This window comes from Pseudarthrobacter sp. RHLT3-21 (assembly GCF_059383495.1).
This window is the reverse complement of record NZ_JBWZCI010000006.1, coordinates 169,604-225,870: the sequence shown is the minus strand read 5'-3', so window position 1 is coordinate 225,870 and position 56,267 is coordinate 169,604. Positions and strand designations below refer to the sequence as shown.

General features: G+C 64.0%; 53 protein-coding genes and 4 pseudogenes (1 of these 57 cut by a window edge). 26 read left to right on the top strand and 31 right to left on the bottom strand.

The genetic code is table 11. The annotated features are described in order from the left end of the window. From AC50YA_RS09495 to AC50YA_RS09475, 5 genes and pseudogenes are all read left to right on the top strand, one after another. A pseudogene (locus AC50YA_RS09495) lies at window positions 1-135 on the top strand (IS701 family transposase); the annotation flags it as partial. A 922-nt stretch (window positions 136-1,057) separates the two neighbouring features. After that, a complete protein-coding gene (locus AC50YA_RS09490; RefSeq protein WP_494982031.1) occupies window positions 1,058-2,953 on the top strand; it encodes a helix-turn-helix domain-containing protein in 1,896 nt (631 codons plus the stop codon). 167 nt (window positions 2,954-3,120) lie between these two features. Next, the gene (locus AC50YA_RS09485; RefSeq protein ID WP_494982030.1) at window positions 3,121-4,371 is read left to right on the top strand and encodes an iron-containing alcohol dehydrogenase; all 1,251 of its coding nucleotides are present in this window, start codon (window positions 3,121-3,123) and stop codon (window positions 4,369-4,371) included. A 19-nt stretch (window positions 4,372-4,390) separates the two neighbouring features. Next, window positions 4,391-5,866 (top strand): NAD-dependent succinate-semialdehyde dehydrogenase, encoded by a 1,476-nt coding sequence (locus tag AC50YA_RS09480; RefSeq protein WP_494982029.1) that lies wholly within the window; start codon window positions 4,391-4,393, stop codon window positions 5,864-5,866. 39 nt (window positions 5,867-5,905) lie between these two features. Further along, complete coding sequence (locus AC50YA_RS09475; RefSeq protein WP_494982028.1) at window positions 5,906-7,279, top strand: MFS transporter; 1,374 nt, start codon at window positions 5,906-5,908, stop codon at window positions 7,277-7,279. A gap of 768 nt (window positions 7,280-8,047) precedes the next feature. Here the strand turns inward: AC50YA_RS09475 and AC50YA_RS09470 are convergent. The 8 genes and pseudogenes from AC50YA_RS09470 to AC50YA_RS09435 form a co-directional block, all read right to left on the bottom strand. Next, window positions 8,048-8,188, bottom strand: coding sequence for a hypothetical protein (locus AC50YA_RS09470; RefSeq protein WP_494982040.1), 141 nt, complete (start codon window positions 8,186-8,188; stop codon window positions 8,048-8,050). Between the two features lie 509 nt (window positions 8,189-8,697). Further along, a complete protein-coding gene (locus AC50YA_RS09465) occupies window positions 8,698-9,717 on the bottom strand; it encodes a tyrosine-type recombinase/integrase (RefSeq protein WP_494982027.1) in 1,020 nt (339 codons plus the stop codon). Further along, window positions 9,707-10,678: a tyrosine-type recombinase/integrase gene (locus tag AC50YA_RS09460; RefSeq protein WP_494982026.1), complete on the bottom strand. Its 972-nt coding sequence runs from the start codon at window positions 10,676-10,678 to the stop codon at window positions 9,707-9,709. Before AC50YA_RS09460 ends, AC50YA_RS09465 begins: the two co-directional genes overlap by 11 nt. Next, complete coding sequence (locus tag AC50YA_RS09455) at window positions 10,675-11,919, bottom strand: tyrosine-type recombinase/integrase (RefSeq protein ID WP_494982025.1); 1,245 nt, start codon at window positions 11,917-11,919, stop codon at window positions 10,675-10,677. Before AC50YA_RS09455 ends, AC50YA_RS09460 begins: the two co-directional genes overlap by 4 nt. 58 nt (window positions 11,920-11,977) lie before the next feature. Continuing rightward, complete coding sequence (locus tag AC50YA_RS09450) at window positions 11,978-12,760, bottom strand: hypothetical protein (protein WP_494982024.1); 783 nt, start codon at window positions 12,758-12,760, stop codon at window positions 11,978-11,980. A 151-nt stretch (window positions 12,761-12,911) separates the two neighbouring features. Next, window positions 12,912-13,704, bottom strand: a pseudogene (locus tag AC50YA_RS09445) (PDDEXK nuclease domain-containing protein); the annotation flags it as partial. 333 nt (window positions 13,705-14,037) lie between these two features. Beyond that, a complete protein-coding gene (locus AC50YA_RS09440; protein ID WP_494982023.1) occupies window positions 14,038-14,817 on the bottom strand; it encodes a hypothetical protein in 780 nt (259 codons plus the stop codon). Next, window positions 14,814-15,032: a hypothetical protein gene (locus AC50YA_RS09435; protein ID WP_494982022.1), complete on the bottom strand. Its 219-nt coding sequence runs from the start codon at window positions 15,030-15,032 to the stop codon at window positions 14,814-14,816. Before AC50YA_RS09435 ends, AC50YA_RS09440 begins: the two co-directional genes overlap by 4 nt. Window positions 15,033-15,045: 13 nt before the next feature. Between AC50YA_RS09435 and AC50YA_RS09430 the strand changes: the two genes are divergently transcribed. After that, a complete protein-coding gene (locus tag AC50YA_RS09430; protein ID WP_494982021.1) occupies window positions 15,046-16,098 on the top strand; it encodes a DEAD/DEAH box helicase in 1,053 nt (350 codons plus the stop codon). 28 nt (window positions 16,099-16,126) lie between these two features. Here the strand turns inward: AC50YA_RS09430 and AC50YA_RS09425 are convergent, their stop codons facing one another. From AC50YA_RS09425 to AC50YA_RS09415, 3 genes are all read right to left on the bottom strand, one after another. Further along, the gene (locus AC50YA_RS09425; protein WP_494982020.1) at window positions 16,127-16,531 is read right to left on the bottom strand and encodes a type II toxin-antitoxin system HicB family antitoxin; all 405 of its coding nucleotides are present in this window, start codon (window positions 16,529-16,531) and stop codon (window positions 16,127-16,129) included. Window positions 16,532-16,628: 97 nt separating this feature from the next. Beyond that, window positions 16,629-17,990 (bottom strand): MFS transporter, encoded by a 1,362-nt coding sequence (locus AC50YA_RS09420; RefSeq protein WP_494982019.1) that lies wholly within the window; start codon window positions 17,988-17,990, stop codon window positions 16,629-16,631. 52 nt (window positions 17,991-18,042) lie between these two features. Continuing rightward, entirely contained in the window at window positions 18,043-18,987 is a 945-nt protein-coding gene (locus AC50YA_RS09415) for a DUF4190 domain-containing protein (protein ID WP_494982018.1), read from the bottom strand. Window positions 18,988-19,308: 321 nt separating this feature from the next. On the opposite strand from AC50YA_RS09415, the gene AC50YA_RS09410 reads away from it, so the two are divergent. Continuing rightward, the gene (locus tag AC50YA_RS09410; protein WP_494982017.1) at window positions 19,309-19,914 is read left to right on the top strand and encodes a hypothetical protein; all 606 of its coding nucleotides are present in this window, start codon (window positions 19,309-19,311) and stop codon (window positions 19,912-19,914) included. A 66-nt stretch (window positions 19,915-19,980) separates the two neighbouring features. On the opposite strand, the gene AC50YA_RS09405 is transcribed toward AC50YA_RS09410, so the two are convergent. From AC50YA_RS09405 to AC50YA_RS09385, 5 genes and pseudogenes are all read right to left on the bottom strand, one after another. Beyond that, complete coding sequence (locus tag AC50YA_RS09405; RefSeq protein ID WP_494982016.1) at window positions 19,981-20,679, bottom strand: hypothetical protein; 699 nt, start codon at window positions 20,677-20,679, stop codon at window positions 19,981-19,983. A 55-nt stretch (window positions 20,680-20,734) separates the two neighbouring features. After that, window positions 20,735-21,988: an RNA polymerase sigma factor gene (locus tag AC50YA_RS09400; RefSeq protein ID WP_494982015.1), complete on the bottom strand. Its 1,254-nt coding sequence runs from the start codon at window positions 21,986-21,988 to the stop codon at window positions 20,735-20,737. Continuing rightward, window positions 21,988-22,320, bottom strand: coding sequence for a YciI family protein (locus AC50YA_RS09395; protein WP_494982014.1), 333 nt, complete (start codon window positions 22,318-22,320; stop codon window positions 21,988-21,990). Before AC50YA_RS09395 ends, AC50YA_RS09400 begins: the two co-directional genes overlap by 1 nt. A gap of 206 nt (window positions 22,321-22,526) precedes the next feature. Next, window positions 22,527-23,012 carry a DinB family protein gene (locus AC50YA_RS09390; protein WP_494982013.1) on the bottom strand — a complete coding sequence of 162 codons (486 nt, stop codon included), beginning with the start codon at window positions 23,010-23,012 and terminating at the stop codon, window positions 22,527-22,529. A gap of 200 nt (window positions 23,013-23,212) precedes the next feature. After that, window positions 23,213-23,290 (bottom strand): annotated as a pseudogene (locus tag AC50YA_RS09385) (DinB family protein); the annotation flags it as partial. Window positions 23,291-23,487: 197 nt separating this feature from the next. Between AC50YA_RS09385 and AC50YA_RS09380 the strand changes: the two are divergent. After that, entirely contained in the window at window positions 23,488-23,922 is a 435-nt protein-coding gene (locus AC50YA_RS09380; protein ID WP_494982012.1) for an ester cyclase, read from the top strand. A gap of 89 nt (window positions 23,923-24,011) precedes the next feature. Here AC50YA_RS09380 and AC50YA_RS09375 read toward each other — a convergent pair whose 3' ends face one another. The 4 genes and pseudogenes from AC50YA_RS09375 to AC50YA_RS09360 form a co-directional block, all read right to left on the bottom strand. Next, on the bottom strand, window positions 24,012-24,674 hold the full coding sequence (locus AC50YA_RS09375; protein ID WP_494982011.1) for an excalibur calcium-binding domain-containing protein: 663 nt from the start codon (window positions 24,672-24,674) through the stop codon (window positions 24,012-24,014). Window positions 24,675-24,721: 47 nt separating this feature from the next. Continuing rightward, window positions 24,722-25,972 carry a GmrSD restriction endonuclease domain-containing protein gene (locus AC50YA_RS09370; protein WP_494982010.1) on the bottom strand — a complete coding sequence of 417 codons (1,251 nt, stop codon included), beginning with the start codon at window positions 25,970-25,972 and terminating at the stop codon, window positions 24,722-24,724. A gap of 535 nt (window positions 25,973-26,507) precedes the next feature. Beyond that, window positions 26,508-28,018: pseudogene (locus tag AC50YA_RS09365) on the bottom strand (MFS transporter). Window positions 28,019-28,346: 328 nt separating this feature from the next. Further along, a complete protein-coding gene (locus AC50YA_RS09360) occupies window positions 28,347-29,423 on the bottom strand; it encodes a methyltransferase (RefSeq protein WP_494982039.1) in 1,077 nt (358 codons plus the stop codon). A 475-nt stretch (window positions 29,424-29,898) separates the two neighbouring features. Between AC50YA_RS09360 and AC50YA_RS09355 the strand changes: the two genes are divergently transcribed. Both AC50YA_RS09355 and AC50YA_RS09350 read left to right on the top strand, forming a co-directional pair. Next, a complete protein-coding gene (locus AC50YA_RS09355) occupies window positions 29,899-30,654 on the top strand; it encodes an ArsR/SmtB family transcription factor (protein WP_494982009.1) in 756 nt (251 codons plus the stop codon). Window positions 30,655-30,821: 167 nt separating this feature from the next. Next, window positions 30,822-31,715, top strand: coding sequence for a potassium channel family protein (locus AC50YA_RS09350; RefSeq protein ID WP_494982008.1), 894 nt, complete (start codon window positions 30,822-30,824; stop codon window positions 31,713-31,715). 371 nt (window positions 31,716-32,086) lie between these two features. Here AC50YA_RS09350 and AC50YA_RS09345 read toward each other — a convergent pair whose 3' ends face one another. After that, complete coding sequence (locus tag AC50YA_RS09345; RefSeq protein ID WP_494982007.1) at window positions 32,087-32,407, bottom strand: GYD domain-containing protein; 321 nt, start codon at window positions 32,405-32,407, stop codon at window positions 32,087-32,089. A 259-nt stretch (window positions 32,408-32,666) separates the two neighbouring features. Here AC50YA_RS09345 and AC50YA_RS09340 point away from each other — a divergent pair, with 259 nt between their 5' ends. Both AC50YA_RS09340 and AC50YA_RS09335 read left to right on the top strand, forming a co-directional pair. Continuing rightward, window positions 32,667-32,804, top strand: coding sequence for a hypothetical protein (locus AC50YA_RS09340; RefSeq protein ID WP_494982006.1), 138 nt, complete (start codon window positions 32,667-32,669; stop codon window positions 32,802-32,804). Between the two features lie 46 nt (window positions 32,805-32,850). Continuing rightward, entirely contained in the window at window positions 32,851-33,546 is a 696-nt protein-coding gene (locus AC50YA_RS09335) for a DUF2306 domain-containing protein (protein WP_494982005.1), read from the top strand. Window positions 33,547-34,007: 461 nt separating this feature from the next. Here AC50YA_RS09335 and AC50YA_RS09330 read toward each other — a convergent pair whose 3' ends face one another. Further along, entirely contained in the window at window positions 34,008-34,151 is a 144-nt protein-coding gene (locus AC50YA_RS09330) for a hypothetical protein (protein ID WP_156380336.1), read from the bottom strand. Window positions 34,152-34,292: 141 nt separating this feature from the next. Between AC50YA_RS09330 and AC50YA_RS09325 the strand changes: the two genes are divergently transcribed. Beyond that, window positions 34,293-36,956, top strand: coding sequence for a PEP/pyruvate-binding domain-containing protein (locus tag AC50YA_RS09325; protein WP_494982004.1), 2,664 nt, complete (start codon window positions 34,293-34,295; stop codon window positions 36,954-36,956). 31 nt (window positions 36,957-36,987) lie between these two features. Continuing rightward, a complete protein-coding gene (locus tag AC50YA_RS09320) occupies window positions 36,988-37,584 on the top strand; it encodes a dihydrofolate reductase family protein (RefSeq protein ID WP_494982003.1) in 597 nt (198 codons plus the stop codon). 70 nt (window positions 37,585-37,654) lie between these two features. Here the strand turns inward: AC50YA_RS09320 and AC50YA_RS09315 are convergent, their stop codons facing one another. Continuing rightward, window positions 37,655-38,977, bottom strand: coding sequence for an alpha-amylase family protein (locus tag AC50YA_RS09315; RefSeq protein ID WP_494982002.1), 1,323 nt, complete (start codon window positions 38,975-38,977; stop codon window positions 37,655-37,657). A gap of 236 nt (window positions 38,978-39,213) precedes the next feature. Here AC50YA_RS09315 and AC50YA_RS09310 point away from each other — a divergent pair, with 236 nt between their 5' ends. Further along, window positions 39,214-39,519, top strand: a complete 306-nt coding sequence (locus tag AC50YA_RS09310; protein WP_494982001.1) for a hypothetical protein — start codon at window positions 39,214-39,216, stop codon at window positions 39,517-39,519. Window positions 39,520-39,621: 102 nt separating this feature from the next. Then, window positions 39,622-40,059 carry a VOC family protein gene (locus AC50YA_RS09305; protein ID WP_494982000.1) on the top strand — a complete coding sequence of 146 codons (438 nt, stop codon included), beginning with the start codon at window positions 39,622-39,624 and terminating at the stop codon, window positions 40,057-40,059. A gap of 94 nt (window positions 40,060-40,153) precedes the next feature. Here the strand turns inward: AC50YA_RS09305 and AC50YA_RS09300 are convergent, their stop codons facing one another. The 3 genes from AC50YA_RS09300 to AC50YA_RS09290 all read right to left on the bottom strand — a co-directional run bounded on the left by AC50YA_RS09300 (window position 40,154) and on the right by AC50YA_RS09290 (window position 41,463). Continuing rightward, on the bottom strand, window positions 40,154-40,657 hold the full coding sequence (locus AC50YA_RS09300) for a hypothetical protein (protein ID WP_494981999.1): 504 nt from the start codon (window positions 40,655-40,657) through the stop codon (window positions 40,154-40,156). Window positions 40,658-40,871: 214 nt separating this feature from the next. Then, window positions 40,872-41,024 carry an LPXTG cell wall anchor domain-containing protein gene (locus AC50YA_RS09295; protein WP_494981998.1) on the bottom strand — a complete coding sequence of 51 codons (153 nt, stop codon included), beginning with the start codon at window positions 41,022-41,024 and terminating at the stop codon, window positions 40,872-40,874. Between the two features lie 34 nt (window positions 41,025-41,058). Then, complete coding sequence (locus AC50YA_RS09290) at window positions 41,059-41,463, bottom strand: VOC family protein (RefSeq protein ID WP_494981997.1); 405 nt, start codon at window positions 41,461-41,463, stop codon at window positions 41,059-41,061. Window positions 41,464-41,661: 198 nt separating this feature from the next. Here AC50YA_RS09290 and AC50YA_RS09285 point away from each other — a divergent pair, with 198 nt between their 5' ends. The 3 genes from AC50YA_RS09285 (at window position 41,662) to AC50YA_RS09275 (ending at window position 43,820) form a co-directional block, all read left to right on the top strand. Further along, window positions 41,662-42,921: a serine/threonine-protein kinase gene (locus AC50YA_RS09285; protein WP_494981996.1), complete on the top strand. Its 1,260-nt coding sequence runs from the start codon at window positions 41,662-41,664 to the stop codon at window positions 42,919-42,921. Then, a complete protein-coding gene (locus tag AC50YA_RS09280) occupies window positions 42,918-43,430 on the top strand; it encodes a hypothetical protein (protein ID WP_494981995.1) in 513 nt (170 codons plus the stop codon). Before AC50YA_RS09285 ends, AC50YA_RS09280 begins: the two co-directional genes overlap by 4 nt. Window positions 43,431-43,517: 87 nt before the next feature. Beyond that, the gene (locus AC50YA_RS09275) at window positions 43,518-43,820 is read left to right on the top strand and encodes a hypothetical protein (protein WP_494981994.1); all 303 of its coding nucleotides are present in this window, start codon (window positions 43,518-43,520) and stop codon (window positions 43,818-43,820) included. A gap of 74 nt (window positions 43,821-43,894) precedes the next feature. Here AC50YA_RS09275 and AC50YA_RS09270 read toward each other — a convergent pair whose 3' ends face one another. Then, window positions 43,895-45,256 carry an MFS transporter gene (locus tag AC50YA_RS09270; protein ID WP_494981993.1) on the bottom strand — a complete coding sequence of 454 codons (1,362 nt, stop codon included), beginning with the start codon at window positions 45,254-45,256 and terminating at the stop codon, window positions 43,895-43,897. 45 nt (window positions 45,257-45,301) lie between these two features. Then, entirely contained in the window at window positions 45,302-46,354 is a 1,053-nt protein-coding gene (locus AC50YA_RS09265) for a Gfo/Idh/MocA family protein (RefSeq protein WP_494981992.1), read from the bottom strand. 217 nt (window positions 46,355-46,571) lie between these two features. Here AC50YA_RS09265 and AC50YA_RS09260 point away from each other — a divergent pair, with 217 nt between their 5' ends. Then, entirely contained in the window at window positions 46,572-47,342 is a 771-nt protein-coding gene (locus AC50YA_RS09260) for an IclR family transcriptional regulator (RefSeq protein ID WP_494981991.1), read from the top strand. 171 nt (window positions 47,343-47,513) lie between these two features. On the opposite strand, the gene AC50YA_RS09255 is transcribed toward AC50YA_RS09260, so the two are convergent. Beyond that, complete coding sequence (locus AC50YA_RS09255; protein WP_494981990.1) at window positions 47,514-48,107, bottom strand: nuclear transport factor 2 family protein; 594 nt, start codon at window positions 48,105-48,107, stop codon at window positions 47,514-47,516. A gap of 586 nt (window positions 48,108-48,693) precedes the next feature. Here AC50YA_RS09255 and AC50YA_RS09250 point away from each other — a divergent pair. From AC50YA_RS09250 to AC50YA_RS09225, 6 genes are all read left to right on the top strand, one after another. After that, window positions 48,694-49,398 carry an IclR family transcriptional regulator gene (locus AC50YA_RS09250; RefSeq protein WP_494981989.1) on the top strand — a complete coding sequence of 235 codons (705 nt, stop codon included), beginning with the start codon at window positions 48,694-48,696 and terminating at the stop codon, window positions 49,396-49,398. Between the two features lie 154 nt (window positions 49,399-49,552). Next, window positions 49,553-50,008: a type II 3-dehydroquinate dehydratase gene (aroQ, locus tag AC50YA_RS09245; RefSeq protein WP_494981988.1), complete on the top strand. Its 456-nt coding sequence runs from the start codon at window positions 49,553-49,555 to the stop codon at window positions 50,006-50,008. A 120-nt stretch (window positions 50,009-50,128) separates the two neighbouring features. Continuing rightward, window positions 50,129-51,013, top strand: a complete 885-nt coding sequence (locus AC50YA_RS09240) for a sugar phosphate isomerase/epimerase family protein (RefSeq protein WP_494981987.1) — start codon at window positions 50,129-50,131, stop codon at window positions 51,011-51,013. Window positions 51,014-51,035: 22 nt separating this feature from the next. Beyond that, window positions 51,036-51,905 (top strand): dioxygenase family protein, encoded by an 870-nt coding sequence (locus AC50YA_RS09235; RefSeq protein ID WP_494981986.1) that lies wholly within the window; start codon window positions 51,036-51,038, stop codon window positions 51,903-51,905. Window positions 51,906-51,914: 9 nt separating this feature from the next. Then, on the top strand, window positions 51,915-52,979 hold the full coding sequence (locus AC50YA_RS09230) for a maleylacetate reductase (RefSeq protein ID WP_494981985.1): 1,065 nt from the start codon (window positions 51,915-51,917) through the stop codon (window positions 52,977-52,979). Between the two features lie 401 nt (window positions 52,980-53,380). Continuing rightward, on the top strand, window positions 53,381-54,106 hold the full coding sequence (locus AC50YA_RS09225) for a FadR/GntR family transcriptional regulator (protein ID WP_494981984.1): 726 nt from the start codon (window positions 53,381-53,383) through the stop codon (window positions 54,104-54,106). A 49-nt stretch (window positions 54,107-54,155) separates the two neighbouring features. Here AC50YA_RS09225 and AC50YA_RS09220 read toward each other — a convergent pair whose 3' ends face one another. Then, the gene (locus AC50YA_RS09220) at window positions 54,156-55,277 is read right to left on the bottom strand and encodes a Gfo/Idh/MocA family protein (RefSeq protein WP_494981983.1); all 1,122 of its coding nucleotides are present in this window, start codon (window positions 55,275-55,277) and stop codon (window positions 54,156-54,158) included. A gap of 2 nt (window positions 55,278-55,279) precedes the next feature. Beyond that, window positions 55,280-56,267: the 3' portion of a Gfo/Idh/MocA family protein gene (locus AC50YA_RS09215; RefSeq protein ID WP_494981982.1), read on the bottom strand. 215 nt of this gene lie beyond the right edge of the window; only the last 988 of its 1,203 coding nucleotides appear in the window; its start codon lies off the right edge, out of view; the stop codon is at window positions 55,280-55,282.

Below are 56,267 nucleotides of genomic sequence, written 5' to 3'. Positions count from 1 at the left end.
ACCGGTCTCGGCCTCGACCACTTCGAAGGCCGCACCTGGCTCGGCTGGCACCACCACGCCACCCTCGTCACCGCGGCCCACCTATTCATCACCACACTGCGCCTGACACACCCAAAAGCGCCTGGGGCAGCCTGAGTCTCTACGGCATCCTCCGCGAGCTCCAACACCTCGTCGCCGCACGAACCGGATACTGCCCCTACTGCCAACCGCCAGCCCCAACCTAACTAAGTACTACTAGGCGCGCGCCCCAAGTACAGGGTTCAGCCAGATGAAGCAAACGATGAGTAATACTCCCTCTGCTGACCCAGTATGAGCCGCGGGGTTTGTACCGCATTCGAACTCCTCAGGATCATCCAGTACTTAGATGTTCGGGCTTGAGACAGCAGGGGCCCAATACACCTGCGTCACCGGCCCCTACACCGCCTGACCGGCAGGTGTTCAGGGCCACGTTCCTGCCCTGTCCTGCAGCAATGTCCCCGATCACGCTGCCCGGTTCCGTGTTGCCTACGTCCTCCTGCCTGAGCACCGACGGCACGCGGGTCTTGCATCGACGAGGCGGGAACGATGCCCTCGTGCCCGCAGGCGCAGATGCTGGGTGGTCTGCCGGCGACGGCTTGGTCGAGTCGGGCCCGCATCCATTTCGGGTCCCCAAAGCCCTGTCGAAGGCGTGCTCTCCCAGGCCCGACGCCGCCCCTTTCCCGCTAGCATAAATTGCCAGGCGGCCGCGGAGCCTGTTGCACTTGCGCTCCCCCGCTATTCCTTGCATGCCTGCTGGGAGTCCTGGCCGGCTTCCGCAAAGCTGCGCGGCTCAGCGTGGAAGTGGACGAGATCGTCGAGGACAAGATCCTGCATCCCACGCTTCCCCGGGACATTTCCCTAGAGAGTGGCTGGACGAGCGCGCTGCAGCGTCCGCAGCTCTGTCCGGCCGTTATTGCGCGGTGACCGACTCTGGCAGCGTGGCCCACGGACTAGCATTAGGTTCATGGGTGCCAATGACAGTTCTGCCGTTCACAGCGGTGGAGGCCCGTCAGGCGGTACCAAGGGTGCCGGCCAACTCATGGCTATGCTTGACCATGGTGTTTCCGCGGGTGATCTGGAGACCACGCTGTCCGCCTGGCTGGAAGCCGGGGCCATTGACCAGTCCACTGCGGCGGCGGCACGCCGGTTGAACGCCCAGTTGTGGGAGGCGAGTCGCCGGGAGGGCCTGCTGCGGGTCCTTTACGATACGGCCACCGACCTGACCGGCATACGCGACGTCGAGGCAGTACTCAAGGCCATCGTCCGGCGCACCCGGTCATTGATCGGCAGCGACATCGCCTACTTGAGCCTCAACGACTATGGCAGCGGTGAGTCCTACGTCCGGGTGACCGACGGCGCAACGACCGCTCTCTTCCGCAACATCCGCATGCCCCTCGGCGTAGGCGTGCTCGGCGCCGTGGCGACCGGCGAGGCACCCTCCCAGAGCGCCGACTACTTAATGGACGAGTCTAAATCCCATCTGGAGTCCAGCGACACTGCTGTGGCAGCCGAGGGCGTCCGGGCGATCATGGGTGTCCCCCTTCGCGCAGAAGGGAAAGTAATCGGCGCGCTCCTGGTCGCCGACAGGCATTCGCACGAGTTCAGCAGTGACGACGTGGCCTTGATGGAATCCATTGGTACGCACGCAGCCGTCGCGCTGGAGAACGCCCGCTACTTCAGTGAAATGGCCAGCGCCCTCACCCGACTGGACCAAGCACAGCGGCAGAACCTGGCCCACGTACGGGCCCTGGAGGAGCTCTCAACCCTGGACCGGCGGCTCATGGAAACCCTGGCCTCAACCGGCAGCCTTCCCTACCTGCTCAACCTGCTGGCCGAGTCCCTGGACACTCCTGTCTTTTTGGTCTCTCCCATGGGCGAGCCGCTGGCGGGGCTCGCATCGGACGGTGACTTCGGTAGCCTCCCGGCCCTGAGCGCCGCTGAGGAGTCTGCGGCCAGGAGGGCGGCCGTACAGTTCGAGGTCAAGGACAAGAAATACACCGTCATGTCCGCCGTAGCGGGCGACCAGCACCTCGCCTCCCTCATCGTCGCGGAGCAACTCAGCCCGGCCCGGCTCGCGGTCCTGGAACGCAGCGCCCTGGTGCTCAGTGTGTCGCTGCTGTTAGAACGCACATTCCAGGACGCCCAATACCGGCTGCAGCTGGAACTCATCGATGACCTGCTCAGCCCCCGCTCTGAACACGCGGCAGCGCTTACCCGCAGGGCCGGGCAGTTCGGTCTGGCAAACCACCTCCAGCTCGTGGTGCGCGTGGTGGGGGTTGGCGACGACCAGCGCCAACGGGCACTCTCCGTACTGAGGCATCGACCCGACGGGGTCCCGGGAATCATCGCCCTGCACGAATCACACTTGTGCATCATTGAACCCTTCGAACGACGCGACAGCCGCCCGAATGAAGCCAGCGGTGCCGCACACACCGGCCAGTCCATCATTGACGAGCTGAAACGACGCCGCATCACGGCCAGCGTCGGGACATCAGAACCAGTGACCGGCTTTGCCCGGCTGTCCGCGGCCCACACCGAAGCCCACGCCGTCCTCCGTGCGCTGCAGGCCCTCTCGCGCAACGGCGAGGCAGCGGACCGGGCCGCCCTGGGTACCGCAGGAATGTTACTCGGAGCGATGGACAGCCCCTTCGCTGGACAGCTGCTCACTGCACAGCTGGGGCCACTTCTGAGCTACGACGAGCGGCGGGGAACGCAGTTGGTCCTCACAGCGTGGACGTTCCAGGAAAACGGTGGCGCCATCCAGGAAGCGGCCGACTCCCTCCACATCCACCCCAATACCCTTAGGCAACGGCTGGACCGGATAGACGCCCTGATCGGTGCCCCGTGGCGCCGGGGAAGCCGTTCCCTTGACGTCCAAGTGGCGCTGCGCTTATGGCGGATGAAGACAGCCGGCGTCAGCTCCGGCGGTTCCTGACCAGCGGGCCTGCTTTCCGCCGAACCAAAGCATATGGCACCCGACCACATGTACAGTGGCTTTATATGGCACGGAATCACATGGTGAGTGTCACGTGGTTCTGGAATGCTGAGATCTGCGGCGCCTTTCGGGCAGCCCGCTCATCCCATCTCTAGGAGTCATTCACAATGTCGTGTGCGCATGCAGCGGGTATCCGTCCCGCAACCTTCGGCGTCCTGCGGCTGCCGCGGAGTGTCGTCGTCGGCGCCCAGCAGCGTTTCGCCGTCGCCGATATCGCAGCCGAATTCGGGACCAACGTCCTCGTCTGCACCGATCCGCGGCTGGCCGTCTCAGAGGAACTTCAGGCCCTGGTCCGGAGCCTGGAGAACCGGGACCTGACCGTACGGGTATACGGGGATACCCAAACAGAGCTTCCGACGCCGGGGATTCTGGCCTGCGTTGAGGAGCTCAAGAACCAGGAGATCGATGTCATCATCGGTTTCGGCGGCGGCAGCTGCATGGACATGGCGAAGGTCGTGTCCGTGCTGCTCACGCACGGCGGCAAGCCTAGCGACTACTACGGCGAATTCGCCGTTCCCGGCCCCACCAAGCCGGTCATCGCCCTACCCACCACAGCGGGCACAGGTTCCGAAGCGACGGCAATCGCCGTCGTCTCCGATCCTGATCTGGGCATGAAGATGGGCATCTCGAGCCCCCACATCATCCCGTTCGCCGCCGTGTGCGATCCCGAACTCACCTACTCCTGCCCCCCGTCCCTGACGGCCGCCACCGGTGCGGATACCTTCGTGCACCTGGTCGAGTCCTTTACTGCCATCACCCGGGAACGCACCCCCACCTTGTTCACGGAACGGGTCTTCGTCGGCAAGAACATCCTGACGGACTCGATTGCTTTGAACGGCATCGGGCTGGTGGGCCGCAGCCTGGTGACCGCCTACAAGGACCCGGAAAACACCGAGGCCCGTGCCGGGATGATGCTCGCGGCACTCTACGGCGGTGTCGTCCTGAGCAATGCCGGAACCGCCGCGGCACACGCCATCCAGTACCCGGTAGGCGCACTTACCCACACCCCCCACGGTGTGGGAGTCGGCCTCCTGCTGCCCTACGTCGTCCGCCACAACTTCGAGGCGATCCAGCCGCAGCTGGCGCAGATCGCTGAAGCCCTGGGGCGCGATATCAGCGGACTGGACCCGCGCGCCGCCGCCGTCGCAGGCGTCGATGCAATCGACGAGGTCATCGCCGCCATCGAGCTGCCTCCGACGCTGAAGGACCTTGGCGTGCAGGAAAGCGACCTCGCCCAGATCGCCAAGCTGTCGCTGAACTCCAAGCGGCTCATCGATAACAACCCCGTGCGGCTTGATCTCGACGCCGTAACCTCCATCGTTCACGCCGCCTACGCCGGCGACCGCACCATCCGCTGATCAGGGATAAGGACCACTGATGACACTTCTTTCAACCCATGAACCGCTCGACGTCGACGGGCTGACGGTGCCCCGCCAGCTGCTGATCGCCGGGAACTGGCAGTACGCCAGCGGCGGTGACACCGTCGAGGTGATCAACCCCTCCGACGCTTCCGTCATCACCGGCATCGCCGACGCCGACGTCGAGGACGGCCTCGCCGCCGTCGACGCCGCGGCAGCAGCCTTCCCGGAGTGGGCCGCGACGCCGCCGCGCCGCCGCGCCGAAATCCTGCGCCGCTGCTTCGAACTGATGACCGAGCGCAGCGAGCAACTCGCCCACCTCATCTCCCTCGAAAACGGCAAGGCCCTGACCGACGCCCGCGGAGAAGTGGCGTACGCCGCCGAATTCTTCCGCTGGTACTCCGAAGAAGCGGTCCGGATCATCGGAGATGTGTCCGTCTCGCCGTCGGGCTCCAACCGGATCCTTGTCCAGCACCCGCCCATCGGCGTCTGCGTGCTGATCACCCCTTGGAACTTCCCGGCGGCCATGGCCACCCGGAAGCTGGCGCCGGCGCTGGCCGCTGGCTGCACCGCCGTGCTGAAGCCCGCCACGCTCACGCCGCTGACCGCCCTGGCGATCGCCCAACTGATGATCGATGCGGGAACCCCGGCGGGCGTGGTCAACGTCATCACCACGAGCAAGACAAGCGAGGTCATGACCCCGATCCTTGCGGACCCCCGGGTTCGCAAGCTGTCGTTCACCGGTTCCACCAGCGTCGGACGCCACCTGCTGCGCCAGGCGGCCGACAACGTACTCAAGTGCTCTATGGAACTCGGCGGCAACGCCCCGTTTCTGGTCTTCGATGACGCGGACCTCGATTTGGCCCTCGAAGGTGCCATGATCGCCAAGATGCGGAACGGCGGCCAGGCCTGCACCGCAGCCAATCGGATCTACGTCCAGCGCGGTATCCACGACGAGTTCGCCCGCCGGCTGGCCGAACGAATGGGCGCAATGCGCGTGGGCCCGGGCACCGACGCAGACACCGAGGTCGGGCCGCTCGTCGATGAGGCGAGCGTCCGCAAAGTCGACTCGCTGGTCCGCGACGCGGTCAGCCAAGGAGCCAGGCTCCTCGTCGGCGGCAAGGCCATCGACGGCGCCGGATACTACTACCCGCCCACTGTCGTAACTAACGTGCCGCTACAGGCACGCATGGTCAGCGAGGAAATCTTCGGCCCGGTGGCCTCAGTCATCCCCTTCGACACCGAAGACGAAGTCATCGCCGCCGCCAACGACTCCGAGTACGGCCTCGCAGCCTACGTTTTCACTGAGGACCTTCGCCGCGGACTCAGGGTCTCTGAACGCATCGAAAGCGGCATGGTGGCCCTCAACCGGGGACTCGTTTCCGACCCCGCAGCACCTTTCGGCGGAGTCAAGCAGAGCGGCCTCGGCCGCGAAGGTGCACATCAGGGCCTGCTTGACTTCACCGAAACCAAGTACATCGCCCTCGACTGGTAGCCAGCCGCTCCCTTCGTTTCCATCCGAAAGAAAAGACCAATGACGATCTCCAATACCAAAGCCAAAACGAAAGCACCTTGGCGCGTTCCACTTGCCAGCTTCGTCGGCACCACCATCGAGTGGTATGACTACTACATCTTCGGTCTGCTCGCCGCCACGGGAGTCTTCAGCCGCCTGTACTTCCCCGAACAGGATCCGGCGACCGGACTCCTTCTGGCCTTCGTCACCTACGCGGTAGGCTTCGTTGCACGTCCGTTCGGCGGCATGTTCGCGGGCCACTTCGGCGACAAAATCGGCCGCAAGCCCATGCTGGTGCTGTCGCTGCTCATCATGGGCTTCGCCACCCTGGCCATGGGGCTGCTTCCCACCTACGCCCAGATCGGAGTCTGGGCTCCCATCCTGCTGACGGTGCTGCGCCTGCTGCAGGGCTTCGGCGCCGGAGCCGAATGGGCCGGTGCGGCCGTCATTTCCATCGAACACGCCCCTCCCGGACGCAGCGGATTCTTCGGAAGCTTCACGCAGATGGGCGTCCCGGCAGGCATGCTTCTGGCCAACTCCAGCGTCCTTGCCGTCAAGGCCGCCGTACCGGCAGAGGCCTTCGACGCCTGGGCCTGGCGCCTTCCGTTCCTGCTCAGCGTGATCCTGATCGTCACAGGCATCATAGTCCGCTCCAAGCTTGAAGACTCAAACGACTTCAAGGAACTCGTGGCGACGAACCAGACCTCGAAGAAGCCGTTGGGCGAGGCCATGAAGAAGGAATCCAAGGGCATCTGGCTTGTCGTCGGGATGCGGTTGGCAGAAAACTCCGCGTTCTACCTGTACACCACGTTCTCCGTGGTCTACATCATGAAGACGTTCGGTGCCGAACGGGCTAACCAGGGCACGATGTCCGTTCTGATTGCCTCAGCCATCGGCGTCTTCGCCGTACCGCTCTGGGCCATCCTCTCGGACAAGATCGGGCGCAAGCCGCTGTACCTGTTCGGTTCCATCGGCGGACTCCTGTTCTTCCCGCTCTACTTCGTCATGACGGACAGTGGCAGCGCACTGCTGGCAACACTCGCCATCATCATCGGGCTCGCGGTCTTCCACAACTCGATGTACGGACCCCAGGCCGCCTTCTTTGCGGAACTGTTTTCCACAAAGCTGCGCTACAGTGGCGCGTCCATGGGCTACCAGTTCGGCTCGGTTCTCGCTGGCGGCATCGCGCCGTTGGTCGCCGTGGCGCTACTCACCGCCGGAAACGGCGAACCCGGCTGGGTGATCCTCTACTTCAGCGTGATCGGCGTCATCACGGTTGTGGCGACACTCCTCGCACCGGAAACACTCGAGAAGTTGGACCGGCGCATCGCCGCTGCCCAGGAGCTGGACGAGAAAAACGCAGGGATTGCCCAGGAGCGCGTCAGCGCTAACTGATACTCCCTTAAGTAAGGCGGGCGTCGTCCGGGTCAAAGGTAGACCTGGACGGCGCCCTTCTTGCTGCGCCTGAGGTGGTCTGCCCGCGGTTATCGTCGGAGCCGGCTGCGAGAGTCGCCAGATGTTGCGAACACTTGTAAAATGTAGGCGCTGCACGGCCTCTTGCAAATCCGACCATCGGGAGCCTGCGCCTTACAATTTATGGCCGAAGCAGTACAGGGACGGCTTCGGGACAGGGTGCCGGCAAAGACAACTGGGGTTACCAGCTCGCCAGATTCCAAGACTACCAAACCACGACAAGAGGAAACCGACGGTATTGAGGTCGACGAGCACATGGCCCCACTACTGCGTGCACTTTGGGATCTGGCTTTGAGACTCAATATTCATGCCAAGGGGACCCGACCGACACCTCCCGCACGATGACCTCTTCACCGACAGTCGATCGCAAATAGTCTTCTCGGACTTTGATGAAGCATGCCGGTCTGCCAAGCAAAAATAAGTCGAGGCAATCTCACTTAAGTTGAGGCATTAGGCCGATTTGTCTCACTTTAGTTGAGGCACCGGGCAAAGTTCCGCGTGTTTCCGGGGGGCCGATAGCGCACCCTGGGATTCTTCGATTTGCCTCAACTAAAGTGAGACAAAATCATGAAATGTGTCTCACTACAGTTGACCCAACCGCGAGATTCCGGGGTTTTGTGGTTCGACTTGGATGAGAAACTGGGGTAGGTCACCCCGAAAGTTCGCTCATAGGCGGTGGCAGTGGGAGCTTCATCCCGGATGTTCACGCCGTAGAACTGTGCCTCCTCCGCCGGGAAGGACTGGGTCGCGCGCCTCCAACCGGCACGGGCCGCAGGCGGCATACCAGAAATTCAACACGGTGACCTTGCCTTGAAACGACCGGGACTCCACCGTTTGACCGTTGAGTAGCGGAGCTTGGAAGGTCACCGCACTCTGGCGTGAGGCCGGAGTGTATTCGCTGACCGAACCGTCGCCGGCAAAGTAGTTTTTGTTGTACCCTGCCCGCGCCTGCTGGGCGAGCGGATCGGGGGGCGCGCACGCGCTCAACGGAACGCGGTGTCAGCACCCAGGAGGGCGTGAAAGGATCCCGAAGCCCGTCGTGGGGCCGGTTCTGCCAGCCGGTCACGATCCATTCATCGAGCAGGTCCTGGATCTCCGGCAGCGAGAACACGCCCTGGTGCTCGGCGTTCTTGCCCCGCCGCTCGACCGAGGAGCCCAGGTAGCCGGTGACGTATTGGGCGAAGAGCGTGCCGATGGATTGCAGGGTGCGTTCAATGACAGGCTTGTCGGTGTAATCCCGAATTCGGGATTAGACCGAATATCCCGAGGATTCTGTTATCCCGAGTTGTTGTCGCGTTGTGCCTGTGGGAGCGGCGTTGGGGCGGTATTCCTCGGGATAACTATTTGAGCCCGGCGAGCCGGAGGATGAGATCGTCGTTTCCTTTCCAGATGGGGGCGAGGTCGGGTGTGGCGCTGGCTGCTTTCTGGATTGCCTCGCGAACCATCTGGTTATCTGCCGATGCGTAGATGCTGGTGGTGGCAATGTTGGCGTGACCGAGGAATTCCTTGATGTGGGGCAGGGGCACGCCAGCGCGCAGCATTTGCATGGCACGGGCGTGCCGAAGCTGATGGGCGTGGATCCGCTCGGGTAGGTCCGGACAATGCTCTCGTGCGGCCGTGGCGTGCTTGTTCAGCAGGTAGGTGATGTTGTCCTGGCTCATCGGATGGTGTTGGCCTGCCCGGATCGTGTAGAAGAAGGGTGCGTGCGGTTCCGGCGTGCCGGGGTGAAACACGTTCAGGTATTGGTCGAGGTGGCGGCCGGTTTTGTCCATGATGGGGATCGTTCTGGTCTTCTGGCCTTTGCCCGTGAGCGTCACGCGGCCGCTTCCGGGGGTGGTGTCGATGTCGGACGGGGTCAGGTCGAGGGCTTCCTGGATGCGGGCGGCGGTATCGAAGATGAGCAGGATGATGGTGGTATCCCTGAGTCCATGGCTGGTGTGTTGTCCCGGTGCTCGGATCAGCGCCTCGACGGCGGGCATGGTCAGCGCGTCGGGTGCATGGGCAGGCGCACGGGCTGGCCGGACTTGTTTGACCTCCAGCCAGATCGCGACGAGTGCCGGGTCCTCTGCGGCGCAGTAGGAGAGGAAGGACTTGATCGCGGCTACCCGTTGGTTCGCTGAGGAGGCTGCCATGTGCTTGGTATCGAGCAGCCAGGTGGTAAACCCTGTGATGGTGGCGTGGTTGATGGCGCCGAAGGTGATATCGGCCAGCTCCAGGTGCCGTGTTTCGCGAAGGTAGGCGAGCAGTGTGTTCAGCGCGGTCTTGTAGGAGCGGATGGTGTGCTGGCTGAGCCTGCGTGCTCGGGGAAGGTGGACGGTCAGCCAGGTGCGGACGAGACGGAAGAAATCATCAGATCCCATGGGATGCCTCCGGAAGAGTGGATTCGATATCGGTGTTGGCGAGCCTGCGCAGGTCGGGATGGAAATCGGCTGCAAGGTGAAAGTAGTACCAGGTGTCCTCGGGGCTGCTGTGCCCAAGATGCAGACTCAGATAGGCCACCAGCGCTTCCGGGTCACGGCCGGCGCGCACCCACCTGTTGATGCTCTCGATCACGTGGGCGTGGCGAAGGTCGTAGGGGCGCGGCGGCGAGCCGGGGCTGGACACGACTGCCGGGCCGGCGGTGGTCAAGAGCTCGTGAAACCAGTAGTCGATGCTTGATGCGTTGTAGAAACTGCCCGATCGGTTGGGGAAGAACGGCATGCGGTCTGGGTGGTATGCGCTGATCGTGGCGTCATAACTGCGGCAGTAATCATGCAGGTCGGGCGACATGAACACGATCCGGTCCTTGTGCCCTTTGGACTCGCGGATACTGACCGTGCCCCGGGCCAGATCAACATCATTTCGATACAGCCGTCGGGCCTCGCCCGGCCGCAGGCCCAGGCAGTAGATCATCCGGAATATCACCGGGATGATCAGATGCCGCTGCCCGCCGTACCCCGAGGCCCGGATGGAATCCGCCGCGTCAAAGATCGCCCGCAGCTGCTCGTGCGAGAAGATGTGTGGGCGGTAACGGACCTGTCTGCCCGGAATGCCCGATGGGATGACATACGCGGCGACGCCGAGACCGGCCATGTGCTTGGCGAGCTGCCTGACCGGGGTGATCCGTCGCATCTGTCCGTTCACGTGCTCACCAGGCCGGTCAACGGCCCATGCCATAGCCATTTCGCGGGTCAGCGTGCCCTGCCCAGGATAGTCCCGGGAGCACATCGCATCGAAATGGTGTAGGTGCCGCTCGGATTCCTCGTAGGGCAGCCCCATCGCGTGTTTGAGCGCCAGCAGGCCCTGGATATGTGGGGCCAGGCTGCTGGCGAAACCGTTCATGGCCGTGCCGTCCTCGGTTCGATACCAGTGAAATCGAGACAGCATTCCCGCATGAGCTTTTCATTGGCCGCGAGATAGTGCTTTGCCGAGTCGATTCCCCGGTGACCGAGCGCGCCGGAGATTACCGGCAGCGACGTGCCACCCTCGAGCATCCTGGTCGCGAACGATGCCCGCAGCACGCGGAAGCCGCGGCCAGTGCCGTTCGGTGCAGCTGTCTCGGTGCGGGCAAACGCACCTGCGGCCACGTTATACAAATCGGACGAAGGTGACAGGCCAACGTGCGGGGCGTGGGCTCGCAGGAACACGTGATCGTCGGCAACACCGGCGGGCCTGCTGTGGAGAAGATAGTCAGCGATCGCCTCCCCGACATCGGCCAGCAGCGGCAACATCAGCATAGTCCCCGTCTTATGCTGGGTGAGCGCGATCTGACCCTGCTTCCAGTCGATGTCGCTCAAACGCAAGCCCACCATGTCAACAGGGCGCAGGCCTGTTCTGGCCGCCAGCAGCAGCAATGCCCGGTCCCGGCGGCCTGCCGGTTTGGACACGTCCGTCGAGTTCGTCAGTTCCTCAATACGGTCGGGCGGGAGCACAACCGGAGAATTGACACGCCTCGAGAACCGCGTCGGGACCGCCCGTGACAGCCCTGCGCAATAGCCGGAGTCCTCGAGAAAGCGGCACAACACCCGCACCGCCGTCACTGCAGTCCTCATACTCCTAGGCCGATAGTATCCGCCGAGAAAGACCACCGCCGCAGATACATCCGCACCAGAGAGTTCCCGAACGTCAGTCACACCTCGTTCAGGCAGCCACGCCAGCACCGTGCGGGAGACCGTGGCATACAAATCCCTGGTAGCCAGCGCCAGCCCCTGATTGCCAAGCCAGGCCTCGAATTGCTCTTGAACCGGCCTGCACGCCGCACTGAGTGCACCATTCGGATGAATCCGGCGAGACAGTCCCCACCGGTACGTACCTGTCCTCGCTACCTCGGACAGGACCAGGACCGATTTACGCAGCAGCTTGCGCTTCCACTCCTTGATCCGGCCCTCCCGGTGCTCTGCAGCCACGGCCTGCAGATACAAGGCAACGACGTCCTCCGTGAACTTGTCAACGCCCTCCCGGGAACAGAACTTCTCAAACTGGGACCACGCCCACCGATACTGCATGTCCGTCGATGGCGCATGCCCAAGGCCACTGATTGCAGCATCCGCCTGCACGATCAGCCCAGCGATAGAAACATTCATTTCTTGCTCACCTCCAAGTGAAAATCAACAGAGATGAGTCAACGAAAACACGCGATGGTTATCCCGAGGAATACCGCCCCAAGGCCGCTCCCACAGGCACAACGCGACAACAACTCGGGATAACAGAATCCTCGGGATATTCGGTGGGGGTGTCGGGGTGGGCCGGCTGGAGGCTGATGCCCTGGCTGCGGCAGGCGCTCTTGAACGTGTTGGAGAGGTAGGCCTTGCCATGGTCGCAGACGATGGTTTCGGGCACGATGACCGGTTTCGCGGCGGCACCGGCGAGGCGTTCGTCGATGGATTTCATGGACCGGTAGGGCAGGGCCGAGGCGGCCATCGACGCCGCCTTTGCCCAGCCGGGCCTCATGGGTTCCGGGGTCAGGCAGCGGGCCAGCAGGAGGGCCGCGTCGACGGCCTTCGTGGCGGGCCGGATGACCGCGGCGGGGATACTGCGGGTGGCGATGTCGACCATGGCGGTCAGTTCCACGCGTCCGATGACGCCGTCGTCGAGTTCGACGGCGATGTCCAGGGGAGTGGAGTCGATCTGCATCAGCTCCCCGGGCCTGACCGGATAGACGGCGCCGAAGGGTGCCTCCGGTTGCTGGGCAAGGGTGCGTCTGGTCCGAGCGGATCCTGTCGCGTGCCGGCCGGCGGCAAGCCGGCCGACCAGGCGGTGAAACGTCGCCCGGGAAGGAAACGGAACAATCCCGGGGCCGTGCTCGGATTCGAGCTGCTGGCGGACCTGGCGCATCAGCCGGTCCATGGTGCCGGTGGATTGGTGGGTGTTGTATTCCACCTTCACGACGGCCTCAACAACGCGCTGGTCGGTCTGGCCGGCCACCGGGTCGCAGCGGATGAGCCGCTGATCAACCAGCCCCAGCAGGCCCTGCTGCTCCCACCACAGCGGGGCGTTATGCCAAGAACCCCTTCAGCGACGGCCGTCAACACGCCAGCGCGAACGAAGACTTCGGCATAACGTCCCGCTGCGCATAACCGGCGTACTCGGGCTGGAACTTGCCGGTCTTAAGTTTGATGACGACGTACCGGAGCTGCTCGATGTGGAAAAACAGCATGTCTACGTAAAAATCGTCCCCGTCAACGTCGAAGTGGACCTGTCGACCGACGAAGGCGAATCCTGGGCCCAGTTCGCGGAGGGTTTCGGTGATCCTGCTGGTGAGGGCATTTTCGAGGTCGCGTTCCGCCACTTCACCGGAGAGGCCAAGGAATTCGAAGTTGTAGGGGTCCTTTGCCACCTGTTGAGCAAGCTCGGAGTCTCGCGCAACAAGCTGTTGCGCGAAATTCGAGGGTGCTGCCCCTGTGCGTTCCAAGGTTTTATTCATGATCATGTTCAACAGGACGTTTCGGGACCACCCATACTCGACCGCCGCCGACGCGTACCAGTCCCTGTCCTTCTGGCTCTTGATTTTGTCCAGCAGGACCGTGATGTGGCCCCACGGCAATTGCGCAACAACCTGGTTGCGCAATTGAGGACCCCGTCCAGGCTTTGGCGAAAGTGGTCATGTACTGGAGGTTCCGAGGGGAGAATCCCTTCATCTCCGGGAACTCAGCACGAAGGTCCTCGGCCAGTCTTTTGATGACACCGCTCCCCCAGCCCTGGCTGTCCTGCTGTGCACTCACGTCATTTCCGATGGACCAGTACAGTCCAATGAGCTGGGTGTTGACGGCCCGAATTGCTTGAGTGCGCGCGGCGCGGACACGGTTCTTAAGCTCGCCGAGGAGGTCGGTGTAGCCGGTGGGGAGGGCAAGGTCACGTGCGTCAGTCATGCGTTTGATCCTATCGATCAAGGCCCGCCCGAAACGGCAACACTGGCGGTCCTCCGTTACGCAGCACCACAGGCCCAGGACGTGCCGGCGTGAACGGTCAGCCTGCTGCTGATCGCAGACGGCCTGCTGGGCAGCGAGCCGGGATTGGCGCAGGCGCCAGTCGTAGGCGTCTTCTGTTCTGAAGGCTTCTGTCCGCTGCTGCCTTCCGGGCCTGTTGTTCGAAGTTGGACCATGGCGCGCTATTCATCCGGCACAAGGGTCGAAAGCCCGTCGCTGTATCTGCGTCGCGCACGTCTTTTTGGCTCTGATCAATTCGGCGAACAGGTCAGCGTCCTAAAGGGTGGGGCCGCGGCGGCTTTGGTCGGGTCCGGCGCTGGGTCCGCGATGTGCAGCCTTACGCTGTGCTTCCTCCGCGGCCTGTTCTTCCTGCGCCTTACGGATTTGGGCCAGCTTCTCGGCAAAGTCATTGCTGGCGGCAAGCTGCTTCTGCTGTGCCGCTGCCAACCGTTCCTGCCACGACTTCTTGGCTTCCCCGCCGGCAGCTTCGGCAGTGGAGCGCTCTGCCTCGCGGCGTGAGGCAATGTCTTTCAGTGCCTCGTTGACGGCTTCCGGAGCTTGCTCCGGTGCCGGTACACCCTGGCGGCCGTCCATGTTCTCACGGACCTTACGCGCCGTAGCAGCAACGTGTTCATACCGTTCCTGCTCCGGGGTCAGGGTGACGTCCTGTGAGCGTTCCTCACGCAGCAGGTCCACGACTCGCTCTGCCGGCGTCGGTTCGGTGGCCACCGTTGCCTGGACCTCGGCGGCATCGGCCATGAGCTTGGCGTCGTCGGCCGACAGTGGTTCCTTCGCGGTCTGTGCGGAGTATTTGTGCATGGTTGTCACGCGGGCTGCCAGCTCGGCACCGGTCCCGTGTTCGGTGTACTCGGCGGGCAGGACCGTCGTTTCCGTTTCCGGGATCCGGTAGGTGTCGCGGAAGGTCTTGACCTCCACGGCCAGGTCCCGCCACTGCTGCTGCTTTTGCGTGTCCGACGGAACGGGCCCGAGAGCTTCGGCCCATGCCGGCGGCGCTGCGGCCAGCTGGGACCCGAGACGGTTGACCTCCTGGGTCATGGCCTCGCGGCGTCCTTCGAGCTCCTTGCGCCCAAGGCCGGGGTGTCCTTGTGGGTGATGACGTCGGCCGGTGCCATCCATACCGGCAGACCATCCTGGGCGGGGGTCGTGGCCATGGGCTCCGGGAGGCGGCGGCGCAGCAGCTGCTCAGCCTCGATCCGGCGGAGGATCTGGTCAGCTCCCCAGGAAGATGAAGCTGCGCAGGACCACCTCACCGAGCGTCAGTCCGTGTTGCTTCAGGCAACCCGGTCACTCCCCCGGATCCGCTTCACCGGGGGTGCGGGCAGCGGGAAAACCTGGCTGGCTGTGGAGAAGGCCCGGCTGCTAAGCAGGCAGGGCAAGCGTGTGGGTCTCTTTTGCTACAACAAGGGCCTCGGCCAGTACCTGCAGGATCGCGTGTCCACGTGGCGCCAGGCCAAGCCCGCGTTCACAGGTGAGTTCCACGAATACGTCCGCGGATTGGGAGTTCCGGACGGTACCGGGCAGGACTACTTCGACGTCGAGATGCCCCGCATGCTGAAGGAACTGGCAGCCCGAATGGAGCCGCACGAGCGGCTGGATGCCGTCATCGTCGATGAAGCCCAGGACTTCGCCCCGCTGTGGTGGGACGCTCTGCTCGCCTGCACCAAGGACCCCGACGACGGCGAGGTGTACGCCTTTATGGACGACCGCCAGGACGTCTACCGCAGGTGGGGAGGCGCGACGGCGGATCTCGCTTTCGGACCCACCGCGACGTTTGTGCCCATCCACATTGATGACAACCTGCGCAACACCCACAAGATCGCCGAAACGCTCAAGCCGTTCGTCGGCGAGCACTTCACCCCACGGGGCAGCACAGGCCTGCCGGTCCGGCTGGTGGACTGCCCCACCGACCAGGCCCTCGGAGTCGCCGACGACTGCGTGGATGCGCTCATCGCTGAAGGCTGGGCCAACAACCAGATTGCGCTGCTGACCACCAAGGACCGGCACCCGATCCATCTGGACTTCTACCAACGCGACGCCACCGACGAGTACTGGCGCGAGTTCCACGCTGGAGACGCCGAATTCTACGGCCACGTGCTGGGCTTCAAAGGGCTGGAACGGTCCGTGGTGGTGCTTTGCGTCAACGGCTTCAAGGACATGGAGCGGGCAGCCGAGCAGCTCTACGTCGGGCTGTCCCGGGCGCGGAGCCTGCTGGTCATGGTTGGCGATTCCGCTTTGCTCGAGGAAGCCGGCGTCCGGGAGCTGAAGGCGGCTTTATCGCGCACGCAGGTGTGGACGCCGGCGTCCGAAAGGGACTGAGGCGGAGATACTTGCGGGCAACGCTCTCTCAGGCCGTCAGTAGCTCGGTCGCGTACTTATTCAGGGGCATTCCATGGTTTGCGGCTTCGATTGCCAGCTTCCGGTGAAGCTCAGGGGGCACTCGCAGGTTGAGTCTTCCGCTAAAAGTTTGGCTGGAAATGGGTTGAGGAACTGGTTCACCGGACTGGTTCAACTCCTCAATAACGTCGGACATTAGCCGTTCGATGCCACGTAGGGCCTCGAACTGATCATCATCCAGCCACGACAAGGAAGGGAACTCGAGAACAGTGGCAACGAACTCTTGGTCCTCTGGCGACCACTGCACTGAGTATCGGTATTGTGCAGCCGGGGACGGAACGCCTGCTTTTCGAGTGGACATCCAGTTCTCCTTGTTCCGATCGATGGCGGCGATGGCGGCGATGGCTTGCTTCACCTGGTATGGCTTCGCGTTGCCATTCTGTCCTGACGGTTACGCCTCGATCTTCGCGATACTCGCCATATCTTCATGGTGCCACTTTTGGCACCACTACTCAAGCGCCCTTCCTCTTCCACGCCACCGCCAACCCCAGCACCACGGCGCCCAGCCCCAGCATCACCTGGACCATCAGCCCCCAGTTCGCCTGGTTCACGCCTGGCCCGTACAGCACACCGATCAGCACCGTCGCCGTGATGGCGCCAAGGTAGCGGCAGGTCTGGAAAATACCGGCCGCCACTCCCCTCTCCTCCGGCCGGGCGGACCCGTACAGGCCCTGGTTCGATGCTGTGCTCACCACTCCGTACGGCACACCCATCAACGCGGTCAGAACAAACACCAAGGGCGGCCACAGCGAAAACGTCAACGCCCCCAGCCCGCCCGAAGCAACCAGCAGGATCAGCACACCGGCGATCATCACCGAACGCACGCCGAACCGCTCAATCAGCCGTACCGTCACCGGCGTGACCAGCACGGACATCGCCGCCAGGGGCAGCATCAGCAAGCCCACCAGCCCGGCGTCGTAATGTCCTGCCTCCTGCAGCAGCTGTGGCAGGCCGAAGAACGCAAAGTAGTACACACCGCTGAAGACGACGAACACGAGATACACCAGCAGCAGCGGCCGGTTCCGGCCGAGCAGCCGCAAGTCGAGGAACGGCGGACGGAAACGCAGCTCCCGCCACGCGAACAGCGCGGCAATGACGGTTGCGGCGCCCAGGAGCCACCAGCGGTATCCCGGCATCACGTTCAGCAGCGCCATCATCGCGAGCATCAGCGAGGCGACGAAGGCCAGGATGCCGGGGATGTCGGAGTCACGGATCAGGGCTGAGAGCTTCCCGGTTTCGCGTCCGGAATCGGCCGGCGCCGCCCGGTGCACCACAATCAGCGCCAGCAGCGCGAGCGGCACGTTGACGGCGAACAGCGCCTGCCAACCCAGCAGGCTCACCAACAAGCCGCCGATGACCGGTCCCACCGCGGCCGCCGACGTGTTCGCCATCTGGATCCGGCCCAGCGGGCGGGTGGACGGAAGCTTCGCCAGCCGGCTCAGTTCGGTGACCATCACGACGGCGGACGGGTACGCCGTCGCCGTCCCCACAGCCATGAGCGCTCGGGCCACGCAGACCAGCGCGAAGTTGGGCGCGAACGGAGCCAGCGCGCACGTCACCGCCACCAGTGCCATCCCGAACGTGAACAGGCGGCGCGGTCCGAAGCGGTCCGCGAGCCTGCCCATAAGCGGCTGTCCGGCCGCGGACGCGAGGTAGTACGAGGTGATCACCCAGGTGACGGTGGCGACGTCGAGCGCGAAATCCTCCCGCAGGACCACCAGCGCGACGGCGATCATGGACGAGTTCAGCGGGTTGAGGGAGGTGCCGAGGCTGAGCGCGGCGATCGCGAGGCCGGGACGGGGTTTGTTCGTCACGCCCCTAAGTCTGGTGCATCGTTGCCTTGGGTCACGAACCTACTCAGGGGCGTTACTTCAGTCCCCAGTAAGTCCTGGCTTTGCTATTCATGGACAGGCTCTTCTGGATGAAAATCTTGCCTCCTTCAATCGCCCCAACCGGCACATCCATGCAGACTTGATAACTTGCCTTACCGCCCTTTTCAAGCGTCGGCACATGCATCGCCCCATTGTCCAAAGAAGCGCCGCACGAGCTGGCATCGTACTGTCGGGCATCTGTGCCTACGAAGGTCGGCGACAGGTCTATCCAAGGCGTTCCTTCATCAGCCCCTGCGTAGGTCACTGCAAGGTCTACGAGGACATACGTTCCTTCCGGGGGGTCGTTAAACATGTTGTTGGAAACGACCTCTTCGGTGGCATTGAGCTTCACCCCAAGAACCGCAACTTGATACTCGTTGCCTACCACGGCTGAGGTCCCGAGTGGATGCGGCCTCGCAGCCGACCCGTCCATGGCAGCGGTTGTCTCGGGGCTGGGAGCCGTGGACGGTGGGGGTCCGACGGACGGAGTTGCGGATTGTGTGGTGTTCAATCCGGCGCTTGCGTTGGTACTCTCCTTGGACCCTGACGAGTACACCGACAGCGTCACAATGACGCCGACTAGGGAGACCCCTCCGATAGCGAGGGCGGCTATGGTCATGCCCTGCATGGAAATTCCGGCACGTCGCGCGCTCACCAAGGCAATGACTGCCATGACCACGGCACCAAGACCCAAGAAGAAACTCAAGATATTGAGAATCGGAATCCAACACAAGACGATCGCCACAGCGGCGAGCACGAACGCGGTAGTTGTCAGGCTCTTCCCACGCGGTTCCGGGGAGGTGATCGTTCCCGGAACATCAATCCAGAATTCATGGCCTGGAGGAGCTGGACCCCAGGCCGGATCTGGGTGCCAGCCCTCGTGCGGTTGCCAGCCAAGAGGCGGCGACGGCCAATTCTTCGGCGAGTTGTAGACTTTCAAACTTCCCCCTGGACGTGCAGCAGAAATGAGCCCCCATTTCGGCCCATTCCGGGAGCATATCCCGGACCGCCCTTTCAGTCGTGGAAGCTGCCCATGCAATTTCTTCAGGGTTGGATCTGAGTGAACTCGCGCGCCGGTTTGGTCGTCACCACAGGCCGAATCGACACAATTCAGTCAGGTACCTCAAAGTGTCAGCCCTCGGCTCTACATTTACATACACTGAGATCGCCGTTGCTTGGGGGAACGAGCATTCACTTGTCACTCCTCCTGAAATGGTCGACGGCGGCATCACCCCGCATCGCATCAAACAAAGGAAAAGTCATGACTGAACCGTATTCCCCACCCGTTGCCCAAGTTCCCGCGGAACCGAACTACAACCAGCCCCTGAAGGGTAACGGATTCGGAACCACGGCATTGGTTCTCGGCATTGTTGCCATCGTCTTTTCAATCATTCCTATTCTGGGATTCGTCGCGTTCATTTTGGGCCCGCTCGCACTGATTTTTGGCGGTATCGGTCTGACGCGCAAATTCACCAAGAAGGGCACTTCCATTACTGGCCTGGTCTTGGGTGCGATTTCGATCATCGTGGCCATCATTGTCACCGCGATGGTTGCCGCCGCCGCGAACGGCGTCAGCGAGGCTCTGAACAAGGAACACAAGATCGAGTACGTCGTCACCACGTCAGGTCCTGCCAAGGTCAGCTACTGGAATGGTGATGGATCATCTAACGAGGACATTGCGGCGGACTGGAAGAAGGAAATCACGGCAACGGGGCTCAGCTTCAGCACTCTGAGCGTTACGGGTGACTTCAGCACTGCCACTTCGGTTACGTGCGAAATCCTGGTTGACGGTGCAAGCGTCTCCAAGAACAGCGGCTCCGGCACGGCGGCCATGGCATCGTGCTCAGGAACTGCCAACGCGAAGTAGCGCCAACGGATACAACGCAAAGAACGTCGGGGTAGAGAACTACCCCGACGTTCTTTTGCTTAACTGTCACTCATCAGGCGTCTGCGTCGCAGCAGCATCCGCGGCGTGCGGCGAGTCGAGCTCGCCGGCAATCTTCTCCTCCAAGGCTGCTAGCGTCGCTTCGGGCAGGACGATCAGTCCATCCAGCTCGCGCCGGGCGCGCTTGTAGGCTGTCTGCCGCTCCGCCGGTGTGGCGGCATTGTCCGAGGCGATGTTGAGCAGCTTCCTGGCCGTTGCCAGCCGCTGGCGTTCGGGACCCGTGAACTTGCTGTCCTTGATCCGCTTGGCTTCCCGCTCCGCGACGTCGAACGCCAGCTCGAAGCCGAGCACGGCCGCCCGGTATTCCGCCAGCCGGGCCGCCGTCGTAATCTCCTCAGGCTTGGCCGGCCGCAAACCGTCAGCCTCCCGCTTGGCCCGGAGGAAGGCGACGGTGAGAGGTTCCCGTACATCCGTCATGACCGGGAAGTCGATGAGTTTCCCAACGTCGAGCTCGTAGTCCAGCCACCGCCGGTTCACGGCGTCGTGCGCTGCCATCAGGGCGGCGACCTCGGTCTGGCTGGCCTGTTCCGCCTGCACCGCCTGGTTCTTAAGCTTGTACAGCTCCATGCGGCGACGGTGCCGGCGTTCGCTGGCCTTGGACCACTGCCTTGCCCACCCTCCGGCCACTCCGCTGAGAGGGAAGACGAGCCACCAGTAACTGCGAAGGAAGTCAAAGAATTGATCCACGGATTCATCCTCCCACCGCCCCCGTCGCACTCATAGCGGAGCCCCTAAGCCCGGCTCAACCCGCCAGTTCGTTCAGGCGGGTCCGGAGGTAGCGCCGTTCGGCGTCGTTCTCGGTGAGGATCAACGCTTCCTCGAAGGCGACCCGGGCCTCGCCGGGACGGCCCAGCCGGGTCAGGAAGTCGGCGCGTGCGGCGGCCAGATAAGGGTAGCGGGCCAGCTGGGGCTCGGCTCCGAGAGCATCCAGCTCCGCCAGGCCTTCCGCCGGGCCCACCGCGAAGCCGAGGGCTATGGCCCGGTTGAGTTGGATAACGGGAGAGGGCCACGTCTCCATGAGCACGTCGTAGAGCCCCAGGATCTCCTGCCAGTCAGTGTCGGACCACCACCCGCTCTCGTCATGGACGGCCGCGATTGCCGCCATGACGGCGAAGCGGCCCGGTGGCCGCGAGTTCAACGCCTCGCGCAGGAGCGCCACCCCTTCTTCGATGGCCGGCCGGTCCCATTTCGACCGGTCCTGGTTCTCCATCAGCACGAGTTCACGGTGCTCATCGAGCCGGGCGCCCCTGCGGGCGTCGGTGAGCACAACGAGTGCCAGGAGCCCGGCGACGTCGCGGTCATGGGGAAGCAGCACCCGGAGCATTCTCGCCAGCTCAAGGCCGCGTTCCGCGAGATCACGGCGCATCAGGTCCGCTCCTGACGGGGCGGTGTGCCCGGTGGTGTACACCAGGTACACGACGGACAGCACGCCGTCGACGCGCTCGTGCAGCTCGGCCGCCGACGGCACACGGTAGGGGATGTGCGCGGCCGCGATCTTCTTCTTCGCCCGGGTGATCCGCGCCGCCATCGTGGCCTCAGGCAGCAGAAACGCCCGCGCCACATCAGCGGTGGACAGGCCACACAGGAGCCGCAGCGTCAGTGCCACCTGGGCGTCCAATGCCAGGGCCGGGTGGCAGGAGGTGAAGATCAACCGCAGCCGGTCATCGGCAATGTCTTCCGAGTCCCGACCCGGCTCATCGTCTGCGTACTCCTCCGGGTCGAAAAGCTTGGGGAGCGCCCGCTGCGCAGTCGCGGCGCGGCGATGCATGTCCAGGGCCCGACGGCGCGCGGTCACGGTGAGCCACGCGCCAGGGTTCTTCGGGATGCCACGTGGGCCCCACGTGGACAATGCACTGGCGTACGCGTCCTGGACGGCTTCTTCGGCCGTGTCGATATCACCGGCAACACGTACGGTGGCCGCCAGCACGAAGGCCCACTCCCTGCGGTGCGCATCGGCAACCGCGGCAGCAACCTCCGAGCTGGCGGCCTGCGCCATCAGCTGACCATTCGCACGGGCCGGACCTCTACCCCGACGCCGGCGGGAACCTCCTTGGCGATCTCCAGCGCCTCATCCAGGTCGCCCGCCTCGATCAGGTAGTAGCCGCCCAGCGTCTCCTTCGACTCGGCAAAAGGACCATCTGTCACCGAGAATCCGCCCGCTCCGTCGCGTCGGATGGACGTCGCCGTCGAGGGCGGCTGCAGTGCGGCCCCGTTGAGCAGGGATGCGCCGCGGCGCTGCTGGAACTCCTGGTAGGGGGCGCTCATAGACTCGCCTTCGGATTGTTTCGCCGCTTCATCCTGGAAGATCAGGACCAAATACTTTGACATTTTCGTACTCCCTTCGTGGTAACTCTGGTTTGAGCTTTCACTGCATCGACGCCGAACACCTCGCCGTCACCAGGACCGTCCGTTCCGGCCCTTACTCATACGACGTCCGCCGGAACCCCAGATCGACAACTACTGCCAGAATTCCAAAAGAAGCCACAACATGCCACGGGTCTTATCTGTGTGGCCGGGCTGTGGAAGCGGACGGTTTAGCTGCCCTTCGCCGCCCGCGCTTCGATCGCGTCGAGGTCGCGGACGGCGAAGCGGTGATGTTCCCACTCCTCGTGGAGGATGACGTGCAGGCAGTCGAGCGTGGTCACGCTGTAGCGCGGATCGTCGGGAGCCTGGTGGGGCTTTTGCAGGTCCCCGGTCGTGACGGCGGCGAGGAAGTCGCGCACCATGGTCAGGCGGCCGGCCCGAACCTCGAGGACCTCATCGTAGGAGGGCTTGGCCGTTTGGAACACCAACATGTCCAGGCCGTCCGTATCGTACTCAACATTCGGCTCCCCTATCGGATGGTACGGCGCCTCATTCTCCAGGGCAGCCCCGCCCAGCCACTTATCGGTGGCCATCACCAGATGCCGCAGCGTCTGCGCAAACGACCACTCGCCGTCGACCGATACATCCTCGGTGCCGGCCGGCATCGCAGCCGCCCGCCGCAAAGTGGCGCCCACGTACCCTCGAGCCTGTTCCATGCCTCCCTCAGGCTGTCCGGATCGGCGGCGTGCCTCAGCTCTCGGCCGGGAAAGCCCCGGTTGAGTTCCGCGTCAACGAGTGGAGACACATCCACTCCGTTCACCAGCATCGATCCCTGGTCCTCCAGGAGCCAGGGAGCATCGATGTCTACGCGCTCAACATAAACGCCGCGCATCACCGCACCGGACAGGTCGGAGCGGACGAATTTGGACCCGCTCAGGTTCACATCGGAAAACTGCGCGCCCCGCAGGTCATCTGACTCGGTAAAGGTTGCCATGCGCGCCATCTTTCCCGGTGAATCGTCATGCATCAAGGACTGCGTGACGTCTTGAACCGCGATTTTCGAAGGGGTAGCTCCGTCCGTTGACTCGCGATTCGCAGCGGAGGTGCAATTAAGGTGGCTCCCGCAACAGCAGAAGCCAGTCCACGAAGCGGCCCCCGCTTCCGTGAGGCCGCCCCAAATTGGAGGTCGGAATGGGACAGGCACGCGAGGTCATGGATCGCCTGAACAAGGCGATGGAAGCAAAAGACAAAGAGACGCTGGCACGCAGCTACGCCACCGACGCCGTCGCCTACACCCCGGACAAGGGTGAGCTCCGCGGCCGCGACGCCATCACCAGCTACCTCTTCGAACTCTGGGACGCCATGCCGGACGTCCGGTACGAGCAGACGGGACGGCACGAGGCCGGCGACGTGGCCATCGATGAGGGCATCGTCATCGGCACCAACACCGGCCCGCTGCGCATGCCCTCCGGTGAAACCATGGAGCCCACTGGCAAGCAGCTCCGCATCAGGAGTTGCGACGTTGCCAAGGTGGAGGGTGGCGAGATCACCTCTCACCGCTTCTACTTCGACCAGGTGGAGTTCCTGTCGCAGCTCGGATTGATGGGTGAAATGCCCACGCATTGACGGGTTGTCCGGCAGAACGGCAAAGAGAGATGCCGTGGATACCTTGTGAAAGGTATCCACGGCACACTTATTTACGGCGAGAGGTAGCGCTAGCTCTCGCAGGCAACGCCGTCCTTGTCCCGGTCAAGCGCCGCCCGGTAGCCAGCCTGCCCGGAGTAGAGCGGCGCTGCCCCGGCAGCCTTGGCCTCAGCACAGCTGCTGAAGTAGGCAGCGGCCGGCGCTGGCGCGGCGGGAGCCGCCGGTGCTGGCTTCGCGGCTTGCTGTGCTGCTGCCTGTTCGGCCGCGGCTTTCTGAGCAGCAGCCTGCGCGGCTGCCTGATCTGCTGCAGCCTTGTCCGCGGCGGCTTTTTCGGCCGCAGCTTTTTCGGCTGCCGCCTTGTCGGCGGCGGCCTTGTCGGCGGCGGCTTTCTCTGCGGTGGCCTTTTCCGCCGCAACCTTCTCAAGGGACTTGACACCGAGGTGCACGGTGGAATCCTTTGCCACCTGTGCGCCTTCCGTGGGGTCTTGGGACGTCACCTGCCAGTTCTTCTTTGAAAGGATCGTCTTGCCGTCGACGGTGTCCACAGCCTCGACCTTAAGCCCGAGATCTTCCAGTTGATCCGTGGCTTTATCAAGGGTCAGGCTCGTCACGTTTGGAACCGTGACGGTAACCTCAGCAACTGCATCAGCACTTGCAGTTGCAGTTGCCTGCTTGCCACTGCAGCCCGTCAGCATGAGGCCGCTCAGCACAACTAATATCAGCGTCTTTTTCATTTTTCCCCCTTGGAAAATTGTTGAATCGGTGGAGTGATTGGGCGTGGCTAGGTCTCGCAGGCCACACCGTCGGAATCGCGGTCAAGCGCCGCCCGGTAGCCGGCTTGCCCGGCATAGATCGGTGCGGCGCCGGCGGCCTTGGCCGCCGTGCAGTTGGCGTAGTAGACGGCGGCCGGCGCTGCTGGAGCAGGTGCGGGAACGACCGCTGCGGGAGCAACGGGGGCCGGGGCTGGTGCCACCGCTGCCGGAGCCGGAACCACCGGGGCGGCTGCCACCACCGGTGCAGCTTCAGGTGCGGGCGCCGGCGCCGCAGCAACTGGTGCCTGCTCGTTGGTTGGTGCGAGCTGGCCGGAGCAGTCGGCCAGGATTCTGGCCATCGCATCGTGCTCCGCCTGGGTAACCCACAGGCTGTACGTAGCCTTCACCGAAATCTGTCGCGCCACGTATTCGCACCGGAAGCCCTTGTTCGGCGGCAACCAGGTGGCGGCGTCGCCGTCGCCCTTTTTCATGTTGGTGGGACCGTCCGTGGACTGGAGGTTCAGGGGGTCATTGGCGAAGGCGGTCCGCTGCTCCACGGTCAGCTGCTGGGCGCCCTTCTGCCAGGCGTCGCTGAGGGCAACAACATGGTCAATCTGGACGGCGCTGCTGGTGGCACTCCCCCGCAGAAAGCTGATAATGGTACCCGTGTAGGGATCCGCCAGAGTTCCGGACTGCACCTTGCAGGGGACGCTGTTGGTGTACGCGATCCCTGTAAGGTCGCGTTTGAGCATGTCGTTCCGGGTGTCGCAGCCGTTGCGGTCGACGTCTGCCCAGGCCTGTCCAAAGAGCGCACGGTCATATCCCGTCTTCGGCGCCCGGCCCTTGATGGGAAGGGTGGCCAGGAGATCGATCGCCTTGGTAGCAAAGGCCGGCTGCGTCTTCGGAGCCGCTACGCCGTTCGCAACGAGGCTTGGAGTCTCAGGATCGAGCGGGGCGCCCGTCGCCTGCGCGGTTGGAGTGGACGACGGCGTCGGCGCCGCTTTTGCAGATGCGCTCGCTGTGGCGGTTCCTGGCGAGGCATTCGAGTCCGAGGAGGCTGCCTGAAGGTCATCCGCGTTGGTCCGCGGCAACGCGACTGCGCCGGCGATGAAGAGAGCGAAGGAGACCGCCAGGGCGATGCCCCCTGCCTTCCGCTTGGCAGGAAGACATGCCCAGGAACGGCGCCCGGTCACCAGAATGTAGAGGCCGGTAAGGGCTGCCGAGATAGCAAGGAAAACCAGAGCGCCCCCGAGACCGCCACTGAAAGCACCAATAATCATGAAGAGGGCTGTGATGCCGCCGACGACGAACGTGGAAGCGCGTGGCCTACGGGGCGGATTAGGTCCGGGCGCCGGAGCAGATGGTGCTGACCCGAAAAGGGTCTGACTGTTCGACATTATTTCCCCAATAATGAAGGCCCGGCGTTCAGCCCGACCTTTTCTCTTGAAACTTCACGTAAATGCCGAGCCTATTTCTCGCAGAGCCAAGGAAACCGAAACTGCGACGAACCTCGGACAACGTTGATTGAGTCTTGAGCCGATCTTGATGAAAAATGTCGCAAATTATCATTTTTATCGTTTTGGGGGAAATCGATATATAGTTCCTCTTTCGTTTCCGGCTGCCAACAGGTCAGCGACATGACCACCCCTGGCCCCCTTATGTACACCTAAGGCGACATTCGGCACCCAACCGGCGCCCCGCCGTCGTACTCCCTCACGCCGGATTGGATGCATTGTGCTCCATCCGGCCGTCGGAATATTCGGCGGCACTAGCGCAGCCAAAGCACGACGGCGGAACTCCGCTCGGGCGGCCGCCTCACCGCTCCGCCGCCCTACTTTCAGGTCCCGCGTGCGCCGCCTTTGCGGCCTCGTAGCTGGTGCCGAAGGGCAGCGTGTCCATGTCGAGCATGGGGTTATCGTCCTGCGTTGCCACGAGTTCCCGGGCAGCTTTCTCCGAATCCACGCTGGGCATTGACCCGGGCAGGTGCCTCCGGGCGGATTCCGGCAGGAAGTAAATGGTGACCGCAGCGATTGCCGAGGTGGCCATGAGGTAGTACGCGGGCATCATGTCGTTGCCCGTCAGTTGGATCAAGCTCGCAATAATGAACGGGGTGGTGCCGCCGAAAATCGCCACGGCGAAGTTGTAGGCGATGCCCATGGCCCCGTAGCGGTGGGCCGTGGGGAACAGTGCCGGCAGCGCCGAGGCGAGATTGGCAACGTAGAACGTGACGGGGAAGGCGATCAAGGCAAGGCCGGTGATCGTGGCCGGGATGGTTCCGACAGAGATGAGAATGAACGCGGGGAGCGACAGCACCACCGTGCTGATGGCACCGATCCACAGCACGGGACGCCGGCCGATCCTGTCCGAGAGATGACCGGTCAGCGGGATGCACAGGGACATGGCCACCAGGACCGGGATGGTCAGGAGAGTCCCGTGGATCTCGTCGTATCCCTTGTTGGTGGTCAGGTACGTGGGCATGTAGGACGTGAGGGCATAACCCACCGTATTGGCAGCGGCCACGAGGATCATGGCCAGCACTATCCTCTGCCAGTAGGCCTTGAAGATTCCCACCGGGCCCATGGCGCCGAGCACCTCACCGGTTTCGGGATGCCTGGCGACTTCGGCCTCTGCGTCGAGGGTTGCCTGGAACGCGGGCGATTCCTCGATTTTCATCCGGAAGTAGATCGCGATGATGCCGGCCCTACGATCAGGAACGGAATACGCCAGCCCCAGGCCTCCATCTCGGCCTGGCCCAGGGTCAGCTGGAGGACAGACACCAGACCGGCACCTATGGCAAAGCCCAGATAGCTGCCCATGTCCAGGAAGCTGGCGAAGAAGCCGCGGCGATGGTCCGGGGAGTGCTCACTGACGAACGTCGTGGCGCCTGCGTACTCGCCACCGGTCGAGAAGCCCTGCACAAGCTTGGTGATCACCAGCAGCACGGCAGCCCAGATGCCCAGCACCGAGTACCCCGGGAGCAGACCGACGACGAAGGTCGCCGCGGCCATGAGCATCAAGGTCATCGCCAGGACCTTCTGGCGGCCGATCTTGTCGCCAAGCCAGCCGAAAAAGACGCCGCCCACGGGGCGGGCGATAAACGTTGCTCCGAAGGTTCCCAGCAGGAACAGGTTCTGCACGGCTTTGTCTGCTTCGGGCAGGAACACCGGCCCCATGGTGGTGATCAGATAACCGAACACACCGACGTCGTACCATTCCATCGTGTTTCCGACGATCGTCCCGCCGAGCGCTTTCCTGAGGGTCCGGTGATTAACAACATTGACGTCTGAAACGCGGAGACGGCGTTTCTTTAGAGGTTGCTGCATCATGCTCGCCCCACCTCCAAAGTGAAGTGGCGCATCAGCTGGCTTACCGGCACTTTGGTTCCTCCAATGGAGGTCACACGCCACCGACGGATGGCGCCGTCTTTGACGCTGGACTCACCGCGATGGCGAAGCCCAGGTGTCCGGCAATCGTGCCGGGCTGTCGAGAAGAGTCGGATGTCCGATCGTGCGGAAGAACCCTGCGTTCAGTCCTGTCCCATGGGGGATTTCGGCTCAATTGTGCTGCTCCGACCATTTTCGCACCGCCGCCCGGGCACATCAATGAAATTCCGTGAGAAACCCGTTCAGAAACCGGCTGTTCAGAAGCTTGTGACTATCGGGGAACAAGCCGCCACAGGGACGTGACCTCGGCCGCGCGCGCCTCAAACAGAGGATCGTCGCGGTCCGATGCCTTCGGATGCGTCGGCTTGGTGTCGAGCCGTTCCACCACCTTCAGCCCAGCCGCCTTGATGGCGGCCAGCAGATCGTCACGCGACCGCAGGCCAAGGTGCTCGGCCAGGTCGGAGAGGACAAGCCAGCCCTCACCGCCCGGCTCCAGATGGCCGGAGAGTTCGTTCAGGAAGCGGAACAGCATCCTGCTCCCGGGGTCGTAGACGGCGCTGTCCAGGGTGGAATGCGGCGTGGCCGGAATCCAGGGCGGGTTGCACACAACGAGCGGCGCCCGTCCGGGCGGGAACATGTCGGTCAGGACGGCCTCAGCGCGGTCCTGGACACCGAGGTTCCGGAAATTCTCGCCGGCGCAGGCGATGGCACGCGGTTCATTGTCCGTCGCTACCACGCGGTGGACGCCACGGCGCGCGAGGACGGCAGCGAGCACCCCGGTGCCGGTTCCGACGTCGAACGCCAGCGTGTCAGAGGGCAGCGCAGCGGCGGCCACGAGATCCACATACTCACTCCGGGTGGGGAAGAACGTGCCATAGTGCGGGTGGATGCGGCCCTGCAGGGCATCGACGTAGACGCCAGTCCGTCGCCACTCGTGAGCGCCAATTGCCCCGACAAGCTCATGCAGGGACACAACGGATGATTCGCCGATATCGCCGTACGCTTCAGCGGCGGCCTCCCGGATATCCGGTGCGCGGCGCAGCGGCACCACAGGGCCCGGATCAAGAGGAATCAGCAGCAGGCCGAGAATGCGTGCACGATGCGAGCGGGACTGGCGGTGCCGATAGAACCCATCGGCCGGAGATCCTGCGAACTTTTTCTTCCCGGCGCTTACCCGCCGGTCCATGGCGTTGAGGATCTGCCGCGCGTTGTGGAAGTCACCGTGCCAGAGCATCGCGATCCCCTGTGACGCCATCCGGTTCGCCTCATCGGCCGTGAGGGAGTCGGTGACCACTTCGACGCGCGTCGGCGCCGGCCTGCCGTTCGCCGAACGCCATCGCGCGGTCATGCAGTCACCCGCCTCGGCCCAGGTCACGAGGGCGCGCTCATCCACCGCAGCTGTGCGCGAGGGCTTGAGGTCCGGCGTCGGGAGTCCCACGGGAGCTGGCGTGTCGGTACTGATAAAAGATCCATTCCAAGAGTCTGGGGGCCAATCGGCGACTGACGATTGCGGCGGCGATTCCACCAACGTCCAGGGCTACGGCCCAAGATTCCGGACCGTCATCCGGCCGCGAACTGGGCTTGGTTGATGGCCGCTGGAGCCATTCAGCCTGCATTGTCAGGATACAGGGGTGCCATGGCCGCCACCGCCGCCCGACCCGGGGAAGGACGAAACCCCAGGCAGTGCTGATTAGCCGATCTTGAAGGCCGCGGCGCGGTTTGGTGCCGAAGGCGTCGAGTCCGCGTATCCGGACGGCAATGCCCGCCGGCTTCTGTCTTTTTAACCGTTGACATGTGACCAATCAGTCACCTATTCTGGAACGGTGGACGCCGTATTCAAGGCCCTCGCCGACCCCACCCGCCGGGACCTGCTCGATGAGCTCTTCCGGGAGGACGGGCAGACCCTGCACGCACTCGAGGCCCGCTTCGAGATGACCCGCTACGGCGTCATGAAGCACCTCAAGCAACTGGAGGACGCCGGCCTGGTGGTCACCCGCCGCCGGGGCCGGGAGAAACTCCACTTCCTCAATCCGGTGCCCATCCGCCTGGTCCACGACCGCTGGGTCAGTAAATACGCACAACCATGGGCCGCTGCCCTCAGCGACCTCAAAACCAGATTGGAAAGTCCCATGGAAAAGATCTTCGAAATCTACATCAAGACCACCCCGGAACGGCTCTGGGAAGCCATCACCACCAGCGACATCCGCAGCAAATACCAGTTCGGCAACACGCACACCGCGGACTGGACACCGGGCGGCCACTACGAGATGCACAACCCCAAAGCCAACGGCATGGTCCTGGGCGAAGGCGAAAACATCGAAGTCGATCCCCCGCGCAAACTTGTCCAGACCATGCGCGCACTCTGGGACGACGACGTCAAAGCCGAAGGCACCTCCCGCGTCACCTGGGAAATCGAACCCGTGGGCGACTCCTGCCACCTCACCGTGACGCACAGCGACCTCCGCGAAGGCGCCAACGACCAGCTCTACGGCGGCTGGCCCATGATCCTCTCCGGCCTGAAGACCTGGCTGGAAACCGGCGAAAAACTCACCACGCCGGGCTCCCTGATGTACACCTGAGGCGCTGGCCCAGCGAAGCCCGGTGCCGGCGGCGGGCCATGTCGGCTAACGAGCCAAGGCATCGCTCGATATTTTCTGGCCACCGTACCCACGATTTGCTTGGATAACCGACGGGGGTGCGGCTGCACGTCCTTCAGCACGAAGGATCCCCGCCTCTAAGATGAGGCATGGACTTCGGGGATGTGCTCTGGACGGTTTTGGGGGCCGGGCTGATTCTGCTGATGCTCGCCGACGTCTTTCGCACGCTCCTTTATCCGCATGGTTCAGGTCCTGTAAGCCGGGCCATCATGCGGGGACTCTGGCTGCTCACGAGAAGGCTAAGAGGCCGGGCCTCCACTATCGCCGCGCCTTTGGCAATGGCTGCTGTCATCGGCGCCTGGGCGGGGCTCGCAGTTATCGGGTGGGCCCTGCTGTACCTGCCCCATCTGACGGATGGTTTCGTCTACGGCGACGGGGTGCCTCAGGAGGCCGACTTCGCTGAAGCGCTCTACATCTCGCTGGTGACTCTTTCCACCGTGGGGTACGGCGACATTGTGGCGGCCCATCCGCTGCTCCGACTGGTCGCGGCCTTCCAGGCTGTCACCGGTTTCGGTTTGCTGACCGCCACGGTCTCCTGGATCCTGCAAATGTACCCGGCCCTCAGCCGCCGACGTGCGCTTGCCCATGAGCTAAACCTGTTCAGGGAAGCCGCAGGTCCTGAGGGTGTGGCATCGCTGGATCCGCGGCATGCCGCCGGACTGCTCGAATCACTGGCCAGAAACGTGGCGTCCGTCAGTATAGATTTGCTGTCCTTCCACGAGACCTATTACTTCCACGAAGTCGAGCAGCGGGGTTCCTTGCCTGCCACGGTTGCCTATGCCCACGGGTTGGCGTCAGACGCCGAACGCAGCGAAAACCCCGACCTCCAGTTTGCCGGACGGATGCTGCATGCGTCGCTGGACCACCTCGCAGAGGTCCTCCGCGGGAAATTCGGCCATCAGGGGACGACGTCGTCAGCGGTCTTCGACAGCTACGCGCTGCACCATAAACACAAACAGCCGAGGGAACCGGACACGGAATAGGCTCCGGCCCCGTAGGCAGGCAACGATCACACAGTCCAGGCGCAGTGTTTCGACATACGATCAGCCTGTCCCTCTTACCGCAGTATGACCTCGCCGCGCGGATGGCTTTGCGGACCGCAGCACCCAGCACGGAGACGACCGGGACCAGGCAGACGAGGGCCACCACGGTGTTGGGCCGGAAAGCTACCCGTCCGCCGACGTTCCGGTAGACCCCCAATCGGTAGCCCCGATCAAGCCGTTCGTGGATGACTCCGGGCTCCCTCATGTACACCTGAAGCGAAGGTCGGCGCCCAAGCCAGCGGCCGCCGTCGTAATTCCCGACGGCGGCCGCTGGCCAGGTGCCGGCGTTAGGTGACCCCGTGCGCCAGGCCCTATTGCCCCGGAGCCCGGTATGACGGCGTCATCTTGGACGCCGCATCGATATCTTCCGGCGTCATAAGAGGCTTCAGCCGCACGCTCACGTTACCCGTCGAATTGATCATCAGTGAAAGGGCTGCAGCGCCCGCCTGGTCCGGCACATCAAAGATGCCCAGGACGTCGGTGTCCCCGAAGGCGTAGTAGAAACTCTCGATGGTTCCGCCCACCGACTTGAGGGCGTCCACCAGCGCGTCACGCCGCTTGGTGCCGCCTTCACGCATGAGCCCCTTGATTCCCTCGCCCACGTAATTCGCTTCAAACAGATACTTGGTCATGGTCTCTCCTGTCCCGTGATGTCCAGGACACGGGCATCCCAGCGCGTGCCTGGCACCCAATGAGGGAGGATCCTGGACGGTCCCCGAGTGGGGCCGTGGCCAAAGCATAGGCTCGCTGCCGCGCACAGACAACAGCTGCCGCGAAAGGCCGGAAAGGCTCCCGCCTGCGGTCTCCAGGGTGCCGGCCGGCACCCCACCGGCGCGCCGCCGTCGTACGTCTGGCACAGCGACCCTCATTCCTATCGCTTCTTGGTACTAAGTGCAGTACCTTGGGCCGTACACCGTGCGGGAAGCGTGCTGCTGGGCACCGTTTATCCGGCCGCCGCAGACCTGGGACGAGGGATGGCGCCCGGTGCTGGACCTGCTGATGGAGGGACTCTGGGGGTTCCTGGACTGACCCAATCCCGGCGAGTGCGTGAGCGCACAGACCAGAGAGCGAACTCATGAAATCTGCAACCCTTCCGCGCTCCCGTCAAAACTCCCGGACCCGGTGGCTCGTGCCCGCCGCCCTGATCCTGCTCAGCCTCGTCCCGATCATCGCCGGGGCAGTGCGCCTGACCGATCTCACGGGAGGTCAGATTAGGCCGGATAACGCGCGGTTCTTCGATTCGCCGGTTCCCGTGCTGATCCACATACCCGCTGTCACCATCTACCTGGTGCTTGGGGCGTTTCAGTTCGTTCCCTCGCTTCGCCGGGGCAAGCGCGGCAAGGTCAGCTGGCACCGCATTGCCGGACGCATTCTTGTCCCCACCGGCCTGCTTGCCGCCCTGTCAGGTTTGTGGATGGCAGTCTTCTCCGATCTCCCGCCCCTGGACGGGACGCTGCTTCTTGTCCTTCGCCTGGTCTTCGGGTCGGCCATGGTTGCCTTCATAGTCCTGGGATTCATCGCGGTGAAACGCCGGAACTACGTCCGGCACAGTGAGTGGATGTCCCGGGCGTACGCCATCGGCATCGCCCAGGGAACCATCGTGGTGGTGACCATTCCCTGGATTCTTGTGGTGGGACCGGTGGACGAGCTGACCCGGGCGCTCCTGATCGGAGCATCGTGGGTCCTCAGCCTGGCGGTGGCCGAATACTTCATCCACCGGAGAGCCCAAAAACCCACACGAACGCCCCGCCCTTCCGTCCAGCCCGCTTAGGCCCGGCCGGAAGCCGACAGAAGTCGGAAGCGCCAGAATTAGTAAGTGCACTTACGGATTCGGATCTAAACTTAATCATGGACACGATCCCGGCGGTTTTCCTCGTCATCGGGGTAGCGTTCGCCTGGCTGGGCGTGACGCTTGTCGTTATCCTCCGGTCTCGGCACCGTAGGAGTGGATCGAGGCCGGTACATTCAGCGCATCCCACGGACCAGGCTCACCTCCGCACCGGCATGCGCTGGCGCCGCCTCCGCCGGATCGCGGACCAGACCACTGGAACTCCGGCGAGACGACGCAGCCTGAAAATCAGGAACGTCCGCCACTAAAGGCCTCCACCGGCAACCGCCCCTGGCACTTGTACCGGCCCCACAGTGACCTCCGCAAGAGGCTCGTGCGCGGAGGCGGTCATCGGCACCCGCTCAAGCGCCGCCGTCGTACTTCAACGGCCGTCCTCTGCGGCGTCAGGACACGCGGCGGAATTCCCCCGGCCGGAGCTGGACATGGATGGGCAGCACCAGCTGGATGTGGGTGTCGCCGATGGGCTTGTCGAGCAGCTCGTTGATGGAGGTCTGCCCTTCCAACTCGCTGTGCTGGTTTTTGCCCATGTATCGAGCTTATGCGCGCCACGGCGGGAGTGAATCCTAAGACACGGATGAGCTATGGCCTCTTGCATGCGGCAGTGCCAGTATGTGGAGAATCAGGTTCGCTGCAGGCGCCCCCAACCCGGGCAGTAAGGACGCGCGCTCATGACCTATGTGAACAGTTTGGGCGAGGTGGGACGCGGTGACATCGCCGTGGCCGGCGGCAAGGCCGTAGGATTGGGCGGCCTCATTCAGGCCGGGCTGCCCGTCCCCCCGGGGTTTGTGCTGACCACCGCAGCCTATTCGTATTTTGTGGATGCCAACCACCTCGAGGCCGGCATCCAGGAACTGGCAACCCTGTCGCCGCAGGCCGCGCCGCAGGACTACGAGGACGCCTCGGAGCGGATCCGGACCCTGTTCACGGCTTGCACCATGCCGGCCGTCATCGCAGCAGAACTCGCCGCTGCCTACGGGCGTCTCGACGACGGGGACACGGCCGTTGCGGTGCGTTCCTCCGCCACGGCGGAGGACCTCGCCGAGGCCAGCTTCGCCGGGCAACAGGAAGCGTACCTGAACGTCCGCGGGTCCGGGGCGCTGTCCGCGGCCGTGATTGATTGCTGGGCTTCCCTGTGGACGGCGCGTGCCATGGCCTACCGGGCCCGTGAAGGCATCGGACCGGACGCGGCGCGCCTCGCCGTCGTGGTCCAGAGGATGGTCGAGGCCGAGGCAGCCGGGGTCATGTTCACCGCCAACCCGGCCAACGGGCGCCGCGACCAGATCGCGATCAGCGCCGCGTGGGGCCTGGGCGAGTCCGTGGTCAGCGGAACGGTCACCACGGATGACGTAATGGTCGACGCCGGGACGGGCACCGTGGCGTCGCGGCGGACAGCTGACAAGGAAGTCATGACCGTCTACGCGGAGCACGGAACCCGGGAGGAGCCGGTGGCGGCAGCCCGCCGTCGTGCGCCCGTACTGGATGACAGGGCGGCAGCCGAGCTGGCCGGCTACGGCAAACGGATTGCGGATCATTTCGGGACACCGCAGGACATCGAGTGGGCGCGGGCCGGTGACCAGTTCTTCATCCTGCAATCCCGGCCCATCACAGCGCTGCCCGAACCGGCGGCTGACACCCCTGATACGTGGCCTGTGCCGTATCCGAAGGGCCTCTACTTCCGGGCGAGCATCGTGGAACAGTTGCCCGACCCGCTCTCGCCGCTGTTTGCCGACCTCATTGACGGCTCGGTGTCCAGGTCGCTGCGAGCCTTGATGAACGAGCCCGTCGGCACGAACGTCATCCGCGAGGACGACGTGGGACTGCCCACCATCAACGGCTACGCCTATTACTACTACCGCACCTCGGGGATGTGGCGGGTGATGGGCAAGGCGCTGACGGCTGTACGCGCGCTGGCCCGCGGCAAGGCGCACATGGGAGTGGCCGGCTGGCGCGAATTTTCGCATCCCCGCTACGAACGGGTGATCAAGGACTGGCAGGCGAAGCCCGTCGCGGAGCTCACCGGTGCGGAACTGCTGGCGGGTGTGCAGGCGCTGCTGGACGCCGGCACCGTGTACTACACAGCCGTGCAGTCAGTCATTCCGCTCGCCGCAACCAGCGAAATCTCCTTCCGGGCGTACTACGACAAGTTCGTCCGGCGCGACGGAGATCCCCCCGCCCTGACGTTCATCCTCGGCTTCGACAGCGAACCCATCCGGGCGGAGAAGTCGCTGTACGGCCTGGCAGCCTGGGCCCGCAGTGTCCCCGGGCTCGCCTCTGCGATCCTCCATGAACCGACGACGGCGGCGGCCGAGTCCCAGCGCACCGGTTTCCCGCCTGCCGGGTTCGATGAGAAACTGTGGCAGCTATGGCGTCCCCGCTTCCAGGACCACCTGGACCGGTTCGGCCATGCGGTCTACAACCTGGACTTCGCCAGCCCGGTTCCGGCCGACGATCCGTCAGCGCTGCTGGAGGCGGTCAAGTTCTATCTGTGGGGGCAAGGTGCTGACCCGCACGAGCGGCAGCGGCTGTCCTCCGCCCGCAGGGAGGACGAAACCAGCCGGATCAGCACCCGGCTCGGGCCGCGCCGCCGGGCCGCGTTCCTCCGTTTGCTCCGGTGGGCACAGACCACCGCCCCGATCCGCGAGGACGCCCTGGCCGACGTCGGCCTGGCGTGGCCGCTGCTGCGGCGGATGCTGCTCGAACTCGGACAGCGGCTGGTGGACTCCGCCGTCATCGCCGAGCCCGCCGACGTGTTCTGGCTGCGGCACCGGGAGCTGCGCAGCGCCGTCGAGTTCGGCCTGGCCGCGCCGGGAGCCTCGGCGGTGGCAATTGCCGGCGCCGGACGGCCTGTCCGCGCCGCCGCCGTCGAGGAGCGCAGGATGCTCTGGCGGGGCCAGGTGAGGGCCGCTGCCCCGCAAATGCTCCCGGAGAGCCGGTGGATGGACAAGGCCTTCGGGTCAATGATGCCCGCAGGCTCGCAGCACCAACTCGGCGACATCATCAAGGGCACCGGCGCGAGCGCGGGCCGAGTCACCGCTCCGGCCCGCGTCCTGCGGGGGCCCCAGGATTTCGCCCTGATGGAACCCGGAGAGGTCCTCGTGGCCCGCATCACCACTCCCGCCTGGACCTCGCTGTTCGCGATGGCCTCCGCCGTGGTGACCGACGTCGGCGGGCCGTTAAGCCACAGCTCCATCGTGGCCCGGGAGTACGGCATCCCGGCCGTGCTGGGCACCGGTGTGGCCACCCAGCGGCTGACCAGCGGCCAGCAGATCCGCGTGGATGGCGACGCCGGCACCGTCACGGTCGAGCAGCCGAGCCCTACTCAGGGGCCGTGACCTGACGCCTGCCCGGTGGCATGATGGGCGCATGAGCCGAGTCACGTGCGACCTGACCATCTCCCTTGACGGATTCCTCGCCGGCCCGAACCAAAGCCCGGCGGACCCCCTGGGCGAGGGCGGAGAGCTCCTGCACCGGTGGATGTTCGAAGAACCCGAGGCCAACTCCGCAGCGATCGAAGGCATCCTCGCGGCCGGCGCTTTCATCATGGGACGGAACATGTTCGCAGGGCCCGGCCACGGGGCGTGGGCTGCGGACTGGCGGGGATGGTGGGGCGAGGAGCCGCCCTACCACGCACCGGTGTTCGTGCTGACCCACCATCCACGCGGACCCCTGAAGATGCAGGGCGGCACCACGTTCAACTTCGTGAACGATGGGATCGAATCCGCGCTGGCCCAGGCGCGGGAGGCCGCCGGCAGCAAGGACGTGGCCATTGCCGGCGGCGCGCAGACCGTCCAGCAGTACCTTTCGGCGGGGCTGATCGACGAGCTGCGGCTCCACACCGCGCCCATCATCCTGGGAGCCGGCGAACGGCTGCTCGACGGCGTCGCGAACCTCACGCTGGAGCCGACCGAGGTGAGCGGCACCAGCCTCGTCACCCACGTCCGCTACCGGGTGATCCGCTGAAAAGCTGACGCTCGATCTGCATCAGACGCACCCGTAAATAACGTAGACAGAGCGTCCTCTCGCAGCTGGCTTAGCCCAGGACGGCCCACCCCCGCGGCGGCACCAGGACGGCGTTCGCACCGACATCGACGGTCGCCTGTCCGGCGACGACGGACGTGGCGCCCGTGGCGCTGATCCGCTGGGTGTCGTGCGAGAGGTTCAGTGCGACCACGAGCGCATCGGTGTCAACCGCGATGCGGTATGCAAGCACCTCGTTGGAGAGCTGGAGCACGTCCGTGGTCGCACGGTGCAGCCATGGGTTCCGTCTCCGCACCCCGACGAGCTCCTGGTGCACGGCGAAGATGGGTCCTCCCACGGCCGAGAGCTGGTCGGGGGAGGAGGGGAAGAGCGGCCTCACGTCGTCGTCGCCCCCTGCCCTGTCCTTCTTGACGCCCCTGTAGCCCTGCTCGTCGCCGTAGTAGATGGACGGCGTTCCGCCGACCGTGAGCAGGACGACGACGGCGTGCGGCACGAGTGCTGTATCGGTGAGCTTGCTCGCGATGCGGGTGACGTCGTGGTTGCCGATGAAGGTCAACGGTGCGTAGGAGCCCAGGAGCGCGTTGTGTCGTTCGAATGCGGCCGCGAGTTCGAAGAAGTTCGCGTCGTTGAGCGAACTCCAGACAGCCTTCCATAGCTCGTATTGCGTGGCGGAATCGAGTCCGCCGGACCGGACCTCCGCCGCATAGTCGCCGTGGATGTACTCGCCCACGAAGTACGCGTCCGAATGGGATGACCGGACGCGCGCGGTGACCGGGGCCCAGAACGACGACGGGACGGCATAGGCGGCGTCGAGTCGCCAGCCGTCCGCACCCCGGCGCAGCCAGTACTCCATGACGTCCACGACGAAATCGGCGACGGCCGGCTCGTCATGGTTGAGCGCCACGAGGTGGTGGTGGCCCTCGAAGTCGCGGTACGCGGGTTCGACGCCGGGAGCGGCACCGTCGGGCCACTCCAGCGAGAACCAGGAGGCGGTGTCCGCCTCCTGCCCGCGTGCGAGGACATCCTGGAACGGCGCGAAGGAGCGCCCGGTGTGGTTGAAGACGCCGTCGAGCAGTATGCGCAGTCCGCGACGGTGTGCCTCGGCCACCAAGGTGTCGAAGTCCTGCTCGGATCCGAGCCGGGGATCGATCCGGAAGTAATCCGTGGTGTCGTACCCGTGCGTCTCCGACGCGAAGATGGGGCCGAGGGCCAGCCCCGACGCCCCGAGTTCCACCGCGTAGTCGAGCCACGGGACAAGGTCCAGCAACCGGTGGTCAGCGGCGGGTTCCGGCGTGGCGGTCTTCTCCGCGCCGACGAAGCCGAGGGGATAGACCTGCCACCAGATGGCGTGCTGGACCCAGCCAGGTTCGTTCATGGCGATGATGCCCTTCCGTCCGTTCCCGGCCACCCGGGAAGGGCGGCAGGCTGGCCCGGGCGGGGCCGGCGTCCCGTCTAGCCTATATCGACCAGGAGGTGGCCCCTGGTGGTGAGCTGCTGGACTTCAATGGGCTCGAGGAACGCCCGTCGGTCCCAGTTCAGCGTCGGGCCCTACCGGGATGACGTTGGACGGCCTATCGTGGTTCTGTCATATCACGAGGGAAAGGAACTAAAATGTTCACCCTGCAAATAAGCTATCCGGTCCGGGACTACGGGGCATGGAAAGAGGTCTTCGACAGAGATCCCGCGGGCCGCGCCGCCTCGGGCGCCCGGTCTGTCCGGGTGTTCCAGGATTCAGACGACCAGAACAGCGTGACCGTGCTCCTTGACTTCGACAACAAGGAAGCTGCGACCGTCTTTCTGGAGCGGCTGCGCAGCCAGGTGTGGGATAAACCGGAGGTGATAGGGCAACTGATGTCGGCGCCGCCGTCAGCCAGGATTCTGGAGGAGGTGGCCCGCGAGGGTCAGGCCGCGGGCTGACCGCTTCGAATCCGGTGGCCCCTCCTCGGCAGGATGAGGTAGCCGCAACTTCATGCCTGCCGCTACTGGAGCTATTGGGCCCGGCTCGGTAACGTGCAACGCATGGCCATCAAATTTGAGAACGTCGGCATCGCCGTTCGCGACCTCGAAGCAACGATCTCCTTTTTCACAGACCTCGGTCTCACGGTCGTCGGCCGTGACACGGTCAGTGGCGAGTGGACCGAGACTGCCGTCGGCCTTGACGGCAACCACGCCAAAATAGCGATGCTCCAAACGCCAGACGGTCACGGTCGCCTTGAGCTCTTCGAGTACATTCACCCCGAAGCGATCGAGTCGGAGCCCACTCGTCCCAACGAGATTGGCATGCACCGCGTCGCGTTCTCAGTCGACGACATGGACAACGCCTTGGAGATAGCCGCGAGGCACGGCTGCCGTCCGCTTCGGGGGGTGGCGACCTATCAGGACGTCTACAAGCTCACCTACGTCCGCGGCCCCAGCGGCATCATCGTGATGCTCGCCCAGGAACTCAAGAAAAACTGAGGGCCGGATCGGCGCAGTTCAGCATTTGTTGCCAGGCCTCAGGGCTTCACGTCTGCCCGCTGGGCCTGTCCAGTGGGCACGGGCTGGACTCACATTAGCGAAAGGGAAGCTCTGTGCCCTGTTGGAAAGGCAACACTCCTTGTGCGGGGGTCATGGTGAACCAGTCGCCGCCCTGCTTGGTCGCAAAAATGATGACTCTCTGATTGGGATCGAGCGGATCGCCGTCCTGGTAGGACTCGATTCCAGTGCAGGTCGGGGGCATGGAGGAGATGCGGAGGTTCCCATCTCCGGGGTCCCCGTTGAGTACCTGCTCGACTTCAACTAGGTGGGTCGTGGCCTTGTGACCGTAAATGCTGGTCTCACCGGCCCGGCTTACAGACTTTCCGATGAGCACCACGCCGGCCTTGTCGTATTGGCCTTGAGGGGTCTCGAACCGGACCCAGTCAACGCACGCGAAGGGACCACCGCTTGGAACGAGGCTGCCGGTAGAACCAAGGATTGAGCTGATGGGCATCGGGAGTTGTTGGGTGAAGCGGAGCTGGTGGAGTTCGGCGTGGGTTCCGCAGTTCCCGGTCCGCCCGTCATCTTGTCGCCGCATGATGTCAGCAGCATGGTGAGAAACAGGTAGGGAACTATGCATTGCCACAACCGACTGCGTGTCATTGTGCTCCCTCATAAGTGGACGCTGATCCGCGCACTGAGACGAACTGCCCGTCGTCGGGGCCGCTTAATGTCCCGTCGGCGCGAGAGCAGCCGAACACCCGGATTGCCCACCCCTTTCGAGGTAGGTCCGTATGGCCTAATCCCCTTGGTCAGGCGTTGGCCTTCCGCTTGACCCAGCCCCACACGCCCGTAGCGACGAACAGGACGAGGCCGATGATTGCCAGCCAAATGAGGCCCTTCACGGCAAAGCCCACGATCGAAAGGACAAGCCAGATGACTAGAAGCGCAATTATTAGTCCCATAGCGGCATCCTACGCCCCCGCCGGATCCGGGAGTCTATGACGCGGACTCGTTCAGGTGGGCATCCCTGACGTCCGATGGTGTTGCGCCCTGAATAACCCAGCGGTTGCCATCCGGGTCGGCAAAGTACGAGAATTGCACTCCGCCCATGTCCTGTATTTCGCTGACATCGGCGCCCCGGCGGACGAGCTCGGCACGGACCGCGCCAATGTCGGGTACGACAAGCTGCAGCCCCTCGAGGCTGCCGGGCGTCATACTCGTCATTCCTGTACCGATGACTATCGAGGCGGCCGAACCTGGCGGCGTCAGCTGCACCACTCGCATTCCAGGGATGTGCTCCACATCGTGGTCAAGGACAAAGCCCAGCTTCTCCGTATAGAACGATTTCGACGTGTCGACATCGGCCACCGGTACTTGGACAACTTCAAGGCGCATCTCCATGCGCCTCACAGTACCGCCGCCGGATGTACTTCCGCGAGAGCCTGGCGCCAATGCATGGACTGGCGGAAAGCCTTTCAACGACCCCTTTCAGACCTGCGGACGTGGTGACGGTGATTGGGCCTCCCCCGGAGTGGCCAATATAGTAAGTTGCCTTATGATTTAGGTACACATTGCCGCAGCGCACCGGAAGGAACGGGTATGTTGGCGGAATCGCCGAGCTCCATCAGAATTGACGTGGGTGCTGGACGTTACCGGCTGGGTGAGGTGATCGGCCGCGGCGGCATGTCGTCCGTCTACCGTGCAAGGGATAAGAATCTGGGTCGGGACGTGGCCTTGAAGCTCTTCGCACCCCAGGCCCCCGATGCAGACGAGTTGAAACGACAGGCAGCTGAAATCACGCTGCTGGCGACGCTGAACCATCCCAGCCTCGTGACATTGTTCGATGTCGGCGTCGACGCACGCATCCCGGACGAGCCCCGGCCTTTCCTGACGATGGAACTGGTCGAGGGGCAGGATCTGCGCAGCCGAATCAGGCACAGTGAAGTCCCCTTGGACGAGCTCGCCGTCATAGGAGCCGGCATCGCTGACGCACTGGCCTACGTCCACGGCCTCGGCATCCTCCACCGCGATATCAAGCCGGGCAACATCCTCTTGGTGCAGACCCGGCCCGGGGAGCCACTGCGGGCCAAGCTCGCAGACTTCGGCATAGCACGAATCGCCGACTCAACACGCCTGACCGTTACTGGAGCCATGGTGGGCACCGCGGCGTACCTCAGCCCCGAGCAGGCCATGGGCTCCACGCTCACCCCTGCCACAGACATCTATTCGCTGGGGCTGGTCCTGCTCGAATGCATCAAGCAGAGGATGGAGTACCCCGGCAGCGCAGTCGAATCTGCCGTGGCGAGGCTGCACCGCGCGCCCAAAATTCCGGCGGATCTCCCTGCCGAGTGGGCCGACCTGATCCGCTCGATGACAACAATCGAGCCGCTGGAACGCCCCACAGCGGCGGACATCGAGACGGCGCTGCGGCGGGCCCTTGTTTCGCCGACATCCACTCCCGGCGAACTTGCACCGGAAACCACGCGTGTACTGCCGGCCATGCCGTTCAGGACGCCGTCCGTCACAGCAGAATCGCCCTCCCCTGATCTGCCGGCCAGGCCAACCAACGCAAGTCCCGACGGCGGGTATTCCGCCACCGCCGCCCAGTCCAGGCTGGCGCCTGGTGCCGATCAGCCCAGCGGCCCCCGGGGAACGCGCCGACGGCGGTCATCCCGGGCGGGACAGAAGGTGCGGCTCTGGGTGGTGGCCATCCCCGTCGTTCTCGCACTGGCGGGCGGGGCCGCGGCACTGACAGCGGGCCAGGCGCCAGAGTCCACATCCGGCGTCGTGCCTTACCCTGCGGTGAGCGGCACGCTGGGTGACCACCTTCAGGAACTTCAAAAGAGTGTGGAACCATGACCCGCTTCCATTCCACGGGCCAGCGCACCGGAGCACGGGGAGCTGGTTTTGCCGCCACCTTGGTGCTGGCGGCCTCGCTCGCCGGCTGCGGCCCGGCCGATACCGGCATGCAGCGCGACTCTGCCCACCAGCTCCAGGAACTCGTGCTCGGCGTGAGCCAGGCAGCGGCCGCAAACGATCACACGGCCGCGCTCAAGACCTTGGATAGCCTGGAAGCGGACGTGGCGACTGCAGCCGGCAGCGGCCGGATTTCCGAGGAACGGCGCCGGAGCATCATGACCAGCACCACCGCCGTCAGGGCCGACCTCAATGCCGCCGTAGAAGCCGCCGCAGCGGCAGCGAAAGCAGCTGAAGAAGCAGTGGCTGCCGCGGCAGAAGCGGAGAAGACCAAGGCCGACGCGGAAGCCGCCGCGCAGGCCGCCCAGAAAAACACTGCGCCCGTCGTGCCGGCACCAGCCCCGGAACAGGGAAAAGGCGCCGAGGGCAAAGGCAGAAACAAGGACGGCTGACCTGGGAAGGGCACCAGCGCCAGGCCAGCCAGGGATCGCCTTGCGGATCGTCCCAGGGATGAAGAGCGCGACTGGAGGAGCAAGGACGTGGCCATTGCCGGAGGAGCGCAGACAGTCCAGCAATACCTATCGGTGGGGCTGATGGACGAGCGGCACCTTCACACCGCGCCCATGATCCTGGTACCGGGCGAGCTGCTCGACGGCGTCGCGAACCTCAAGCTTGAACCGACGGAAGTGCGCGGTACCAGCCTCGTCACCCACCAGCGCTACCGGGTGACGAGGCTGGATCTCGTCAAGTTTCTCTGCCGTCAGCCCTGCAGCACCGAATTGATTTCCGCCGTGGAGCACCCCAGTTATTCAGGCCCACGTTGGCTTGGGTCCACACCCTAGAGCACGGTGGCCGTCGCAGCAAGGATACGGCGCTCCCCCTTCCGGACCCATGCGGGATGCCTCCCCGCCCGGCCTCAGCCGCGCGCACCGGTGAGCGCATGGTTGCTCTTGAGGTCTGCGGCGTCTTCGATGTCCTGCAGGGTCAACTTGGCGGTTTCCCTGGCCGTGGAGGCGGCGATAGCAGCGATGACGCAGGCAATGAGTACCATGGCCGCGACCGGGACCCAACCACTTGTGCCGGGCCCGGCGATGGCGGCGGCGATGATGGGGGCGAAGCCGGCGATGGCGAAGCCGATCTGGGTGCCGATGGCCATGCCTGAGAGGCGGACGCGGGTGGGGAACATTTCAGAGTAGAAGGCCGGGAAGATGCCGTTCTGGGCCTGGTAGACGATGCCGGACATCAGGATTGCGACGATGAAGATCAGGAAGAAGTTCCCGCCGGAGAGCACGGCGAGGTAGAGGAACATCAGCATGCCGCTGCCCAGGACACCGAAGATGTAGACGGGCTTGCGGCCGATGCGGTCGGCGAGCATGGCCCAGAGCGGGATTGAGGCCAGGGCGACGAGGTTGGTGGCGACGCCGACCCACAGCATCGTTGACCGGTCCAGATGCACGGTGTTGACCGCGAAGGACAGGGCGTAAACACCGAAGATGGTGCTGACGGTGGAGACCAGGGCCGAGAGGGCGACCCGCAGGACGCTGACCTTATGGTCCCGGAACAGCACGGCCAGGGGCATCTTGGGTTCTTCATGGTGCTCTGTCTCCTGCTTGAAGGCAGGGGTTTCATCCAGCTTGCGGCGGATGATCAGACCGGCGACGACGACGATGAAGCTGAGCCAGAACGGTACCCGCCAGCCCCAGCTGAGCAGCTGGTCCTCGGGAAGGGCTGCGATCGGCAAGAAAGCGGCCGTCGCGAGGACGGATCCGAACTGGGTACCGGAGAGCGTGAAGCTGGTGAAGAAAGCCCGGCGGTTATCCGGGGAGTGTTCCAAGGACATGGACGTCGCGCCGGACTGCTCACCGGAGGCAGAGAGGCCTTGGAGCAGCCGGAGTACCACCAGGAGGATCGGCGCCCACACGCCGACTTGGTCGTAGGTGGGCAGGCAACCGACCAGGAACGTCGCGATGCCCATCAGCATGACGGTACCGATGAGGACCTTCTTGCGGCCGTACCGGTCACCGATGTGGCCCATGACGAAGGCGCCAACTGGACGGGCCACGTAGCCCACGCCGAACGTTCCCAGCGCCAGCAGCGTGCCGGTGGCCGGATCGTTTGTCGGGAAAAAGACCTTGCTGAAGACCAGGGCTGCCGCGGTGCCGTAGATGAAGAAGTCGTAGTACTCCAGGGCGCTGCCGATCCAGCTGGCCAGCGCCGCCCGCCGGGGCGTCTTGACCGGTGCGGGAGCTGCAGGGCTGATATTCGGTGTTTCTGTCATGATTTTTCCTTAGGTGACGTCGTTGTCGGATGATGCTGTTGTTCGTCAGGCCGGGAAGGATTCGACGGCTACTGTGCCGCCGGTGGCAGCTGCTTCGGCGATGGCCATCGTGACGCGCAGCGTCTGCATGCCGTCGTAGCCGGTGACCAGCGGCGGAGTCTCGCCGTGGATGACGGTGATGAAATGCTCCAGCTGCCGCACCAAGGGATCGGCCCGCTCTACTTCGGCTGTCGAGACGTCGAAAGGCTCCCACCAGGACGGTGTGCCGGCGTAGGTTTTCAGACGCATGGTCGGGACGGCCAGGGACCCCTTGGTCCCGGCAATGACGTAACAGTCCTCATCGCCGTACGTCGGATAGCTCTTGTTCTCCTGCGATGTCAGTTCCCAGGACCTGGCCGAGGCGGCCGCGTCGGAGAGCAGAAAGGAACCCAAGGCGCCGCTGGTGAACCGCAGAGTGATCGCGACCGTGTCCTCGACCGCAAAGCCGCGGGTCCGGTTGGACGAGGTGGCCTGGACGCTTTCGATCTCGCCGCACAGTGCGCGGAGGTTATCAACTTCGTGGACCATGTTGATCAGGATCGGGCCGCCGCCGGCCTCGCGGCGCCACGGTGCTGCGTCGAAGTAGTTGTCGGGTTTGTAGAACATGGCGGTTCCCGTCACTGCGACGAGCTGCCCGAGCGTGCCGTCGTCGATGAGCCTGCTGGCAGCGGCCAGCAGCGGGCTGTGGCGTCGGTGGTGGCCGACCAGCAGCGGGACGCCGTGGCTCTCGGCGGCATCGACCAGGCGCTTGGCGTCTTCCACCGAATCCGCGAGGGGCTTTTCCACCAGGACGGGAACTCCTGCCTCAATGCAGGCCAGTCCGCCGGAGACGTGCATGCTGTTGGGGGTGGCCAGAACGACGGCATCGGGGCGGTCCGCGGCGAACAGGTCCTCAAGGGAGGCGTAGAGTTCCACGCCTCTCTCCCGGGCCAGATCGGCAGCTGCCGGTGACGGATCGATGATGGCCGAGAGTTTCGCGTCCCTGCTTTGGGTGATGATCTCGATGTGCCGCCGGCCAATCAGGCCGGCGCCAGCAACGGCAATACGGACTGCGCTCATGGGTATTCCTCCAGAAAAACTTCAAGTAAAAGGGGGCGCCGCCGGGTTCGCCCCTTCGTTGGGGGATCTCCGCCGTAAACGCTAAGCAGAACCGATATGCAACCACATCATGAGAGTTACTTATGCAGTATGAAAAGTATGGATGTGATGTGGATTACTGTCAACTACTTTTTTTCATAAGGCAGTAGTAACTCTCATAATATGAGAGTATTGGTTCATGACGGTCAAGAATGAGTCAAAGACGGACATGCTGAGCAAGGGCCTCCACCTGCTCCTCCTGCTGGGTGATGCCCCGAAAGGGGCCAGGACAGCCGATCTGGCGCGGTTGGCGGACCTGCCTTTTAATACGACCTATCGCCTGCTGAAGGGCCTGACCAAGGAGGGTTTTGCCCACTACGAACCCGAAGGGCGCCTGTATCACCTGGGCCTGCAAATCTTCCAGCTCGGCCAGCGAGTTTCCCACGCACACGGCTTCGCTGGCGTAGCTCAGCCGATCCTTGAAAAGGTGACGGCGCAAACCTTGGAGGCCACCATAATGGCCGTACAGTACGGAATGCACCAGTTGACGGTCAGCAAAGTCGACGGCCCCCACGCCTTCCGCCTCACTAGCGATGCCGGCCACCAGGGACCACTGCACTCCACCGCTCTCGGAAAAGTCCTCGTCGCCTTCGCCGACGAAGATGAATCCGAACGTCTCATCAGTGAATTGGAACTGACGCCTTGCACGGAACACACCATCACGGACCGGGACACATTCAGACGTGAAATAGAAAAAGTCCGCGCACAGGGCTTCGCCGCCATGGACGAAGAGAATGAGCTCGGCATGCACGCCATCGCAGTGCCTGTCCTCGCCCAGGGGAGGCGGGCAATTGCCGCTGTCGCCACTGCGGCACCGGTGTTCCGGCTCACCATGGACGGCCTTGAGGCCCACCTGCCGAGTCTGCGCCAAGCGGCCGACGAACTGGCTGTACGGCTGCCGCAGCTCTGATCCCACTGAATCCGGGAGAGATGACGGCGGCCAGCTACAGCCAGCCCTCACCGGTGGGTAAATGTTCCGAGATGGATATCTCTGGCCAGTCGAGGCGAACTCCCCCGCACTTGCTCGGCTGCCCCGCCGCTTGCCTGTGCCGGACCGGAACGACCGGCACAGACAGAAGTGCTACTGGCCGTTGAGCCAGCGGGATCCGCGTTCGTACAGGTTTTCGACGGCGGGTCCGGTCAGGCCCGGCATGTCCTTTTTGACCGGGTAGCCGATGCGGGACTGGGCGTAGGCCAGGTGCCGGTATCCGGCGGGGAACTCGGCAAGCAGCTCCGGATCCAGCTCGGGGGTCTCCCCTGGTGCCACGGTGAGGATGCGGTCGGCTTCGTAGATAGGTTGGCGCAGGACGACTTTCCATTCGCCGTTCTGCTTTTCCATGAAGTCATAGAACCTGCCGGTGCAGATGATGTCGCATGTGACACCTTCGACGTCGGCGCGCTGGGTAATGGTCATTTTGGTTTGGGCAATGGCCCGGTGGGCTGTCACGTCGATGGAGCTGCCACCCAGGAAGTGCAGGATGCTAACACCTTTGTTCCAGCCGTCGATGCTGGCCAGGATGAAGTCCTCGGCCGGTCCCTGCATCCACGTCGCCATCATCTCGCCTTCGGGCGCCCACACCGTGCGGAACCGATCCCAATCTCCGGAGTCACGCCAAAGCGCCCAGTTCTCGATGACTTCCCTGATGCGCAGCCTTTCGAGCAGTTGTTCCTCCACGGCAGTACTCCCTTGTCTCTTGGATCGTTTTTGCGTATGTCAGAATGCGGGCAGACCCGGAGGACGGATTCCCCAGGTTCACTCAGAACCTTGGAATCAGGACCGCGCCAAGGGGCGAATTACTGCCCGGGTATCGCCTTGGGACGAGCGGCTGAGGGGCCGGTCCGGATTGGCCACCGCCCTGCGAGATCATCTGCGGAAATGCTCGCGTCGGTGCGTGCACGAGCGACTCTGCCACTGGTCCCAGTATGCGGGCTTCAGAGGAACGTAACCAGCGATCATTTCCGCTCAGCGGAAGGCGGTGAACGACCTGCTGAGTCAGTTCCCGGGTTGGGGGCTTCGCGCGCCTCTGCAGTCCGCCGCGTGATTGTGTCGAAACCGTCCACGGACCAGGTGAACAGCCGCGCGCCTAACGCGGCAGCGGCGTTGTCGCCGCAGGGTACTCCGGGCTACTCCTACTAATTGAAGTCACCTCGCCCTTAGAATCAGCTACGATCGAGGTGATTTTCCGATAAGCGGAAATGGGGGGTGAGCAGCCATTATGAGCGGAAGTTCCGAGCCGGGGCGCAGCACGGCAAGCCGGATCGTGGCGCTGCTTGATGCCTTCACCCGCGAGCAGCCCGCCCCTAGCTTGAGTGAAATTTCCCGATCCAGTCGACTGGCTGTGGCCACAACCCACCGGCTGCTGGCCGAACTCGTGCAAAGTGGAATCCTGCAGCGTCGCGCGGACTCCCGCTACCAGGTGGGTCTGAAGCTGTGGCAGATCGGTGCCTTGGCGCCCGGCTATCGTGATCTGCGGACGCTGGCGCTGCCGTTCATGGAGGATCTCTATGCGGCCACACGTCAGAACGTGCAGCTGGCTGTGCGCGACGATGACAAGGTGCTGTATCTCGAGAAACTAAGCGGTGCCGGCTCCGTCAGCTCGATCACCGAAGTCGCCGGCAGGTTACCGCTGCACGCCACGGGCGTCGGGAAGGTCATTCTTGCATTCTCCGAACCGGAGCTCCTGGACCGAATCATCGAGGAAGGGCTGACGCGCTACACCTCCCACACCATAACGGATCCAAAAATCCTCGCCAGGAGCCTGAAACAGGTGCGGGCAACACAATTGGGTTATTCACGGGAAGAGATGACTGTCGGTGCGGCGTCCGTCGCTGCACCGATCTTCGGCCCTGAAATGGGCCTGGAAGGATCGCTCGCCGTCGTTGTTCCGTCCTCCACAAGTCTTCCGCATCTCGCCAGTGCCGTTCGGACAGCCGCAAACGGAATCACCCGGCAACTCACTCAGTAGACTTTCGGCGATTTCCGCTCAGCGGAAATGATCACTAGATAGGTATTACTGAAGCCCGCATACTGGGATACATGGCAGAGCCGCCGAGAATCGAGGCGGCTGCGGCCGGGGCTGACCGCCGCCCCTAGTCTCGATTCTTCAGAAAGTGAGGGACATGAAAACTGTCCTTGTGCTCAATGGCCCCAACCTGAATCTCCTGGGGACACGCAAGCCGGAAGTGTACGGAACGACCACCCTCGCCGAGGTTGAGGACCTGTGCCGCGCAGAAGCGGAAACAGTCGGGCTGGAAGTAATCTTTCGCCAGTCAAATCATGAGGGCGAACTTATCGACTGGCTGCACGAATGCGGCGCCGCCGTGAAGTCAGGGACATCCATCGGTGCCGTCTTCAACCCCGGCGCTTACACACACACGTCCATAGCGCTCCACGATGCAATCGAAGGAGCCAGCGTCCCGGTAGTGGAACTCCACATCGCCAACGTACACAGCCGCGAAGAATACCGGCATCACTCATTCATCTCTCCGGTAGCGCGAATGGTCATCATTGGTGCCGGAGTCACGGGGTACGCACTTGCCATTAACGGACTAAACCGCCTTTCCACGCTCGACTGATCCAAGAATCACGCTGTGGACCCTCTGGCCCGTCAAACGGGGACCACACGCGCGACTGATCCCCAATCAGAAAAACCTCATGGGCGGCCCGGGCTGCCTGTCAACATCAAAGGGACATCCATGCCATCCGATACAACCACCCCAGCATCTGATCAGGCACTCAACACGGGCCGGATCCTGTCGCTGGCCCACTTGTCTGTCGTCGATGCCCACCCGCTGGAGCTTATCGACGCGGCAGCGGCAGGCGGATTCAACGCCATCGGGCTGCGGATCGTGCCTCCCATGCCTACCGACAGCATCATCCCCGTCGTGGGCGACGAGCAGCTGATCCGGGACATCATCCGGAAAAAAGAGGACAGCGGTATCCGCGTCCTGGACACAGAAGCGATCTGGCTCACTCCGGATACCATCCCGGCGGCCCTGGAGGAAGTCTTCGAGGTCTCTGCACGGCTGGGCGCCACCAACGTGCTGATCGTGGGCAATGACCCGGAGGAAGGCAGGCAACTGGAAAACTACATCAGTCTCTGCGACATGGCGGCGCGGTTCGGGTTGACCGCTGCCCTTGAGTTCATCCCCTATTGCGTCACTGGCACCCTCGAGGCCGCCCAGAGGCTGGTCCTTGGAACCGAACGTCCCAACGCGAAGTTCCTCATCGATGTCCTGCACCTGATGAGGTCCGGCGGGGGCCCTGACAGCCTCCGGACCCTCGTCCCGGAAGCGTTCGCCTACTGCCAGTTGGCGGACCTGTCCGGACCCCGGCCCGCGGACACCGCAGCCCTGCGACAGGAAGCACGTACCGACCGCCTTTGCCCTGGCCAAGGAGATGCTCCGCTGGCCGCGATCCTGGATGCGCTCCCTGCCGGCCTGCCGCTGGGCGTGGAAGCGCCCGTCCGTGCACATGCCCATCTCCCGGTGGTCGAACGCGGCCGCCTCCTGGGCGAAGCCACGCGGGCGTTCCTGGACAGCTACGACAATTCGACCGCCCCCGCACCCTCCAACCGCTAACCCCCTTCAGGAAGACGAGACCATGGCAACGAACGTTGACGCCGACACCCTCACATCGGAAGTGCTGCAAAGCTTCGCCTCAACCCCTGATGACCGGCTGAAGCAGATACTGGGTAGCCTGACGACCCACCTGCACGCCTTCGTCCGGGACGTCGCCCCGTCCATCCAGGAGTGGGAGCAGGCCATCGACTTCCTCACCATGACCGGAAAGACCTGCACCGATGTGAGGCAGGAATTCATCCTGCTCTCCGACGTCCTCGGCGTCTCCATGCTCGTCGAGACCATCAACGGACAGGAGACCCCCGAAGCAACCGACTCGACCGTTCTAGGGCCCTTCCACATGGTCGAATCCCCGGCCCGGGAACTCGGCGACGACATCTCCCCCGAAAGCCAGGGACCGCGCTGTGTCGTCAGCGGCAGGATCGTCTCGATCCACGGGACCCCCATCCCGAACGCGGAGATCGACATCTGGCAGGCCGATACCAAGGGTTTCTACGACGTTCAGCAGCCTGGCATCCAGAGCGTCGGCAACGGCCGGGCACTGCTGCGCTCGGACTCCGAGGGCCGGTTCCATTTCCGCAGCGTCGTGCCGATGTACTACCCCATCCCCACTGACGGCCCTGTCGGGGAACTCCTGCTGGCCACCGACCGCCGCCCCTACCGTCCGGCCCACATCCACTTTCTCGTCGCGGCACCCGGCTACCGGGAACTGACCACGCACATCTTCATCGGAGGCAGCGACTACATCGATTCCGATGCCGTTTTCGCCGTCAAGGGGTCCCTGATCAAGGCCTTCACCGATAACCCGGACCCCGATGAAGCGGCCCGGTACGGGGTCCAAAGCCCCTTCCGGCACGGCCGCTTCGATATCGTCCTGCACCCCGAATCTTAGGAGACCTCCATGTCCACCCCGTTTTTCTATGAAGCACTGCCAATGCGTGTCAGCTTCGGCGCCGGATACCGGTCTAAGCTGGCCGATGAAGTGAACAAACTGGGCCTCAAACGGGTCCTTGTCCTCGCCACGGAATTCCAGGCCGACCTCGCACGCGAGATCTCCGACTCCCTGGGCGAGCTCAGCGTGGGCGTCTATGCCAAGGCCGAAATGCACGTCCCCATCGAAACCGCCCGAGATGCCCAGCGGATCGCCACCGAAGCCGGAGCCGACGGCTGCGTCGCCGTCGGCGGCGGCTCCACCACCGGCCTCGGCAAGGCCATCGCCTTGGAATACGGCACCCCAATCATCGCCCTGCCCACCACTTACGCCGGCTCCGAAATGACGCCGATCTGGGGACTGACGGCCGGCAATGTGAAGAAAACCGGCCGCGACCCTCGCGTTCTGCCCACCAGCGTCATCTACGACCCGGAACTGACCCTCTCCCTCCCGGGCGGCATGTCAGTCACCAGCGGATTCAATGCCATCGCCCACGCGGTTGAAGCCCTCTATGCCCCTGACGGTTCGCCCATCATCTCCCTGATGGCAGAAGAAGGCGCCCGCGCCCTGATCACGGCCCTGCCGAACATCGTCGAGGATCCCCAAAACATCAAGCACCGCAGCGACGCGCTTTACGGCGCGTGGCTTTGCGGAGCGACGCTTGGTGCCACGACCATGTCCCTGCATCACAAGCTCTGCCACACCTTGGGCGGCACGTTCAACCTTCCCCACGCCGAAACCCACACCGTCGTTCTTCCCTATGCCCTCGCCTACAACGCCCACTCCGCTCCCGGCGCCATTGAGGCGCTCCGGCGGGCCACCGGAGCTGAAGACCCGGCAACCCACCTGCGCGAACTCAGCCTCAAACTGGGCGCCCCCGCCTCACTGCGGGAGCTCGGGCTCACCGAAGAAAATGTAGAAACTGCCGTCGATCTCGCAACCCGCAACCCCTACGCCAACCCGCGCGAAATCACCCCCGAAGGCATCCGCAGGCTGCTCACCGCAGCGCTGAACGGCCACCCAGTCACCGCATAACCAAACGCACTTGCAGCTGCACCTCGAAGAACTGACGCTCACGTTCGGGGCGTCCGCGTCCGCTACGATCCCGGACGACACAGATGTCGCCTAAATTGGCGCGTGATCACTCGACGGATCATGACCTGGGAATCCCCGATGGCACCTGCTTCCGGCCTACGTCACGTCCTTGGGCAGGATGCTCCTTGCTGCCCTCCCTCCCGGGCAGCCGAAGTAATACACCGCGGAGATCCGACCCGCTCACACCACCCCGGGCCGTCGGCACTGTGAAGGAACTTCGGGCCGTCCTGGACACAGTGCTCGCCGGGAAGTGTTACAGGGGTTGGGTTTCGGGCTAATCCGACATAGGATTGGTTCACCGGTCTGCCATTAGACTGGGGACCGTCGGCTGAGGAGTGTGCATGAGTTTTTCACTTGCGGAGAAAGGCGCGGGCAGGGATACCCCGGTCCGTCAGCCGGCGAGCCAGGAAATAGTCAAGCGCCTCCTGGATGCGCTGCTTTCCGGGGACGTTGCCCCGGGTTCGCGAATTCCGTCGGAGAGGACGCTGGCCGAGGAACTTAAGGTCGGACGGGGGATGATCCGGGAGGCGATCAAGTCGTTGAGCCTGCTCGGCCTGCTCGAGCAGAGGGTCGGGGACGGCACGTACCTGAGCAAGTCCAGTTCGGATCTTCTGCCACAGGTCATCGAGTGGGGTCTTCTTCTCGGTGAGAAGCGTTTTGATGATCTGCTGGAAGCGCGGTTCATCCTGGAAGTCCAGCTGGCGGGGCTCGCCGCCACGCGCAGGACTCCCGAGCAGCTGGCAACCATCCAGGCCCTGGCTGAAACGATGCGCCTTGCCGAGGATGACATCGACACCTATGTCCAGGCAGACATCGCGTTTCATCTGGAGATCGCCCGTGCCAGTCACAACATCGTTCTCTGCGGGGTCCTGGAGAATATCCGGTCGCTCCTGCAGGCCTGGGCTTCGCGAGTATTGAGGACGGCGGGGGAAACCCGGACCTCGTATGCCGTGCATGAACCGATCCTGCGGGCCATTGAGGCCTCGGATCCGGAAGCGGCTGCATCGGCCATGACGGCCCATATGGAACGGGCGACCAAGCGTCTGAAGGCCAGTTTCCCAGTGTAGAAATGACAGAAAAAGCGGTGGAGGACCTTGAAGTCCTCCACCGCTTTTCCTATGCCCTGAATGCTACGGGGAGTGTGCGCCGTTCTTTTGCGGCGCGTTCGATGGTGTCGACAATTTCGGCGACCCGGTAGCCGTCTTCAAAGGTTGCTGCGACGGAATCGGTGAGTAGGCCGCTGGCAAGCCCGAGCATGTCGTGGGCCTGGTGGGCGAAGCATTCGTTCCACCCGAGCGGGTGGGAGCCCTGGACGCCGCCGGGAAGCCAGAATCCTTCCAGCGGGTGTCCCGGGCGGGTCACCATCTGTGTCATGGGTCCCTGGCCGGGGCGGCGGATGGTGAGTTCGTTGAGCCGTTCCATGTTCCAGGAGATCGAGCCTTTGGTGCCGTCGATCTCGAATTCACCGGTCAGGGCGTGGGATGCGACGACGCGTGATGCCTCGAATGATGCTGTTGCACCGTTTTCGAGTCGGCCGATGGCGATGAACGAGTCATCGTTCACGTCGGTGATCAGCTGTGCGGGGTCAACGGTCCAGGTGCCCGTGAGTGCGGCGATTTCCTGGACCTCTCCGACCAGGAACCGGGCGAGGTCGATGTGGTGCGAGCCCAGGTCGCCGATGGCGCCGGCTCCTGAGCGGCCGCGGTCAAAGCGCCAGCTGACGGATCCGTCGGGCGCGAGCATGTTCATCAGGAAGCGGGAGCGGAAGTGTCGGATTTCGCCCAGCTCGCCTGAGGCGATGAGTTCCTGGGCGAACTGGACGGCCGGGATGAAGCGGTGCATGAATGCGCAGCGGTGTTCGACGCCGGTCGCGGCCACTGCTTTCCAGAGCTTGTAGGCAACGTCGCGGGAGGATGCGAGGGGTTTCTCGCAGAAAACCGGGATTCCAGCCTCGGCTGCCGCGATGGTGGGGGCCGAGTGCAGGTCGTTGGGCCCGGCATTGACGAACAGGCCGAGATCCTCGCCGAGGAGGTCGTTCCAGTCGTTGTGGGTGGCGGCCCATCCGTAGCGTTCGGCGATGTCGGCGGCAGCGGCGTGGTTCACGTCGGCGATGGCTACGAGATCGGCGCGCACCTCGGGCTGCAGCCGCGAGAATCCGGCGTTGCTGAAAGCGAGGGAGTGCATCTGTCCGATGAAGCCGGCACCGAGCTGCCCGACCCGCACAGTCGTCTTAGTCATGTTCAGTTCTCCAATGAGGCGGCGAGCGGCTGGGTATTGAAGGTCACGGGGACCTGCTGGTCGTGGGACCGGACCGCAGCGTCGATGAGGCGCATCGTGCTGAGCCCGTCCTGGGCAGTAGGCAGCGCCTGGATGGCGGCGCCCGGGTCTTCGCCGAGCAGTTTCAGCAGGACTGCACTGAAAAAGTCGCGGTAAATGTTCGCGAAGGCCATCAGGTAGCCCTCCGGGTGGCCGGGGCGGATGCGGGTGGCCCCCCGGGACTGTTCGCTGGTGCTGTCCAGGGCGCGTGCGATACGCGTCGCCGCCTGACCCGGGCGGTACAGCCACAGGTATTCCGGCGATTCCTGCTCCCACTTCAGTGCACCCTCGTCCCCGTAGATGCTGAAGGCCAGACCGTGGTCATTGCCGGCGGCGACGAAGCTTGCCCACAGCCGGCCGACGGCGCCGCCGCTGAAGCGCAGTGTCAGATAGGCGTTGTCATAGATTTCGCGGCGCTCGGCGACGGTCGTGAGCTGGGCTGCTACTTCGGTGACCCGTTGGCCGGTGACGTACTCGACAATGTTGTGGGCGTGCGAGCCCACTTCCCCGAGCACGACGGCCTTGCCCATGGATGATGGCTTGAAATGCCAGTGGCGTTTGGTCGGATCCTCGGGCTCGCGCAGGACCCCGGGGTCGCCGGCGGCAAACTGGCCTTCAATGAGCGTGATGCGTCCGAGGGCGCCGGAACGGATGAGTTCGCGGGCCTCCCGGACCATCGGGTAGCCGGTATAGCAGTGCGTGACCGTGAACATTGCCTCGGATTCCTCCGCAACGCGGGCGAGGTTTTCAGCCTGCTCAAGGGTCGAGGTCAGCGGCTTTTCGCACAGAACATGGATTCCGGCTTCCAGGAATGCCGCGGAAATTTCGGCGTGGAACTGGGGCGGGGTGATGACCACGACGGCGTCGATGCCGTCCTCGCGCGCCGGCTCCGCGGCCAGCATGTCCTGCCAG

What these genes read in the sequence shown, in the direction of transcription:
- AC50YA_RS09490 (WP_494982031.1), top strand. Translation starts at nt 1,058, where the DNA reads ATGGCTATGCTTGACCATGGTGTTTCCGCGGGTGATCTGGAGACCACG.
- AC50YA_RS09485 (WP_494982030.1), top strand. Translation starts at nt 3,121, where the DNA reads ATGTCGTGTGCGCATGCAGCGGGTATCCGTCCCGCAACCTTCGGCGTC.
- AC50YA_RS09480 (WP_494982029.1), top strand. Translation starts at nt 4,391, where the DNA reads ATGACACTTCTTTCAACCCATGAACCGCTCGACGTCGACGGGCTGACG.
- AC50YA_RS09475 (WP_494982028.1), top strand. Translation starts at nt 5,906, where the DNA reads ATGACGATCTCCAATACCAAAGCCAAAACGAAAGCACCTTGGCGCGTT.
- AC50YA_RS09465 (WP_494982027.1), bottom strand. Translation starts at nt 9,717, where the DNA reads ATGGGATCTGATGATTTCTTCCGTCTCGTCCGCACCTGGCTGACCGTC.
- AC50YA_RS09460 (WP_494982026.1), bottom strand. Translation starts at nt 10,678, where the DNA reads ATGAACGGTTTCGCCAGCAGCCTGGCCCCACATATCCAGGGCCTGCTG.
- AC50YA_RS09455 (WP_494982025.1), bottom strand. Translation starts at nt 11,919, where the DNA reads ATGAATGTTTCTATCGCTGGGCTGATCGTGCAGGCGGATGCTGCAATC.
- AC50YA_RS09440 (WP_494982023.1), bottom strand. Translation starts at nt 14,817, where the DNA reads ATGACCCAGGAGGTCAACCGTCTCGGGTCCCAGCTGGCCGCAGCGCCG.
- AC50YA_RS09410 (WP_494982017.1), top strand. Translation starts at nt 19,309, where the DNA reads ATGACTGAACCGTATTCCCCACCCGTTGCCCAAGTTCCCGCGGAACCG.
- AC50YA_RS09400 (WP_494982015.1), bottom strand. Translation starts at nt 21,988, where the DNA reads ATGGCGCAGGCCGCCAGCTCGGAGGTTGCTGCCGCGGTTGCCGATGCG.
- AC50YA_RS09395 (WP_494982014.1), bottom strand. Translation starts at nt 22,320, where the DNA reads ATGTCAAAGTATTTGGTCCTGATCTTCCAGGATGAAGCGGCGAAACAA.
- AC50YA_RS09390 (WP_494982013.1), bottom strand. Translation starts at nt 23,012, where the DNA reads ATGGAACAGGCTCGAGGGTACGTGGGCGCCACTTTGCGGCGGGCGGCT.
- AC50YA_RS09380 (WP_494982012.1), top strand. Translation starts at nt 23,488, where the DNA reads ATGGGACAGGCACGCGAGGTCATGGATCGCCTGAACAAGGCGATGGAA.
- AC50YA_RS09375 (WP_494982011.1), bottom strand. Translation starts at nt 24,674, where the DNA reads ATGAAAAAGACGCTGATATTAGTTGTGCTGAGCGGCCTCATGCTGACG.
- AC50YA_RS09370 (WP_494982010.1), bottom strand. Translation starts at nt 25,972, where the DNA reads ATGATTATTGGTGCTTTCAGTGGCGGTCTCGGGGGCGCTCTGGTTTTC.
- AC50YA_RS09360 (WP_494982039.1), bottom strand. Translation starts at nt 29,423, where the DNA reads ATGACCGCGCGATGGCGTTCGGCGAACGGCAGGCCGGCGCCGACGCGC.
- AC50YA_RS09350 (WP_494982008.1), top strand. Translation starts at nt 30,822, where the DNA reads ATGGACTTCGGGGATGTGCTCTGGACGGTTTTGGGGGCCGGGCTGATT.
- AC50YA_RS09345 (WP_494982007.1), bottom strand. Translation starts at nt 32,407, where the DNA reads ATGACCAAGTATCTGTTTGAAGCGAATTACGTGGGCGAGGGAATCAAG.
- AC50YA_RS09335 (WP_494982005.1), top strand. Translation starts at nt 32,851, where the DNA reads ATGAAATCTGCAACCCTTCCGCGCTCCCGTCAAAACTCCCGGACCCGG.
- AC50YA_RS09330 (WP_156380336.1), bottom strand. Translation starts at nt 34,151, where the DNA reads ATGGGCAAAAACCAGCACAGCGAGTTGGAAGGGCAGACCTCCATCAAC.
- AC50YA_RS09325 (WP_494982004.1), top strand. Translation starts at nt 34,293, where the DNA reads ATGACCTATGTGAACAGTTTGGGCGAGGTGGGACGCGGTGACATCGCC.
- AC50YA_RS09320 (WP_494982003.1), top strand. Translation starts at nt 36,988, where the DNA reads ATGAGCCGAGTCACGTGCGACCTGACCATCTCCCTTGACGGATTCCTC.
- AC50YA_RS09315 (WP_494982002.1), bottom strand. Translation starts at nt 38,977, where the DNA reads ATGAACGAACCTGGCTGGGTCCAGCACGCCATCTGGTGGCAGGTCTAT.
- AC50YA_RS09310 (WP_494982001.1), top strand. Translation starts at nt 39,214, where the DNA reads ATGTTCACCCTGCAAATAAGCTATCCGGTCCGGGACTACGGGGCATGG.
- AC50YA_RS09305 (WP_494982000.1), top strand. Translation starts at nt 39,622, where the DNA reads ATGGCCATCAAATTTGAGAACGTCGGCATCGCCGTTCGCGACCTCGAA.
- AC50YA_RS09300 (WP_494981999.1), bottom strand. Translation starts at nt 40,657, where the DNA reads ATGCGGCGACAAGATGACGGGCGGACCGGGAACTGCGGAACCCACGCC.
- AC50YA_RS09295 (WP_494981998.1), bottom strand. Translation starts at nt 41,024, where the DNA reads ATGGGACTAATAATTGCGCTTCTAGTCATCTGGCTTGTCCTTTCGATC.
- AC50YA_RS09290 (WP_494981997.1), bottom strand. Translation starts at nt 41,463, where the DNA reads ATGGAGATGCGCCTTGAAGTTGTCCAAGTACCGGTGGCCGATGTCGAC.
- AC50YA_RS09285 (WP_494981996.1), top strand. Translation starts at nt 41,662, where the DNA reads ATGTTGGCGGAATCGCCGAGCTCCATCAGAATTGACGTGGGTGCTGGA.
- AC50YA_RS09280 (WP_494981995.1), top strand. Translation starts at nt 42,918, where the DNA reads ATGACCCGCTTCCATTCCACGGGCCAGCGCACCGGAGCACGGGGAGCT.
- AC50YA_RS09270 (WP_494981993.1), bottom strand. Translation starts at nt 45,256, where the DNA reads ATGACAGAAACACCGAATATCAGCCCTGCAGCTCCCGCACCGGTCAAG.
- AC50YA_RS09265 (WP_494981992.1), bottom strand. Translation starts at nt 46,354, where the DNA reads ATGAGCGCAGTCCGTATTGCCGTTGCTGGCGCCGGCCTGATTGGCCGG.
- AC50YA_RS09260 (WP_494981991.1), top strand. Translation starts at nt 46,572, where the DNA reads ATGACGGTCAAGAATGAGTCAAAGACGGACATGCTGAGCAAGGGCCTC.
- aroQ (WP_494981988.1), top strand. Translation starts at nt 49,553, where the DNA reads ATGAAAACTGTCCTTGTGCTCAATGGCCCCAACCTGAATCTCCTGGGG.
- AC50YA_RS09240 (WP_494981987.1), top strand. Translation starts at nt 50,129, where the DNA reads ATGCCATCCGATACAACCACCCCAGCATCTGATCAGGCACTCAACACG.
- AC50YA_RS09235 (WP_494981986.1), top strand. Translation starts at nt 51,036, where the DNA reads ATGGCAACGAACGTTGACGCCGACACCCTCACATCGGAAGTGCTGCAA.
- AC50YA_RS09230 (WP_494981985.1), top strand. Translation starts at nt 51,915, where the DNA reads ATGTCCACCCCGTTTTTCTATGAAGCACTGCCAATGCGTGTCAGCTTC.
- AC50YA_RS09225 (WP_494981984.1), top strand. Translation starts at nt 53,381, where the DNA reads ATGAGTTTTTCACTTGCGGAGAAAGGCGCGGGCAGGGATACCCCGGTC.
- AC50YA_RS09220 (WP_494981983.1), bottom strand. Translation starts at nt 55,277, where the DNA reads ATGACTAAGACGACTGTGCGGGTCGGGCAGCTCGGTGCCGGCTTCATC.